Annotated in this window: 56 protein-coding genes (1 of these 56 only partly in view); 24 read left to right on the top strand and 32 right to left on the bottom strand. The window is 72.0% G+C overall.

What is annotated here, in order from left to right; genetic code table 11:
* Positions 1-1263, bottom strand: partial view of a fumarate reductase/succinate dehydrogenase flavoprotein subunit gene (locus tag Q9S36_RS34080; RefSeq protein WP_396653899.1) — the 5' portion only. 759 nt of this gene lie to the left of the window's left edge; the window shows 1263 of its 2022 coding nt (coding positions 1-1263); the start codon lies at positions 1261-1263; its stop codon lies off the left edge, out of view.
* A 31-nt stretch (positions 1264-1294) separates the two neighbouring features.
* The gene (locus tag Q9S36_RS34075) at positions 1295-2014 is read right to left on the bottom strand and encodes a succinate dehydrogenase cytochrome b subunit (protein WP_311289229.1); all 720 of its coding nucleotides are present in this window, start codon (positions 2012-2014) and stop codon (positions 1295-1297) included.
* Positions 2015-2159: 145 nt separating this feature from the next.
* Between Q9S36_RS34075 and Q9S36_RS34070 the strand changes: the two genes are divergently transcribed.
* From Q9S36_RS34070 to Q9S36_RS34060, 3 genes are read left to right on the top strand one after another with little or no spacing between them, the layout of a single operon-like run.
* Positions 2160-2981, top strand: a complete 822-nt coding sequence (locus Q9S36_RS34070; RefSeq protein WP_311289228.1) for a hypothetical protein — start codon at positions 2160-2162, stop codon at positions 2979-2981.
* A gap of 1 nt (position 2982) precedes the next feature.
* Positions 2983-4845, top strand: a complete 1863-nt coding sequence (locus Q9S36_RS34065) for a fumarate reductase/succinate dehydrogenase flavoprotein subunit (protein ID WP_311289227.1) — start codon at positions 2983-2985, stop codon at positions 4843-4845.
* Between the two features lie 10 nt (positions 4846-4855).
* Positions 4856-5632 (top strand): succinate dehydrogenase/fumarate reductase iron-sulfur subunit, encoded by a 777-nt coding sequence (locus tag Q9S36_RS34060; protein ID WP_311289226.1) that lies wholly within the window; start codon positions 4856-4858, stop codon positions 5630-5632.
* A 5-nt stretch (positions 5633-5637) separates the two neighbouring features.
* Here the strand turns inward: Q9S36_RS34060 and Q9S36_RS34055 are convergent, their stop codons facing one another.
* On the bottom strand, positions 5638-6858 hold the full coding sequence (locus tag Q9S36_RS34055; RefSeq protein WP_311289225.1) for a hypothetical protein: 1221 nt from the start codon (positions 6856-6858) through the stop codon (positions 5638-5640).
* Between the two features lie 149 nt (positions 6859-7007).
* On the opposite strand from Q9S36_RS34055, the gene Q9S36_RS34050 reads away from it, so the two are divergent.
* From Q9S36_RS34050 to Q9S36_RS34025, 6 genes are all read left to right on the top strand, one after another.
* On the top strand, positions 7008-8828 hold the full coding sequence (locus Q9S36_RS34050; RefSeq protein WP_311289224.1) for a methylmalonyl-CoA mutase family protein: 1821 nt from the start codon (positions 7008-7010) through the stop codon (positions 8826-8828).
* Positions 8825-11014, top strand: a complete 2190-nt coding sequence (scpA, locus tag Q9S36_RS34045; protein WP_311289223.1) for a methylmalonyl-CoA mutase — start codon at positions 8825-8827, stop codon at positions 11012-11014. Before Q9S36_RS34050 ends, scpA begins: the two co-directional genes overlap by 4 nt.
* Positions 11007-12029 (top strand): methylmalonyl Co-A mutase-associated GTPase MeaB, encoded by a 1023-nt coding sequence (gene meaB / locus Q9S36_RS34040; protein WP_311289222.1) that lies wholly within the window; start codon positions 11007-11009, stop codon positions 12027-12029. Before scpA ends, meaB begins: the two co-directional genes overlap by 8 nt.
* Positions 12030-12041: 12 nt before the next feature.
* Positions 12042-13229, top strand: coding sequence for an amidohydrolase (locus Q9S36_RS34035; RefSeq protein WP_311289221.1), 1188 nt, complete (start codon positions 12042-12044; stop codon positions 13227-13229).
* A 52-nt stretch (positions 13230-13281) separates the two neighbouring features.
* On the top strand, positions 13282-13848 hold the full coding sequence (locus Q9S36_RS34030; protein WP_311289220.1) for a TerD family protein: 567 nt from the start codon (positions 13282-13284) through the stop codon (positions 13846-13848).
* Between the two features lie 104 nt (positions 13849-13952).
* Positions 13953-14372: a hypothetical protein gene (locus Q9S36_RS34025; RefSeq protein WP_311289219.1), complete on the top strand. Its 420-nt coding sequence runs from the start codon at positions 13953-13955 to the stop codon at positions 14370-14372.
* A gap of 56 nt (positions 14373-14428) precedes the next feature.
* On the opposite strand, the gene Q9S36_RS34020 is transcribed toward Q9S36_RS34025, so the two are convergent.
* From Q9S36_RS34020 to Q9S36_RS33980, 9 genes are all read right to left on the bottom strand, one after another.
* Positions 14429-14731, bottom strand: coding sequence for a hypothetical protein (locus Q9S36_RS34020; RefSeq protein WP_311289218.1), 303 nt, complete (start codon positions 14729-14731; stop codon positions 14429-14431).
* Positions 14732-14836: 105 nt separating this feature from the next.
* Positions 14837-16222, bottom strand: a complete 1386-nt coding sequence (locus Q9S36_RS34015) for a DUF222 domain-containing protein (RefSeq protein ID WP_311289217.1) — start codon at positions 16220-16222, stop codon at positions 14837-14839.
* A 169-nt stretch (positions 16223-16391) separates the two neighbouring features.
* On the bottom strand, positions 16392-16865 hold the full coding sequence (locus Q9S36_RS34010; protein ID WP_311289216.1) for an SRPBCC family protein: 474 nt from the start codon (positions 16863-16865) through the stop codon (positions 16392-16394).
* Between the two features lie 64 nt (positions 16866-16929).
* On the bottom strand, positions 16930-18069 hold the full coding sequence (locus Q9S36_RS34005) for an ATP-binding protein (RefSeq protein WP_311289215.1): 1140 nt from the start codon (positions 18067-18069) through the stop codon (positions 16930-16932).
* Positions 18070-18161: 92 nt separating this feature from the next.
* Positions 18162-18644, bottom strand: a complete 483-nt coding sequence (locus tag Q9S36_RS34000; RefSeq protein WP_311289214.1) for a nucleoside deaminase — start codon at positions 18642-18644, stop codon at positions 18162-18164.
* A 5-nt stretch (positions 18645-18649) separates the two neighbouring features.
* Positions 18650-19954 (bottom strand): ABC transporter permease, encoded by a 1305-nt coding sequence (locus tag Q9S36_RS33995; RefSeq protein ID WP_311289213.1) that lies wholly within the window; start codon positions 19952-19954, stop codon positions 18650-18652.
* On the bottom strand, positions 19951-21195 hold the full coding sequence (locus Q9S36_RS33990; protein WP_311289212.1) for an ABC transporter permease: 1245 nt from the start codon (positions 21193-21195) through the stop codon (positions 19951-19953). The genes Q9S36_RS33995 and Q9S36_RS33990 overlap by 4 nt, the downstream gene beginning before the upstream one ends.
* A complete protein-coding gene (locus Q9S36_RS33985) occupies positions 21192-22715 on the bottom strand; it encodes an ABC transporter ATP-binding protein (protein ID WP_311289211.1) in 1524 nt (507 codons plus the stop codon). The genes Q9S36_RS33990 and Q9S36_RS33985 overlap by 4 nt, the downstream gene beginning before the upstream one ends.
* A gap of 238 nt (positions 22716-22953) precedes the next feature.
* Positions 22954-24063, bottom strand: coding sequence for a BMP family ABC transporter substrate-binding protein (locus Q9S36_RS33980; protein ID WP_311289210.1), 1110 nt, complete (start codon positions 24061-24063; stop codon positions 22954-22956).
* Between the two features lie 167 nt (positions 24064-24230).
* Here Q9S36_RS33980 and Q9S36_RS33975 point away from each other — a divergent pair, with 167 nt between their 5' ends.
* The 3 genes from Q9S36_RS33975 to Q9S36_RS33965 all read left to right on the top strand — a co-directional run bounded on the left by Q9S36_RS33975 (position 24231) and on the right by Q9S36_RS33965 (position 27673).
* Positions 24231-24677 carry a cytidine deaminase gene (locus Q9S36_RS33975; RefSeq protein ID WP_396653895.1) on the top strand — a complete coding sequence of 149 codons (447 nt, stop codon included), beginning with the start codon at positions 24231-24233 and terminating at the stop codon, positions 24675-24677.
* A complete protein-coding gene (locus tag Q9S36_RS33970; RefSeq protein WP_311289208.1) occupies positions 24677-25960 on the top strand; it encodes a thymidine phosphorylase in 1284 nt (427 codons plus the stop codon). Before Q9S36_RS33975 ends, Q9S36_RS33970 begins: the two co-directional genes overlap by 1 nt.
* Positions 25961-26059: 99 nt before the next feature.
* Positions 26060-27673, top strand: a complete 1614-nt coding sequence (locus Q9S36_RS33965; RefSeq protein ID WP_311289207.1) for a substrate-binding domain-containing protein — start codon at positions 26060-26062, stop codon at positions 27671-27673.
* Positions 27674-27676: 3 nt separating this feature from the next.
* Here Q9S36_RS33965 and Q9S36_RS33960 read toward each other — a convergent pair whose 3' ends face one another.
* A complete protein-coding gene (locus Q9S36_RS33960; protein ID WP_311289206.1) occupies positions 27677-28129 on the bottom strand; it encodes a MaoC family dehydratase in 453 nt (150 codons plus the stop codon).
* A 51-nt stretch (positions 28130-28180) separates the two neighbouring features.
* On the opposite strand from Q9S36_RS33960, the gene Q9S36_RS33955 reads away from it, so the two are divergent.
* Positions 28181-29257 carry an adenosine deaminase gene (locus Q9S36_RS33955; RefSeq protein WP_311289205.1) on the top strand — a complete coding sequence of 359 codons (1077 nt, stop codon included), beginning with the start codon at positions 28181-28183 and terminating at the stop codon, positions 29255-29257.
* Here the strand turns inward: Q9S36_RS33955 and Q9S36_RS33950 are convergent.
* Positions 29233-29772, bottom strand: coding sequence for a hypothetical protein (locus tag Q9S36_RS33950; protein WP_311289204.1), 540 nt, complete (start codon positions 29770-29772; stop codon positions 29233-29235). The genes Q9S36_RS33955 and Q9S36_RS33950 overlap by 25 nt on opposite strands.
* Before the next feature lie 10 nt (positions 29773-29782).
* Positions 29783-30376, bottom strand: coding sequence for an ATP-binding protein (locus Q9S36_RS33945; RefSeq protein WP_311289203.1), 594 nt, complete (start codon positions 30374-30376; stop codon positions 29783-29785).
* A 97-nt stretch (positions 30377-30473) separates the two neighbouring features.
* On the opposite strand from Q9S36_RS33945, the gene Q9S36_RS33940 reads away from it, so the two are divergent.
* The gene (locus Q9S36_RS33940; RefSeq protein ID WP_311289202.1) at positions 30474-32147 is read left to right on the top strand and encodes a substrate-binding domain-containing protein; all 1674 of its coding nucleotides are present in this window, start codon (positions 30474-30476) and stop codon (positions 32145-32147) included.
* Between the two features lie 66 nt (positions 32148-32213).
* Here the strand turns inward: Q9S36_RS33940 and Q9S36_RS33935 are convergent, their stop codons facing one another.
* The 3 genes from Q9S36_RS33935 to deoC are packed head-to-tail and all read right to left on the bottom strand — an operon-like array spanning position 32214 to position 35494.
* Positions 32214-33074: an aldehyde dehydrogenase family protein gene (locus tag Q9S36_RS33935; RefSeq protein ID WP_311289201.1), complete on the bottom strand. Its 861-nt coding sequence runs from the start codon at positions 33072-33074 to the stop codon at positions 32214-32216.
* The gene (locus Q9S36_RS33930) at positions 33071-34516 is read right to left on the bottom strand and encodes an aldehyde dehydrogenase family protein (RefSeq protein WP_311289200.1); all 1446 of its coding nucleotides are present in this window, start codon (positions 34514-34516) and stop codon (positions 33071-33073) included. Before Q9S36_RS33930 ends, Q9S36_RS33935 begins: the two co-directional genes overlap by 4 nt.
* Before the next feature lie 12 nt (positions 34517-34528).
* Complete coding sequence (gene deoC, locus Q9S36_RS33925; protein WP_311289199.1) at positions 34529-35494, bottom strand: deoxyribose-phosphate aldolase; 966 nt, start codon at positions 35492-35494, stop codon at positions 34529-34531.
* A gap of 78 nt (positions 35495-35572) precedes the next feature.
* Between deoC and Q9S36_RS33920 the strand changes: the two genes are divergently transcribed.
* Positions 35573-36181, top strand: a complete 609-nt coding sequence (locus tag Q9S36_RS33920; protein ID WP_311289198.1) for a hypothetical protein — start codon at positions 35573-35575, stop codon at positions 36179-36181.
* 14 nt (positions 36182-36195) lie between these two features.
* Here Q9S36_RS33920 and Q9S36_RS33915 read toward each other — a convergent pair whose 3' ends face one another.
* Positions 36196-36837, bottom strand: a complete 642-nt coding sequence (locus Q9S36_RS33915; protein ID WP_311289197.1) for a TetR/AcrR family transcriptional regulator — start codon at positions 36835-36837, stop codon at positions 36196-36198.
* Between the two features lie 81 nt (positions 36838-36918).
* Between Q9S36_RS33915 and Q9S36_RS33910 the strand changes: the two genes are divergently transcribed.
* Positions 36919-37866 carry an NAD(P)-dependent alcohol dehydrogenase gene (locus Q9S36_RS33910; RefSeq protein ID WP_311289196.1) on the top strand — a complete coding sequence of 316 codons (948 nt, stop codon included), beginning with the start codon at positions 36919-36921 and terminating at the stop codon, positions 37864-37866.
* Here Q9S36_RS33910 and yidC read toward each other — a convergent pair.
* Genes yidC through Q9S36_RS33890 form a run of 4 tightly spaced genes read right to left on the bottom strand, consistent with a single transcriptional unit; the run spans position 37856 to position 41814 of the window.
* On the bottom strand, positions 37856-38656 hold the full coding sequence (gene yidC, locus Q9S36_RS33905) for a membrane protein insertase YidC (protein ID WP_311289195.1): 801 nt from the start codon (positions 38654-38656) through the stop codon (positions 37856-37858). The two genes, Q9S36_RS33910 and yidC, sit on opposite strands and share 11 nt — an antisense overlap.
* A gap of 57 nt (positions 38657-38713) precedes the next feature.
* Positions 38714-39001, bottom strand: a complete 288-nt coding sequence (locus tag Q9S36_RS33900; protein WP_311289194.1) for a hypothetical protein — start codon at positions 38999-39001, stop codon at positions 38714-38716.
* Positions 39002-39011: 10 nt separating this feature from the next.
* Entirely contained in the window at positions 39012-40148 is a 1137-nt protein-coding gene (locus Q9S36_RS33895) for a right-handed parallel beta-helix repeat-containing protein (protein ID WP_311289193.1), read from the bottom strand.
* 1 nt (position 40149) lies between these two features.
* Positions 40150-41814, bottom strand: coding sequence for a phospho-sugar mutase (locus Q9S36_RS33890; RefSeq protein ID WP_311289192.1), 1665 nt, complete (start codon positions 41812-41814; stop codon positions 40150-40152).
* Positions 41815-41865: 51 nt separating this feature from the next.
* Here Q9S36_RS33890 and Q9S36_RS33885 point away from each other — a divergent pair, with 51 nt between their 5' ends.
* Entirely contained in the window at positions 41866-42237 is a 372-nt protein-coding gene (locus tag Q9S36_RS33885; protein ID WP_311289191.1) for a VOC family protein, read from the top strand.
* A 7-nt stretch (positions 42238-42244) separates the two neighbouring features.
* Here Q9S36_RS33885 and Q9S36_RS33880 read toward each other — a convergent pair whose 3' ends face one another.
* Positions 42245-42835 (bottom strand): TetR family transcriptional regulator C-terminal domain-containing protein, encoded by a 591-nt coding sequence (locus Q9S36_RS33880; RefSeq protein ID WP_311289190.1) that lies wholly within the window; start codon positions 42833-42835, stop codon positions 42245-42247.
* A 94-nt stretch (positions 42836-42929) separates the two neighbouring features.
* On the opposite strand from Q9S36_RS33880, the gene Q9S36_RS33875 reads away from it, so the two are divergent.
* From Q9S36_RS33875 to Q9S36_RS33865, 3 genes are read left to right on the top strand one after another with little or no spacing between them, the layout of a single operon-like run.
* Positions 42930-43445: an SRPBCC family protein gene (locus tag Q9S36_RS33875; protein ID WP_311289189.1), complete on the top strand. Its 516-nt coding sequence runs from the start codon at positions 42930-42932 to the stop codon at positions 43443-43445.
* Positions 43446-43454: 9 nt separating this feature from the next.
* Positions 43455-44099: an MOSC domain-containing protein gene (locus tag Q9S36_RS33870; RefSeq protein ID WP_311289188.1), complete on the top strand. Its 645-nt coding sequence runs from the start codon at positions 43455-43457 to the stop codon at positions 44097-44099.
* Positions 44096-44524: an SRPBCC family protein gene (locus Q9S36_RS33865; protein ID WP_311289187.1), complete on the top strand. Its 429-nt coding sequence runs from the start codon at positions 44096-44098 to the stop codon at positions 44522-44524. Before Q9S36_RS33870 ends, Q9S36_RS33865 begins: the two co-directional genes overlap by 4 nt.
* A gap of 7 nt (positions 44525-44531) precedes the next feature.
* On the opposite strand, the gene tpx is transcribed toward Q9S36_RS33865, so the two are convergent.
* Positions 44532-45029 carry a thiol peroxidase gene (gene tpx / locus Q9S36_RS33860; RefSeq protein WP_311289186.1) on the bottom strand — a complete coding sequence of 166 codons (498 nt, stop codon included), beginning with the start codon at positions 45027-45029 and terminating at the stop codon, positions 44532-44534.
* 74 nt (positions 45030-45103) lie between these two features.
* Between tpx and Q9S36_RS33855 the strand changes: the two genes are divergently transcribed.
* Positions 45104-46414 carry a DUF2252 domain-containing protein gene (locus Q9S36_RS33855; RefSeq protein WP_311289185.1) on the top strand — a complete coding sequence of 437 codons (1311 nt, stop codon included), beginning with the start codon at positions 45104-45106 and terminating at the stop codon, positions 46412-46414.
* Positions 46415-46429: 15 nt separating this feature from the next.
* Here Q9S36_RS33855 and Q9S36_RS33850 read toward each other — a convergent pair whose 3' ends face one another.
* From Q9S36_RS33850 to Q9S36_RS33825, 6 genes are all read right to left on the bottom strand, one after another.
* Positions 46430-47443, bottom strand: a complete 1014-nt coding sequence (locus tag Q9S36_RS33850) for an aldo/keto reductase (protein WP_311289184.1) — start codon at positions 47441-47443, stop codon at positions 46430-46432.
* A 42-nt stretch (positions 47444-47485) separates the two neighbouring features.
* Positions 47486-47860 (bottom strand): MerR family transcriptional regulator, encoded by a 375-nt coding sequence (locus Q9S36_RS33845; RefSeq protein ID WP_311289183.1) that lies wholly within the window; start codon positions 47858-47860, stop codon positions 47486-47488.
* A gap of 46 nt (positions 47861-47906) precedes the next feature.
* Complete coding sequence (locus Q9S36_RS33840) at positions 47907-48704, bottom strand: NAD(P)-dependent oxidoreductase (RefSeq protein WP_311289182.1); 798 nt, start codon at positions 48702-48704, stop codon at positions 47907-47909.
* A 13-nt stretch (positions 48705-48717) separates the two neighbouring features.
* Positions 48718-49530, bottom strand: coding sequence for a purine-nucleoside phosphorylase (locus Q9S36_RS33835; RefSeq protein ID WP_311289181.1), 813 nt, complete (start codon positions 49528-49530; stop codon positions 48718-48720).
* Between the two features lie 19 nt (positions 49531-49549).
* Positions 49550-50926 carry a hypothetical protein gene (locus Q9S36_RS33830; RefSeq protein WP_311289180.1) on the bottom strand — a complete coding sequence of 459 codons (1377 nt, stop codon included), beginning with the start codon at positions 50924-50926 and terminating at the stop codon, positions 49550-49552.
* Between the two features lie 139 nt (positions 50927-51065).
* The gene (locus tag Q9S36_RS33825) at positions 51066-51518 is read right to left on the bottom strand and encodes a gamma-glutamylcyclotransferase (RefSeq protein ID WP_311289179.1); all 453 of its coding nucleotides are present in this window, start codon (positions 51516-51518) and stop codon (positions 51066-51068) included.
* 66 nt (positions 51519-51584) lie between these two features.
* Between Q9S36_RS33825 and lpdA the strand changes: the two genes are divergently transcribed.
* Positions 51585-52988: a dihydrolipoyl dehydrogenase gene (lpdA, locus tag Q9S36_RS33820; protein ID WP_311289178.1), complete on the top strand. Its 1404-nt coding sequence runs from the start codon at positions 51585-51587 to the stop codon at positions 52986-52988.
* Entirely contained in the window at positions 52988-54379 is a 1392-nt protein-coding gene (locus Q9S36_RS33815) for an NAD(P)H-quinone dehydrogenase (RefSeq protein ID WP_311289177.1), read from the top strand. Before lpdA ends, Q9S36_RS33815 begins: the two co-directional genes overlap by 1 nt.
* Here the strand turns inward: Q9S36_RS33815 and Q9S36_RS33810 are convergent.
* Entirely contained in the window at positions 54315-55223 is a 909-nt protein-coding gene (locus Q9S36_RS33810) for a DNA-formamidopyrimidine glycosylase family protein (protein WP_311289176.1), read from the bottom strand. The genes Q9S36_RS33815 and Q9S36_RS33810 overlap by 65 nt on opposite strands.
* Before the next feature lie 130 nt (positions 55224-55353).
* Between Q9S36_RS33810 and Q9S36_RS33805 the strand changes: the two genes are divergently transcribed.
* On the top strand, positions 55354-55536 hold a 183-nt coding region (locus Q9S36_RS33805), incomplete at its 3' end, for a hypothetical protein (RefSeq protein WP_311289175.1).

Here is a 55536-nt window from a genome sequence, read left to right as displayed (position 1 = left end):
GGTGATCCGGGCGTACATGTCGAACAGGTTGCCGTACTTGGACTCCACCGCGTCGCGGCCCAGGCGCGCGATCGCGTCGGCGAAGTCGAGGTAGACGCCACGTCGGACGCCGTCGACCTCGGGACCGACGCCGCGACCGTCGTCGCACTGGTACTTCGCGGCGCGCGAGGCGATGTCGCGCGGGACCAGGTTGCCGAAGGAGGGGTAGATCCGCTCCAGGTAGTAGTCGCGGTCCTCCTCGGGGATGTCGCGCGGGTCCTTGTCGCAGTCGGCCTGGTTCTTCGGCACCCAGATGCGGCCGTCGTTGCGCAGCGACTCCGACATCAGCGTCAGCTTCGACTGGTGCGACCCGGTGACCGGGATGCAGGTCGGGTGGATCTGCGTGTAGCAGGGGTTGGCCATGTAGGCGCCCTTGCGGTGCGCGCGCCACGCGGCGGTGACGTTGGAGCCCATCGCGTTGGTCGAGAGGTAGAAGACGTTGCCGTAGCCACCGCTGGCCAGCACCACCACGTCGGCGAGGTGGGTCTGGATCTCCCCGGTGACCATGTCGCGCGCGATGATGCCGCGGGCCTTGCCGTCGACGACGACGAGCTCGAGCATCTCGTGGCGGGCGTACATCGACACCGTGCCGGCCGCGACCTGCCGCTCGAGCGCCTGGTAGGCGCCGATGAGCAGCTGCTGGCCGGTCTGGCCGCGGGCGTAGAAGGTGCGCGAGACCTGCACGCCGCCGAACGAGCGGTTGTCGAGCAGGCCGCCGTACTCGCGGGCGAACGGGACGCCCTGGGCGACGCACTGGTCGATGATGTTCGTGCTGACCTCGGCGAGGCGGTAGACGTTGGACTCGCGCGAGCGGTAGTCGCCGCCCTTCACCGTGTCGTAGAAGAGACGGTGCACCGAGTCGCCGTCCTCCTTGTAGTTCTTGGCGGCGTTGATGCCGCCCTGCGCGGCGATGGAGTGCGCGCGGCGGGGGGAGTCCTGGTAGCAGAACGTCTTCACGTTGTAGCCGGCCTCGCCGAGCGTGGCGGCGGCAGAGGCGCCGGCCAGGCCGGTGCCGACGATGATGATGTCGAGCTTGCGGCGGTTGGCCGGGTTGACCAGGCGGGCCTCGAACTTGCGGTTCTGCCAGCGCTCGGCGATCGGGCCGTCGGGCGCCTTGGTGTCGACCAGCGGCGAGCCGGGCGTGTAGTAGCCGGCCGCGTCGTCGTAGTCGCCGTCGAGCGACCCGCTGGCCGACGCCTCGGTCGAGGTGACGGTGTCGGGCATGTCCATGTCGTGGCTCACGAGTGAGGACCCCTTACTTGGTGATGATGCCGGCGAGGACGGCGAGCGGGACGAGGGAGAAGCCGATCGTGATGATCAGCGCGATGACGAAGGCGACCACCTTGGCGCGGTTGCGCTTGGCGGCGGTGCCGGTCCAGCCGAGGGTCTGCGCGGCGCTCCAGATGCCGTGGTGCAGGTGGGCGCCCAGCGCGAGCATCGCGGCGATGTAGATCAGCGTCATCCACCAGAGGTCAAAGGTGTCGACCATCAGGTTGTAGGGGTCGTTGGTCTCCCCGCCCTGCGGGTTGACCTTGCCGATGGTGAAGTTCAGCAGGTGCCAGACCAGGAAGATCAGGATGGTCAGGCCGCCCCACCGCATGGTCAGGCTGGCGCGGTTGGCGCCGGTGTCCTTCTTCATGACGTACTTCGTGGTGCGCGCCCGCGCCGCGCGGCGCCACAGCGTGACCGCGCAGTAGACGTGGACGACCAGCGAGGCGATGAGGCCGACGCGGAGGATCCAGAGCGCGCCCTCGTGCGGGAGCATCGGCTCGCCGAGCTCGCGGAGGTGCTCGGCGTACTCGTTGAACGCGTCGTGGCCACCGAAGGCCTTGAGGTTGCCGTACATGTGCGCGAGCACGAAGGCGAGGAAGACGATGCCGCTGATCGCCATGCCCAGCTTGAGGGCGATGGTGGTCCGAGAGGCTCGCGCGCCCTTCACGAGCTGAGGGCGAGGGGGAGTCGTTTGGGTTGCCACCCGGCCACGGTATCGCGGGGCCTGCGCGCGCGACGCGCCGAGGCCGTGTGACGTTTTCCTTGGCGCGTTGTCTTCCGCTCGGGTGTGACACACGCCATAGTCGGGGGCGTTGCCCCGACCCCTTTCCGGGCCTCTTGGAGGACGCATGGCATCGACCGACCAGGGCGTGAGCAGTCCGGGACGAGCGCGCCTCGATGCGCGCACGTTGCGCGAGGACCGGTGGTGGCTGCAGCCCCTGGCGACCTTCGTGGTCTTCTCCGGCTTCGTGGTCTTCGCCACGGTGCGCGCCTTCATGGGTCGCGACTACTACGCCGAGCCCTACCTCTCGCCGTTCTACTCGCCGTGCCTCGGCGACTGCGTCGAGGGCGCCTCGGACTTCGGCCAGCCCTTCGACTGGTGGCCGCTGTCGGCGGCGCTGATCATCCTGGTCTTCCCGCTGGGCTTCCGGATGACCTGCTACTACTACCGCAAGGCCTACTACCGCGCGTTCTGGCTGAGCCCACCCGCCTGTGGCGTCGCCGAGCCGCACGGCTCCTACTCCGGCGAGACCCGCTTCCCGCTGATCCTGCAGAACGTGCACCGCTGGTTCTGGTACGCCGCCGTGCTGGTCGGGCTCGTGCTCACCTTCGACGTCGTGCTGGCGTTCCGGCCGATGCCGGCCGAGTACGCCGTCGGGGACGGCGAGACCAGCGGGATCCACATGGGCCTCGGCACCCTGCTGATGATCGTGAACGTCGCCTTCATCTGGCTCTACACGCTCTCGTGCCACTCGTGCCGCCACATCGTCGGCGGCCGGCTGCGGCACTTCTCCAAGCACCCGGTCCGCTACCGGCTCTGGACGTGGGTGTCGCGGCTCAACGAGAGCCACGGCACGTGGGCGTGGTACTCCCTCTTCTCCGTCGCCGTCGTCGACTTCTACGTCTTCCTGCTCGCCACCGGCACCATCCAGGACGTGAGGTTCTTCTGACATGAGCGACACCAGGCACCCGATGACGGGGAACGAGATGTCGCCCGACGCCCGCGGTGGCATGGAGCGGCACGCGTACGACGTCGTGGTGATCGGCGCCGGAGGGGCCGGGCTCCGGGCCGCCATCGCCGCGCACGAGGCCGGCGCCCGCACGGCGGTGGTCTGCAAGTCGCTGCTCGGCAAGGCGCACACCGTGATGGCCGAGGGCGGCGCGGCCGCAGCGCTGGGCAACCGCTGGCCCGAGGACAGCTGGAAGGTCCACTTCCGCGACACGATGCGCGGCGGGAAGATGCTGAACAACTGGCGGATGGCCCAGCTGCACGCGCAGGAGGCGCCGGAGCGGGTGCTCGAGCTCGAGGACTGGGGTGCCCTGTTCGACCGCACCGAGGACGGCCTGATCTCCCAGCGCGACTTCGGCGGCCACAAGTACGCCCGGCTCGCGCACGTCGGCGACCGCACCGGGCTCGAGCTGATCCGCACCCTCCAGCAGCGCACGGTGCAGCTCGGCATCGACGTCTACATGGAGTGCACGATCACGGAGGTGCTCAAGGACGGCGACGCCGTGGCCGGCGCCTTCGGCTACTGGCGCGAGACCGGACGCTTCATCACCTTCGAGGCACCCAGCGTGATCCTGGCGACCGGGGGGATCGGCAAGTCCTACAAGGTCACGTCGAACTCGTGGGAGTACACCGGCGACGGGCACGCCCTCGCCCTGCGCGCCGGGGCGAGCCTCATCAACATGGAGTTCGTGCAGTTCCACCCGACCGGGATGGTCTGGCCGCCGTCGGTGAAGGGGCTGCTGGTCACCGAGTCGGTGCGCGGCGACGGCGGCATCCTCCGCAACTCCGAGGGCAAGCGGTTCATGTTCGACTACATCCCCGACTTCTTCAAGGCCGAGACGGCCGACACGGAGGAGGAGGCGGACCGGTGGTACGACGACAAGAAGAACAACCGGCGGCCACCCGAGCTGCTGCCGCGCGACGAGGTGGCCCGCGCGATCAACTCGGAGATCAAGGCAGGCCGCGGCTCACCGCACGGCGGCATCTACCTCGACATCGCGAGCCGTCGCGACGCCGAGTACATCCGCAAGCGGCTGCCGTCGATGTATCACCAGTTCAAGGAGCTCGCCGACGTCGACATCACCGCCGAGCCGATGGAGATCGGGCCCACCTGCCACTACGTGATGGGCGGTGTCGAGGTCGACCCCGACACCCAGCAGTCCGCGGTGCCCGGCCTCTACGCCGCTGGTGAGGTCTCGGGCGGCATGCACGGCTCCAACCGGCTGGGCGGCAACTCGCTGTCCGACCTGCTGGTGTTCGGCAAGCGCGCCGGCGAGGACGCAGCGACGTACGCCGCCTCGGGCGCGCGCCCGGCGATCGCGGAGGCCGACGTGAGGGCCGCGCAGGCCAGTGCGCTGGCGCCGTTCGAGGTCTCTGCAGAACCAGGGGGAGGCGGGGAGAACCCGTACACGATCCAGCACGACCTGCAGCAGTCGATGAACGACCTCGTCGGCATCATCCGCACCGCCTCGGAGCTCGAGGCGTCGCTGGACGAGCTCGAGGGTTTCAAGCAGCGGGCGGCCGGGATGGTCGTGGAGGGCCACCGCCAGTACAACCCCGGCTGGCACCTCGCCCTCGACCTGCGCAACATGCTGCTGGTCAGCGAGTGCATCGCCAAGGCGGCGCTGGCGCGGGAGGAGTCGCGCGGCGGCCACACCCGTGACGACTTCCCGGGGCCTGACCCCGCGTGGGGTGCGAAGAACCTCGTGCTCTCGCTGAACGGCGCCGGTGACGGCGTCGACATCGCCGAGAAGCCCCTGCCCGTGATGCCCGACGAGCTCAGCCAGCTGTTCGAGGACAAGTGAGGGGACGGCCATGGCCTACGACCTGAAGATGCGCGTGTGGCGCGGGGACGCCGAGGGCGGCGAGCTCACCGACTACACCGTCGAGGTGTCCGAGGGCGAGGTGGTGCTCGACGCGCTGCACCGGCTCCAGGCCACCCAGACCGGCGACCTGGCCATCCGCTGGAACTGCAAGGCCGGCAAGTGCGGCTCGTGCAGCGCCGAGGTCAACGGCCGGCCCCGGCTGATGTGCATGACGCGCCTGTCGGACTTCGACCCCGCCGAGACGATCACCGTCACGCCGATGCGGACCTTCCCGGTCATCCGCGACCTCGTCACCGACGTCTCGTTCAACTACGAGAAGGCGCGCCAGCTGCCGTACGCCGAGCTCGGCCCGCGCGACGCCGACGGCAAGCGCCGGATGATGCAGGTCGACGTGGAGCGTGGGCAGGAGTTCCGCAAGTGCATCGAGTGCTACCTGTGCCAGGACGTGTGCCACGTGGTGCGCGACCACGAGGACAACAAGCAGCACTTCGCCGGTCCGCGGTTCTTCATCCGCTACGCCGAGCTCGACATGCACCCCCTCGACACCCACGATCGGCGCCAGCTCGCGCAGGAGGCGGCCGGGCTCGGGATGTGCAACATCACCAAGTGCTGCACGGAGGTCTGCCCCGAGGGCATCCACATCACCGACAATGGCATCATCCCGATGAAGGAGCGGGTGGTCGACCGCAAGTACGACCCGCTGGTGTGGCTGGGCAGCAAGATCGGGCTCCGCAACAAGGACAACGACGGCCGCACCGAGGTCTGAGGTCCTCAGTCGCGCGGCAGTCGCGACGACGGTGAGGTGCGGTCGAGGTAGGTGCGGGCGACCCGCGCCACGAACGGGTGGCGGTCGGCGTGGTGCACCGCCTTCTTGCGCAGCAGGAAGCCGCCCGCCCGGACCTGGCTCCCCAGCACCTCGACGGCACCGGGCAGCCGGCCCTCCTTCTCCCGGAAGGCGCGGCGGTAGCGGCGGAAGAGCCGGGCGTGGTCGAGCGCGAGCGAGGCGAGAGCCGCCTGCGTGGCCGCCAGCAGCTCGTCGTCCCCCACGTCGTCGAGGTCCGGTCCCGGCTCGGGCGCGGCCGTTGGCACGAGGTCGGCGAGGTCACCGTGCACCCTGACCGCGCGCCGGTCCAGCTCGGCGACGAGGTCCTCGCCGTAGGCCCGGGCCCACGCGACGTGCTCGGCGGGCAGTCGCAGCGGCCGCGCGGTGGCGCCGGCGAGTCGCGACCGGATGCCGGCCTCGATCACGAACCGCTGCTGGACGTTGGTGAGCCGGCCCCCCACGGCCTCGTTGAGCCGGCGCACCACCTCGAGCTCGGCGCACCCCAGCGAGACGTTGCGGACGACGGAGTGCGGGCCCGGCCATCCCGCTGGGAGGTCGGCCGCCTCGGCGAACCGCGTGAGCAGCGCCGAGGCAGGGGTCCCCGGCGCGGGAACGGTGACGAGGCGGACCCGGTCCGGCGGCAGCACCGAGCTCCAGGTGTCGACGACGCGCAGCAGGTCGTGGCGCCAGTGGAAGGAGAGCCCCTCGCTCGGCGGCGCGCCGTCCTCGCCCCGGACGGAGGCGATGAACTCGCGCCACGGGGTGGACCCGCCGTTCACGATCGTCTGCTGCCAGGCCGACACCAGGGTGCGTGCAATGTCGCGCGCCCCGACCACGACGAAGACCTCGTGCCCGTCGAGCAGCCGCACCAGCCTGCGCGCCTGGCGCCGTCGTGCGAGGGAGAGCTCCTCCTCCGACACCACGACGGCCCGGCCGTCGTACGCGTCCACGAGGTCGAGCAGTCGGCGCAGCGCCCCGGCCGCCTCGCCGCGCTCGTCGCCCTCGACGCGCTGGCCGAGCAGGTCGTAGGCGGCGAGCCGCTGGGCGCGTCGGTCCGCGGGGTACAGCACGCCCGCCGACGCCAGCTGTCCTGCCGTGGCGGTCAACGCCCCCTGGACCGTGGTCGTCCCGGTCTTGTAGAGCCCCACGTGGAGGAAGACGTCAGCCATGGCCCGACGCTAGGTGCGCGGCGCGACCCGGGGCATGGGGCTCACGTCCCGTGCCGCCGGGACGATCGGACCGTGTCCGAGCAGCGTGAGACCTATCCCATAGGTGCTGCGGGTGTCCGCGGCGTGACGGTCGTCCTATTCTGCGCAGCATGACCGACCTCCCAGGTGACCTCGACGGCGGACTGGACGAACCCGAGGAGCTCCAGCCGGCCCAGGGGTCGCTGCGGCTGGTGGGCGACGGCGACAGCTACGACGCCGCCGCGTGGGAGGCCGCGACCGCTGCCGTGCTGCGCAAGGCGCGCCGCCTCGGCGAGGACGCGCCCGACTCCGACGTGTGGGCCGTCCTGACCCGCACCACGCTCGACGGCATCGACGTCGCCCCGATCGGCCAGCCGTCCGACCTCGACGCGCTGACCACCGCCGGCCGGCCGGTTCGCGCCGGGGCGTGGGACGTGCGGACCCAGGTCGAGGTCGTCGACGACAAGGCCGCCAACGAGGCTGTGCTGCAGGACCTCGAGAACGGCGGCACCTCGCTGCTGCTCCACCTCGACGACGAGCGCGAGCACGACTGGTCGACGGTGCTGGACGGGGTGCTGCTCGACCTCGCGCCCGTGGTCCTCGACAGGCCGTCGACCGAGCAGGTCGAGGGCTTCGCCGACTTCCTCGAGGGGGTCGAGGGCGCCGTCCACCCCCACACGAACCTCTCCTTCGACCTCCAGACGCTCGAGATGCTCCACTCCCGGGTGCGCGAGGACGGCGCGACGGCGCGCGAGCTGTTCGCCCCCGTGGCCCGACGCGGCTTCCAGCTCGGCGTACGCGCGCTGCTGGTCGACGGCACCGCGCTGCACGACCAGGGCGCCAGCGACGCCCAGGAGCTCGGGTGGGCGGTCGCGACGGGCGTGGCGTACCTCCGCCTCCTCGCCGACGAGGGGTTCTCCGCCGAGCACGGAGCACGCGTGGTCGAGTTCCGGCTGGCCGCCACCGACGAGCAGTTCCCCAGCATCGCCAAGATGCGCGCCGCCCGGCGGCTGTGGGCGCGGGTGCTGGAGGCGTCCGGGGCGACGGGCGACATGGCGCTCCACGCGGTCACCAGCCGGCCGATGACCAGCACGCGGGACCCTTGGGTCAACATGCTCCGCGGCACGGTCGCGGCCTTCGCCGCCGGCGTCGGGGGAGCGGACGCGGTCACCGTCGTCCCGTTCGACGAGCCGCTCGGCGTCCCCGACGCGTTCGGCCGCCGGATCGCCCGCAACACCTCCTTGCTGTTGATCGAGGAGTCGCACGTCGCCGCGGTCACCGACCCGGCGGGTGGGGCGTACGCCGTGGAGAAGCTGACCGACGACCTCGCCGTCGCGGCCTGGGCGGAGCTCGGCCGGATCGAGGCCGCGGGCGGCGCGCTCTCCGACGCCGCGCGCGCCGGGGTGAAGGAGCGGGTCCGGGCCGTCCGTGCCGCGCGCGACGCGCAGGTCGCCGACCGCTCCCGCCCGCTCACCGGTGTCTCGGAGTTCCCGAACCTCGCGGAGGTGCTGCCCGAGCGCGACCACCGCCCGCACCGCTACGTCCACCGCTACGGCTGGGCCTACGAGGACATGCGGGCCGAGCCGGCAGAGCAACCGGTCTTCCTCGCGACGATGGGGCCGATCGCCGCGCACACCGCGCGCGCCACGTTCGCCACCAACCTGTTCGCCGCCGGCGGCGTCGCAGTCGAAACGGCCGGCGCCACCTCCGACACGTCGTCGGTGCTGGAGGCCTACGCGGGCCAGCCCGTCGTCTGCCTCGCGGGCACCGACGCCGCCTACGCCGAGTGGGGTGCCGAGCTGGTCGTGGCGCTGCGTGCGGCAGGGGCGACGTACGTCGTGCTGGCGGGCAAGCCGGGGGAGAAGACGGTGACCGACGTCGACGACTCGTGCGCCATGGGAGTCGATGCGCTCGGCTTCCTCGGCCGGATCCGAGAGGAGCTCACGCGATGAGCATCCCGAAGAACTTCGCCGACGTGGAGCTCGGAGGTTTCGAGGCTCGCTCCGCTCGCACCTCAACCAACGAGGGGGGTGCCGCGGAGCCGTGGGCGAGCCCGGAGGGCATCGACATCCTCCCGATCTACGGCCCGGAGCACCTCGACGGCCTCGACGCCCTCGACACCTGGCCGGGCCTGGCGCCGTTCCTGCGCGGGCCCTACCCGACGATGTACACGACGCAGCCGTGGACGATCCGGCAGTACGCCGGCTTCTCCACCGCCGAGGAGTCCAACGCGTTCTACCGCCGCAACCTCGCGGCCGGGCAGAAGGGACTGAGCGTCGCCTTCGACCTCGCCACCCACCGCGGCTACGACTCCGACCACCCGCGGGTGCGCGGCGACGTCGGCATGGCGGGCGTGGCGATCGACTCGATCTACGACACCCGCACCCTCTTCGACGGCATCCCGCTCGACGAGATGTCGGTGTCGATGACGATGAACGGCGCGGTGCTGCCCGTGCTCGCGCTCTACATCGCGGCGGCCGAGGAGCAGGGGGTGAAGCCGGAGCAGCTCGCGGGGACCATCCAGAACGACATCCTCAAGGAGTTCATGGTCCGCAACACCTACATCTACCCGCCGGCGCCGAGCATGCGGATCATCAGCGACATCTTCGCCTTCACCTCGCAGAAGATGCCGCGCTTCAACTCCATCTCCATCTCCGGCTACCACATCCAGGAGGCCGGCGCGACGGCCGACCTCGAGCTGGCCTACACGCTGGCCGACGGCGTGGAGTACATCCGCGCGGGGCTCGGGACCGGGATGACGATCGACCAGTTCGCCCCGCGCCTGTCGTTCTTCTGGGCGATCGGGATGAACTTCTTCATGGAGGTCGCCAAGATGCGCGCGGCCCGGGCGCTCTGGGCGCGGCTCGTCGACGACTTCGACCCGCAGAACCCGAAGTCGCGCTCGCTGCGCACGCACAGCCAGACCTCGGGCTGGTCGCTGACCGCGCAGGACGTCTTCAACAACGTCGGCCGCACCTGCATCGAGGCGATGGCCTCCACGCAGGGCCACACGCAGTCGCTGCACACCAACGCCCTCGACGAGGCGATCGCGCTGCCCACCGACTTCTCCGCGCGCATCGCCCGCAACACCCAGCTGCTGCTGCAGCAGGAGAGCGGCACCACCCAGGTCATCGACCCGTGGGCCGGCTCCTACTACGTCGAGAAGCTCACCCACGACCTCGCGGAGCGCGCGTGGGCGCACATCCAGGAGGCCGAGCGCGCCGGCGGCATGGCGAAGGCGATCGAGCAGGGCATCCCGAAGATGCGAATCGAGGAGGCGGCCGCCCGCACCCAGGCGCGCATCGACTCGGGCGCGCAGAAGGTGATCGGCGTCAACACCTACCGCCTCGCCGCCGAGGACAAGCTCGACGTGCTCCGCGTCGACAACGACGACGTCTACCGCCAGCAGGTCGCCAAGCTCGAGCGGCTGCGCGCCGAGCGCGACGACGACGACGTACGCCGTGCGCTGGACGCGCTGACCGCCTCGGCTGAGCGCGGCCCGGTGGGCGGCGGGTCCCTCGAGGGAAACCTGCTGGCGCTGGCCGTCGACGCGGCCCGTGCCAAGGCCACGGTCGGGGAGATCTCCGACGCGCTGGAGAAGGTCTACGGCCGGCACCAGGCGGTGATCCGTACGATCAGCGGCGTGTACCGCGACGAGGCCGGCACCGCCGGAGACACGAAGGTCGCCGAGGTGCTCAAGGCCACCGAGGAGTTCGAGGCCGAGGAGGGTCGTCGCCCGCGCATCCTGGTCGCGAAGATGGGCCAGGACGGCCACGACCGCGGCCAGAAGGTCGTCGTCACGGCCTTCGCCGACCTCGGCTTCGACGTCGACGTGGGGCCGCTGTTCTCCACGCCCGAGGAGGTCGCGCAGCAGGCGATCGACGCCGACGTGCACATCGTCGGCGTCTCCTCGCTCGCCGCCGGCCACCTCACGCTGCTGCCGGCGCTGAAGCAGGCGCTCGCCGACCAGGGCCGCCCCGACATCATGGTCGTCATCGGCGGCGTGATCCCGCCGGACGACGTCCCGGTGCTGGAGGAGATGGGCGCCGCCGCGGTGTTCCTGCCCGGCACGGTCATCGCCGAGTCGGCCCTCGACCTGCTGGCGCGGCTGCGGGAGGACCCGGCCCTCGGTGGTTGAGGTGCGAGCGCAGCGAGCCTCGAAACCCGATGTCCCGGCCCTCGTCGCGGGGATCCGCGACGGGCAGCGTGCGGCGGTGGCGCGCGCCATCACGCTCGTCGAGTCGTCGCGCGGTGAGCACCGGGTGGCGGCGCGCGAGCTGCTCACCGAGCTCGCCTCCACGGACCGGCCGACCGCCACGCGAGTCGGCATCTCGGGCGTGCCCGGCGTGGGCAAGTCGACGTTCATCGAGAGCCTCGGCACCCGGCTGACCGCCGCCGGCCACCGCGTCGGGGTGCTCGCGGTCGACCCGTCCTCGGTGCGCACCGGCGGATCCGTGCTCGGCGACAAGACGCGGATGGCGACGCTGTCGGTCGACCCCGACGCCTTCATCCGGCCCTCGCCGTCGGCCGGCACGCTCGGTGGCGTCGCCCGGGCGACGACCCAGGCGATGCTGGTGCTGGAGGCCGCCGGCTACGACGTGGTGCTCGTCGAGACGGTCGGGGTCGGGCAGTCGGAGGTGACCGTCGCCGGGATGGTCGACACCTTCCTCTTCCTCACCCTCGCCCGGACCGGCGACCAGCTCCAGGGCATCAAGAAGGGCATCCTCGAGATCGCCGACGTGGTCGCGGTGAACAAGGCCGACGCCGAGGGCGGCGATGACCACGAGGGGGAGGCCCGGGTGGCGGCCCGTGACCTCGCCGGCGCCCTGCGGCTGGTCCGCGGCCACGCCGAGTGGGCGCCTCCGGTCGTGACCTGCTCGGGCCTCACCGGCGCGGGGGTCGACGACGTGTGGGCGCGCATCGGTGCGCACCGCGAGCACCTCGGCGCCGACGGGCTGGCCCGCAAGCGCGCCGGGCAGCAGCTCGACTTCACCTGGGCGCTGGTGCGCGACGAGCTCGACCAGCGGCTGCGCTCCTCGCCCGGCGTGGCGGCCGTGCGCGACGACGTACGACGTGCGGTGCTGGCCGGTGAGCTGCCCGCTCCCGTGGCCGCGGACCGCATTCTCGAGGCCTACGACCGGGACAGCAACTAGGCTGGGTCGGTCATGCCGAACCCCGCACACCCTGCCACCGCCGTCATCGCCGAGGCCGTCGACAAGTACGCCGACGAGCTCGTCGCGCTCCGCCGCGACCTCCACGCGCACCCCGAGCTGAGCTGGAAGGAGGACCGCACCTCCGAGAAGGTCACCACAGCGCTCGAGGACGCCGGCTGGACCGTCACCCGTCCCGAGGGCGGGGGAGTGATCGCCGACCTCGGCACCGGGGGCGGGCTGGTGGCGTTGCGCGCCGACCTCGACGCCCTCCCCGTCGACGACCTGACGCCCGACCCGTGGCGGAGCACCGTGCCCGGCGTCGCCCACGCGTGCGGCCACGACGTGCACACCGCCGGCCTCGTCGGCGCGGGCCTCGCGCTCTCCGAGGTGGGGGCCCGCGGACTGCTGCCCGGCCGCGTGCGGCTGGTCTTCCAGCCGGCCGAGGAGGTGATGCCCGGTGGCGCGCTGCACCTGCTCTCCGCGGGCGCCCTCGAGGGGGTCGACCACATCTTCGGCCTGCACTGCGACCCCAGCCTCGACGTCGGTCGCATCGGCCTGCGCGAGGGGCCGCTCACCGGCGCCGCGGACGCGCTCACGGTGAAGCTCACCGGAAAGGGGGGCCACACCTCCAGGCCGCACCTCACCGAGGACCTCACCTTCGCGCTCGGCAAGGTGATCACCGAGCTGCCCGCGATCCTCAGCCGCCGCCTCGACCCGCGCGCCGGCGTCAGCGTCGTGTGGGGCACCGTCCGGGCGGGCTCGGCCCACAACGTCATCCCGCACACCGGCATGGTCGCCGGGACCGTGCGCATGCTCGACGCCGTCGCCTGGTCCGACGCCGAGCACCTGATCCGTCAGCTGATCACCGCGATCATCGCCCCCTACGGCGTCGCGGCCGAGGTGACCTACCAGCGCGGCGTCCCGCCGGTCGTCAACCACGCGGTCTCGACCGCGCTCCTCGGGACCGCCCTCGACACCGTCCTGGGGCCTCATGGCCACGTCTCGACGGCGCAGAGCCTCGGCGGCGAGGACTTCGGCTGGTACCTCGACTCGGTCCCCGGTGCGATGGCCCGCCTCGGCACCCGCACCCCCGGCGGGCCGACGTACGACCTCCACCAGGGCAACCTGCGCATCGACGAGGCCGCCACCGGCATCGGTGCCCGGGTGCTCGCCGAGGCGGCGGTGACCGCCCTCAGCTGAGCACGGGCGTTGGCTGTACGTTCGGAAGCACCGCCGAGCAGAGGAGCGACCCGTGATCGAGCTGACCGAGGGCCAGGAGCTCACCCTCACCGCCGCGGACGGCACGCCCCTGACCAAGGTGCAGATGGCCCTCGGCTGGGACCACTCGCCGACAGCGGGATTCATCGGCAGCGGCGCAGCACCCATCGACCTGGACGCCTCGGCCGTGCAGTTCGCCGGCGGCCAGTTCTTCGACCTCGCCTTCTTCAACCACCTGGCGACCCGGGACGGCTCGGTGGTGCACCTGGGCGACAACACCACCGGCAAGGGCGAGGGTGACGACGAGGCGATCACCGTCGACCTGTCCCGGGTCTACCCGAAGGTCGAGACGATCCTCTTCCTGGTCAGCAGCTACCAAGGGCACTCCCTGGAGTTCATCCACAACGCCTACTGCCGGCTCGTCGGCGAGGACGGCGCCGAGCTGGCGCGCTTCACCCTCACCCTCGGGGTGCGCGAGACCGGGCTCGTCATGGCGAAGCTGTTCCGCGACGGGCCGCACTGGAAGCTCGGCGCGATCGGTTCGGGCATCGCCCTGAAGACGCCGACGGACTCGCTCGAGGCGCTCCTCCCGTTCGTCTGAGCTCGAGCCCACCGGTCCGCCGTGGGCGAGTCGAGGAGACCATCCTGCGGTCGTGGCGAACGCCCGGATCTGCCGAGATGAGTGCGTGTGGTTGCATCACGGCCATGGGCCACGATGAGCCAGAGAGTCCAGAGCCGTATCTCGGGGACTACCCGCACGGGGCTTACTGGTCCGCGATCCGCCCCGAAGGCGCGGAAGACCGTGTCGTCGACGATGAGGAGCACTACCTCTACGAGGGGAACACCCTTCGCATCATGTGGGATGAAGATGCGGGACCGCTTTGGGGCGACGAGGGACTTCTGGGTGAGGATGCGCACTGGATGAGGCGTGCGCTAGGTCTGAGCGACGCCCTCATCGACGACTTGCTGACCTGGCAACGGGACATGACCACGCTTCACTTCGGGCGACAGCCCGTCGATGACTGGCCTGAGCAGAAGCGGCGACTCGATGACCGAGGTGACGCACTTGCGGAGCGGTTGGAGGCAGAAGTCGGGACGAGGTTTCGCGTCTGGTACCACGCCTGACGGAAGACGGCTACCGTCCGGATCTGCCGCGATGAGTGCGCGGAGCTGAGCGGGTCTCACGCTTGAGCGGCGTCGACGCCCTCACCCGCGAGGGCGACGTGACCCGAGCGCCGACGCGAAACCGAGCGTGCCACCAGCGCGATCACCACCACCATCACTGCAACGGCAACGTGGAGGGACGAGGGACCACCTGGGAGTTCGCAGTACTGGGCGTCGTACTCGGGGTGCCCGTCGCTGCAGATGGAGGCAAACCCGTGGAAGAACATCTCTCGGACCGTGTGGACGACACCCCAGGCCAACACCATCGCCCCTGCAGCAAGGGCCACACCGCCCGTCACTCGCAGACGCGTCTGGGTCACCCGCGCAGGCTAGTCGGAGTGAAGCGCGAACGCCCGGATCTGCCGTGATCAGCTCGCCGGATCTCGGCGGACGCGCTCGCCGGCGCCGCGAGCTGCGCCACACGGTCAGGCTGGGGCGTAGGGCAGGGCGGAGGCGAAGTAGAGCTCGATGCCGTCGTCGATGGCGTCGGCCATGGCGGACGCTTCGTGTGGGTTGATCCGGTGGGTGCCGGTGTGGTCGACGAGGAGTGCCCGGCCGTGTGGGGTGCGCCAGAGGTGTCGGCCGGGTCCGACGATGCGGGTGGTGAGGCCGCCGTGGGTCTTGGTGCGGTGGTGGCGGCGTCGTAGGGGGCCGGAGTTGTGGGGGCCGGTCTGGCCGGGTGGGCCGGTGTCGTCGTAGGGGACGGCGTGGTCGTAGTCGACGCTGTCGCGGGTGGCGGTGCGTGGGGTGAAGGGGAAGCAGTCGCCGCCGGTCTGGGTCCAGACGTGGTCCTTGATGGTCTCGGGGTGCTCGTAGGCGTCGACGCGGCGGCGCATCCGCAGGTCGAGGACCGGTGTGACGGTGACGTCGGCGTGGCCGAGGACCTCATGGAGCTGTCGTACGTCGATGGGGCCGACGCCCTCGATGCGGGCGATGCCGGTGCGGTTGCGGAGCGCTTCGTCGGTGAGGTGGACGAACAGGCGCCCGCGGCCGCGGAGCTTCGCGAGCTTGCGGGCCGACATCGCGGTGAGCTTGTCGAGGGTGTCGGCGAGGTGGCCGGGCGCCCACGCGGGCCGGTCCTTGCCGGTGTGCTCATCACCCTCGACCGGCTCGTCGGTGTGCTCGAGGAGGAGCTTGAGGAGGTCGGCCGGGCGGGCGAGCCAGCCGAGGGCGATGGAGCGGAGCTCGTCGTGGTTGTGGTCGTGGCCCATGGTGGTGGTGAGGATGTCGGCGACGCGGTCGACCATGGCGTCGAGCCAGGCGGCGTCGCCGGCGGTGATGCGGGCGATCAGGTGGCGGTAGCCGAACTCGTCGGAGCGCGACAGCGACACGTAGCGCTGGTGGCGGGAGCGCTCCTGCTCGGCGCGGTGGGTCTCGGGGTCGGCCTCGATGACCTTGGCGCGGGCGATCTCGAGGACGGTGGACGGCGCGTGCCCGGCGATGGCCTTGGCGACCGCGCGGTCGACCGTCACCACCTGCTCGCTCAGCAGCGAGCGGCAGATGACGGCGACCTTGCGCGCCACCCACGGCTCGCAGTCGCCGGCCTCGACGACCGCCCAGGTCAGGGGCAGCCGGTGGACCAGGTCGAGCCCGTCCGCGATCAGGGCGCGGGTGGTGGCGGGGTGGGTCTCGCGTGCCATGGCCAGCTCGGGGACGGCGTGCTCGCGGACCTCGGGCGTCCCGTCCCCGCCGGGTGTGAGCATCGGGTCACGGTCGTCCCGGGGGTGCCCGTTGAGGACTGCCCACCCGATCGCGAGGCGGAGCTCTGCGACCTCCGCCAGCACGCGCGCACGGAGAGCGTCGGTCGCCATGGTCAGCACCTGCGTCGCCGACACCTCGTCAGCCGCGGGAGGCGGCTGAGGGAGAAGAAGGGCGGCAGGCATGCCTGATTCGATCGAACAAGTGTTCGATCGACAATGGGCAAGGTCGCCTGTGGATCGCCGGGCAGGCGCCGTCCGCTCGAGCCCTTGTGCTGTCGGGTCAGCCGCGCGTCAGGATGTCGTCGAGCCGCGTCAGCGCGCGGTCGGCGTAGCCCATCCACATCCGTCCCATGACGCTCGTGGTGAGCCGGGCCGGGGAGGCTTTCGAGTGGAAGGTCCACGCCCATCCGATGGACGTGCCGCCGCCGTGTGGGGTGATCGTCCAGGCTCCGTCGATGGAGTGGACGAAGTGCCGGAGCGGCCCCTCGATGCCGTCGAGCCGGTAGGCGAACCCGTTTGGCCGTTCGACGTCGGTCAGGGTCTCGCGCAGCCGCCCGCCGTCGGCGAGGACGATCGTGCGCGTCTGCCCGACGACTCCCCAGTCCTCCGGCTGGTCGGTCACGTCGGTGACAGCCGGAAAGGCCGCGTAGCGGCGGGCGAACACGTCCGGCAGGCGCGCGTCCATCAGTCGATCGAACGCAGCCTCGGGCTCGACGGAGACCACTCGCGACGCTTCGACCCGGTGACCGGACATGACGCCCAGACTACGCACGAACCCAGCCCGGTGCAGCGATGACGAGCAGGCGAGGCCGCAGGTGTCAGGCAGGCGGAACCGCCTCGTCGACCGCCACCAGGGGAAGAGTGACGGTGAAGGTGCTGCCCTCGCCGAGGGCGGACGTGGCGGTGAGCCGACCGCCCATCAGGGCGACCAGCTCGTGGGTGATCGCGAGGCCGAGGCCCAGGCCGTGGCGGTCGCCGGCGTGCGGGTCGGCCTGCCGGAACGGGGCGACGAGGGCCGGCAGCTGGTCGGGGGCGATCCCGATGCCGGTGTCGCGGACCTCGACCTCGAGGTGGGAGTCGGGGGCAGTGACGCGTACGTCGATGCCGCCCCGCTCGGTGAAGGTGATCGCGTTGTGCACCAGGTTGGTGACGACCTGGCCGATGCGGCGGCAGTCGCCCATGGCCGTGGCCGGGACGTCTGCGTCGACGCTGAAGGTGGTGGTGAGCCCGCGTGCCTCGGCCAGGGGAGCGGCCCACTCCTCGATGTCGGAGACGAGCTCGCGGATCCCGAACGGCCTGGGGTGCAGCACGGTCTGGTGCGCCTCGAGACCGGAGAACTCGAGGATGTCCTCGACCAGCCGCATGAGCCGCTCGCTGGAGCGCTGCAGGATCCTCGCGTAGTGCTCCGGCTCGGGGGCGAGCTCGGTCGCGAGCAGCAGGTCGGTGGCGCCGACGATCGCCGCGAGCGGCGTGCGCACCTCGTGGCTCACCGTGGCGAGGAACAGCGTCTTCGCCGCGTTCGCCTCCTGGAGCTCGCGCAGCACCCGATTGGCCTCCGTCACGTCCTCGCTGATGCCGTGCACGCCGACCACCCGGTCGTGGACGACGACGGGGATCCCGGTGCACCGGATCTCGATGACCTCGCCGTCGACGTGCACCACACGTCCGTCGACCACCTGGGGGTCACCGGCCATCACGGCCTGGAAGGCCTCCCGGAAGCGGTCGAGGTCGTCGGGGTGGATGACGTCGGCGAAGTGGGCCCCCCGCAGCTCGGCCAGGGTCAGGCCGGTCATCTCGAGCGTGCGCTGGTTGGCGTCGGTGAAGTGGCCACGCTCGTCGAGCGACCACGCCGACTGTGGGTGGTGGGTGAACAGGGACGCGTAGCGGGCGGTCGCCTCGGCGAGCGCACCTGCGCGCTTCTCGGGCCGCGGGGCGGGATCAGGGCGGTCGTCCGTCATCAGAACCTCCGAGTGTCCGACTGGCACGCAGGGTACGCACGTCGCGCGCCATCCGCCCGTACCCACTCCCGCGGGATGGACGCGTGCGTCGCCTAGCGGGTGGCCTGCCGGTGGTGGAGCTCGCGCAGCTCGTCGACCAGCTCCTCGGCCGGCCCTGCCACCGGGAGTCCTGGAGCGACCGCGGTGATCGGCAGCGGTGCCACGGGTCCGGGCGCCAGGCCCCAGCCGCTCCGCCACGCGGTCAGCTGCGCGGTCGAGACGGCGTACACGATCCGGCCGAGACCCACCCACGCGTGGCCGGCCGCGCACATCGGGCAGTGCTCGCCCGACGTGTAGACCGTGCAGCGGGGTCGTACGTCGGCGTCGACGTGCACCGCCGCCCACCGGGCAAGCTCCAGCTCGGGGTGGCGCGTCTGGTCGCCGTCGGCGGTCCGGTTGCGGTCCTCGTGCAGCACCGTGCCGTCCGGGTCGACCAGCACGGACCCGAACGGCTCGTCCCCGGCCTCCAGCGCCTCGCGGGCCAGCTCGACGCAGCGGCGCAGGTGGGAGAGGTCCGCGGTGGTGAGGCCGGCCATCGTGGCTACTGCTGCCGGTAGGGGACGCCGTCAGCCGCCGGTGGCCGCGAGCGCCCGACCAGCCCGGCCACCGCGAAGATGGTGACGAGGTAGGGGAGCATCAGCATGAACTGGCTCGGCACCGGGGAGCCGATCGCCGACAGCACGCCCTGCAGGTTCGACGCGAAGCCGAACAGCAGCGCGGCGAGCGTGGCGCGGATCGGGTCCCACTTGCCGAAGATCACGGCCGCCAGCGCGATGTAGCCCGCACCGCCGGTCATCTCGCGGTTGAAGCCGGCGACCGACACGAGGCTGAAGTACGCGCCGCCCATGCCTGCGATCGCACCGGCGAGCAGGATGGTGCGGTAGCGGGTGCGGTTGACCTTGATGCCGACGGTGTCGGCCGCCTTCGGGTGCTCACCGACCGCCCGGACGCGGAGTCCCCAGCGCGTGCGGTAGAGGGCGTACGCCACCAGCGCGACGACGACGTAGAGCACGTAGACCAGCGCGGTCTGGCGGAAGAAGATCGGGCCGATGAGCGGGATGTCGCCGAGCACCGGGATCGGCATCCGCGAGAACCGGTCGGGGGAGTTCAGCGACTCGGCGTTGGGCGTCAGCACCTGGCGGAAGAGGAAGTTCGTCAGGCCGACGACCAGCACGTTGAGCACGACGCCGACGATCACCTGGTCGACGAAGTAGGTGATCGCGAACAGGCCGAGGATCAGCGCCACGAGCGCCCCCGCGACCATCGCCGCGACGAGGCCTGCCCAGGGCGAGCCGGTGAGCGAGGCGGTGACGGCCGCGGCGAAGGCGCCGAAGAGCAGCTGGCCCTCGATGGCGATGTTGACGACGCCGGCGCGCTCACCCAGCACGCCGCCGAGCGCACCGAACACGAGCGGGATGGCGAGGGCGACCGCGCCGCCGAGCAGGCTGACCACGCGGATCCGGTCGTCGGCCGCCGCCCAGCTGAGGAACCCCGCCATCCAGGCGACCGCGAAGACGATCGGGATCCAGCGAGGCTGGTGGGCCTTGGTGACCATGCGGCGCACGGCCTCGGCCGTGAGCGCCGCGCACACGACCGCCATCACCCAGGCGGTGACCATGGACGGTACGACGATGTCGGGCAGCTGCACGAAGTCGGTGTCGGCAGCGAGCTGGAACGTGGTGTCGCCCGCATGGGAGGAGCGGAGCAGCACGACGCCCAGCAGGGCGGTGAGCAGGCCGAGCATGATCGGCAGCTTGCGGGTGCCGCGGGACCGGGTGGGCGTCACCGCCGTGTCGGGAGCCAGCCCTCCGCTGTCAGCGGGCGGCTGCTGGGTCACGGTGCTCACTTGGCCTCCTTGGCGGGCAGCCGGAAGATGGCGCGCACCAGCGGAGGCGCGGCGAGGAAGAGGACGATCAGGGACTGCACGACCAGGACCAGGTCGACCGAGATGTTCTCCGAGGCCTGCATGGTGAAGCCACCGGCCTTGAGGGCGCCGAACAGCAGGCCGGCCGCGAGGATCCCGAGCGGTCGCGAGCGGCCGAGCAGCGCGACCGTGATGGCGTCGAAGCCGATGGCGGCGTCGAGGTCGAGCGAGACGCCGCTGGTCACGGTGCCGAGCACCTGGTTGACGCCGGCGAGGCCGAGCAGGGAGCCGGCGATCATCATCACGATCGTGTACGTGCGTCCGACGCTGATCCCGGATGCGCGGGCCGCGTGGGGGTTCTCGCCGACGGCGCGGATGCGGTAGCCGAGGGTCGACCGGTTGAGCAGCCACCACACGACTGCCACGGCGACCAGGGCCAGGACGAAGCCGAGGTGGAGGTTGAACCGGTCACCCAGCACCTTCGGCAGGATCGCGGTCTCCTTCATCGGCGGCGACTTCGGGTTGGCCGAGCCGGGCGTCGCCAGCAGCCAGTCCTTGGTGAGGGCCCAGAAGAGGAGGTAGTAGCCGACGTAGTTGAGCATGATCGTGAGGATCACCTCGTGGGCGCCGGTGCGGGCCTTGAGCACGCCGGCGATGCCGGCCCACAGGGCGCCGGCGGCCATGCCGACCAGGATGGCGAGGGGCAGGTGGATGATCGCCGGCAGGTCGAGCTTGAAGCCGACGAGGCCCGCCGCGCCGCCGGCGATGAGCATCTGCCCGCGCCCGCCGATGTTGAACAGCGCGGCCCGGAAGGCGATGCCGACACCGAGACCGCCGAGGATCAGCGGACCGGCGAACTTCAGGCTCTCCGTCAGCGGGCGCCACTGCTGGGCGGGGTCGTCGACGAGGTTGTTGTAGACGGCGCCGCGGAACATCGCGCTGTAGGCGCCGGAGATGGCGTCCCACAGGGCGGTGAAGAAGTCGGAGGGGCGAGCGGTGACGTAGCTCAGGGTGTCGCGGACGTCCGGGTCGGTCGCGGCGATCATCACCGAGCCGACGAAGACCGCCAGGAACACCGCGAGCACGCCGGACAGGGCGTCGCCCGAGGCGATCTCGCGCAGCACCGACCGGGACCGCTCGCTGCGCGCGTCGTGGGGGTCGACATCGGGCTTGGCGTCCAGCTCGGGCTTCTCGTCCGGCTGGGGCTTCTCGGTGTCGCTCACGCGACCACGTCCTTCAGGTCGTCCGGACGCTCGCCGGTCATCATGAGACCGAGGGTCTCGCGGGGGGTGTCGGCCGGGACGATCCCGACGATCCTGCCTCGGTAGAGGACCATGATCCGGTCGGCCAGGGCCACGACCTCGTCGAGCTCGGTGGACACCACGAGCACGGGGATGCCGCTGTCACGGGTGGCGACGACCTGCTTGTGGATGAACTCGATCGAGCCGACGTCGACACCGCGGGTGGGCTGCGCGGCGACGAGCAGGCGCAGGTCGCGGGAGAGCTCGCGCGCCACGACGACCTTCTGCTGGTTGCCGCCCGAGAGGTTGGAGGCCAGCGAGTCGATGTCGCGGGCGCGGACGTCGTACTCCTTGAGCTTCTTCTCCGCGAACTCGCGCAGGGCGCTGATGCGGAGGGCGCCGTTCTTGACGAACGGCGACTTGAAGCTGCGGTTGAGCATGAGGTTCTCGGCGATGGTGAAGCCCGGCACGAGGCCGTCGACCTGGCGGTCCTCGGGGATGAAGCCGACGCCCGCGTCGAGGATCTTGCGGGTCGAGCGGCCCACGAGCTCGACGCCGTCGAGGGTGATCGAGCCGGTGACGTCGTCCTGGAGCCCGAGGAGGGCCTCGGTGAGCTCGGTCTGGCCGTTGCCCTGCACGCCGGCGACGGCGAGGACCTCGCCCGCCCGGATGGTGAAGCTGAGGCCGTCGACGTGCGTGTGCCCGGCGGCGTCGACCACGCGCAGGTCCCGGACCACGAGCGCGTCGTCGCCGAGCTGGGGCGCGTCCTTGTGGACCACCAGCTCGACCGGGCGCCCGACCATCATCGAGGCGAGCTCGGCGTTGCTGGCCTTGGGGTCGGCCTCGCCGACGACCTTGCCGAGGCGGATGACTGTGATCCGGTCGGCGACCTCGCGGACCTCGCGGAGCTTGTGGGTGATGAAGACGATGGCCTTCCCGGCCTCGCGGAGCTGGCGCATGATGTCCATCAGCTCGTCGGTCTCCTGGGGCGTCAGCACCGCGGTGGGCTCGTCGAAGACGAGCAGCTCGGCGTCGCGGGAGAGCGCCTTGATGATCTCGACCCGCTGCTGCACGCCGACGGGGAGGTCCTCGACGACCGCGTCGGGGTCGACGTGGAACCCGAAGCGCTCGGAGATCTCGGTGACGCGCTTGCTGGCGGCGTCGAGGTCGAGCCGGCCCGCGAACCCGGTGGTCTCGTTGCCGAGCATGACGTTCTCGGCGACGGTGAAGACGGGGATGAGCATGAAGTGCTGGTGGACCATGCCGATGCCGGCCGCCATGGCGTCGCCGGGACCGGTGAAGTGCTGGACCTCGCCGTCGAGCTCGATCTCGCCCTCGTCGGCCTTGTAGAGCCCGTAGAGCACGTTCATCAGGGTGGACTTGCCCGCGCCGTTCTCACCGAGCAGGCAGTGGATCTCGCCGGGCTCGACGGTCAGGGAGATCGAGTCGTTGGCCACCACGCTGCCGAAGCGTTTGGTGATGCCTCGCAGGACGAGTCTCATGGCATCGCATCCTAGGGGTCGGAATGATCGGGGGGTCAGCCCCGGGGTCTGCTACGGCGGCGCCGGAACGGGCGCGCGGCAGGCCGCGGGAAGGGTATCCGGCGCGGGGCCGCCGGTCGTGGCGAACATGTGCCAAACCTGCGGCTCCGGCGCTGGCAAGACGCGGGGAGGTGCCAGACGCGAAGGGGGAGGCCGACGCGCGCGTCGGCCTCCCCCTCGTGGTGGAGCGTGCTGGTGATCAGCCCAGGTAGGAGTTCACCTTGATCGAACCGTCGATGATGCCCTGCTTGACGGTGTCGAGCTCGGCCTGGAGCTCGGGGTTGACCTTGCTCTCGAAGTTGTGGAACGGCGCGATGCCGACGCCCTCGTTCTCGAGCGTGCCGATGTAGGGCTCGAAGTCGAAGTTGTCCTCGCCCGCGGCCTTGACGGCCTCGTAGGTCGAGACCTTCATGCCCTTGAGGATCGAGGTCATGACGTAGTCCTGGGTGGACGGGTCGGTCTCGTAGAGGTCGGCGTCCACACCGATCATGGCGACGTCCTTGCCGGAGTCCTCGATGGCGGTGATGGCGCCCTGGTAGATCGGGCCACCGACGGGCAGGATCACGTCGACGTCCTGGTCGAGGATCTGCTTGGCGGTGCTGGTGGCCGCCTCGTTGGCCTCGAAGCCACCGGTGAAGGAGCCGTTCTTGCCGTCCCAGCCGACGACCTCGATGTCCTTCTTCTTCTCCTTGGCGTAGTACTCGGCGCCCTGCTTGAAGCCGTCCATGAAGATCGTGACGGTCGGGAACGGCATGCCGCCGTAGGTGCCGACCTTGCCGGTCTTGGTGTAGTCGGCCGCGGCGTAGCCGGCCAGGAAGGCGGCCTCGGCGGTGTTGTAGAGGAGCGGCTTGATGTTCTCGACGTCGGCCTTGCCGTCGAAGGTCTGGCCGTCGTCACCACCGTCGGCGGAGTCGTCGATCAGGACGTACTCGATGTCGGGGTTGGCCTTGGCCGACTCCTTGGTGGCCGAGGCGAGGGCGAAGCCGACGGTCACGATGACGTCGCAGCCCTGGCCGACCAGGCTCTCCAGGTTCGGGCCGAAGTCGTTCTCGCTGTTGGACTCGACCGGGATCAGCTCGGCGCCGAGCTCGTCGGCGGCCTGCTTGGCACCCTCGTAGCCGAGCTGGTTGAACGACTTGTCGTCGAAACCACCCGCGTCGGAGACGATGCACGGCTGGAAGTCGCTCTTGGCCTCGCTCCCGCTGCCGCCGGTGTTGTCATCCTCGGGTGCGTCACCGCACGCAGCAAGGGTCGCGGCCGCCAGGAGCGCCACGAGGCCGCTCGAGACGACCTTCCTCGTCTTCACCACAAATGCCTCCAAGTTCGTGCACCCCGGGGTGGGGTCAGCTTTCGGGCGTCATGATGCCCGCACGTACGCCACCCGTCACGCGGATCGGGCGTACTGAGACGTGTTTGAGACCTAAAAGTCGCAGGAGATCTTTCGGCGGAACCTGCCGATGACCCGCTGATCCTCGTATGCGCCATAGTGGCCGCGTGGACGAGCAGTGGGAGCAGGACGACTGGGACGCGCTGAGGGCGACGGCGGTCGAGGTGATGCGCCGCGCCTACGCGCCGTACTCCGGCTACCCGGTCGGCGCGGCCGCGCGGGTGGACGACGGACGCGTGGTGGCGGGCTGCAACGTCGAGAACGCGGCGTACGGCGTGGTCCTGTGCGCCGAGTGCGGCCTGGTCTCGCAGCTGCACGCGAGCGGCGGCGGCCGGCTGACCCACTTCGTGTGCGTGAACGGCGACGGCGAGATCATCATGCCCTGCGGGCGCTGCCGCCAGCTGCTCTTCGAGCACGGCGGGCGCGACCTGCTGGTCTGGACCGTCTCGGGGGTCAAGGCGATGTCCGAGGTCCTGCCCGACGCGTTCGGCCCCGACGACCTGGCCCGCGTGGCCACTGATGGAGGAACCCCCTGATGCCCGCACACGACGCCGTCGAGGTCATCCTCGCCAAGCGCGACAAGCAGGAGCTGAGCGACAGCCAGATCGACTGGGTCATCGACGCCTACACGCGCGGCGAGGTGGCCGACGAGCAGATGTCGGCCCTGGCGATGGCGATCCTGCTCAACGGCATGAACCGCACCGAGATCGCGCGCTGGACCGCGGCGATGATCGCGTCCGGGGAGCGGATGGACTTCTCCACGCTGTCGCGGCCCACGGCCGACAAGCACTCGACCGGGGGCGTGGGCGACAAGATCACGCTGCCGCTGGCACCGCTGGTCGCCGCGTGCGGGGTCGCCGTCCCGCAGCTCTCGGGCCGCGGGCTGGGCCACACCGGCGGCACCCTCGACAAGCTCGAGTCGATCCCGGGGTGGCGCGCGCTGCTCAGCAACGAGGAGATGTTCTCGATCCTCGAGGACGTCGGCGCGGTGATCTGCGCGGCCGGCGACGGGCTCGCCCCCGCCGACAAGAAGCTCTACGCGCTGCGCGACGTCACCGGGACCGTCGAGGCGATCCCGCTCATCGCGAGCTCGATCATGAGCAAGAAGATCGCCGAGGGCACCGGTGCGCTCGTGCTCGACGTCAAGGTCGGCAGCGGCGCCTTCATGAAGGACCTGGGCACCGCTCGCGAGCTCGCCGAGACGATGGTGGCGCTCGGCACCGACGCCGGCGTGCACACGGTCGCCCTGCTCACCGACATGGCGACCCCGCTCGGCCGGACCGCCGGCAACGCGATCGAGGTCGCCGAGTCGGTCGAGGTGCTGGCCGGCGGTGGGCCCGCCGACGTCGTCGAGCTCACCCTCGCCCTCGCGCGGGAGATGCTCGCCGGGGCCGGTCGCGACGACGTCGACCCGGCCGACCGGCTCGCCGACGGCTCGGCGATGGACGCCTGGAAGGCGATGATCCGGGCCCAGGGCGGCGACCCCGACGCCCCGCTGCCGCAGGCCAGGGAGTCCCACGTGGTCACCGCACCCTCCAGCGGCACGCTGACGCGCCTCGACGCCATGGCCGTCGGCCTCGCCGCGTGGCGCCTCGGTGCCGGGCGGGCCCGCAAGGAGGACCCGGTCCAGGCCGGAGCCGGCGTGGTCTGGCACGCACGCCCCGGCGACACCGTGACCGAGGGCGAGCCCCTGTTCACCCTGCTCACCGACGAGCCCGAGCGCTTCGACCGTGCCCTGGCCTCACTCGAGGGCGGGTACACCGTGTCGACGGGCGGGGAGTTCACGCCCACCGACCTGGTGCTCGACCGGATCGGCTGACGCAGGGACGTCCCCAACACTGGCGAAGACCCGCCGGTAACCCCGCGTTCCTTTACTTTGCGGCCTAGCGTCGCGGGTGTCTCGAGGGGCGGGGGTCCCATGAACAACCTTGACGAGCGCGACGGGGGCCGCGCAGACGTGAGGACGCCTGTCCTCGTAGTCCTCCTGCTGGTGACCGGTGTCCTGGTCGGCGGCGGTGCGTCCTACCTGCTGATGTCGCGGGGCGACACCTCGGCTGCCGACGCGCAGACGTGCGGCACCTACGACACGGTCGAGCTCACGGTCGGCCCGGAGCTGTACGGCGCGGTGCTGAAGGCGGTCGAGGAGGCCGCGCCGGAGTGCACCCGGGTGGAGCCCGACATGCGCTCGGGCATCGACGTCGCCCAGGGCGTGTCGCTCGGCGGCGCGCTGCCCGACATCTGGATCCCGGAGGCTCGGTACCTGACGACCCGCGCCTACGTCGGCGACGCCCGTCCGCGCCTCGTGGCCCGGACCCTGGCCCACACGCCGGTCCTCCTCGTCGGGGGTGCGGCCGCGCGCCGGTTCGCCTCATGGGGCGAGGCGCAGGGCTCGGGCCTCGTGTCCGTGCCCGACCCCGAGTCGACCGTCGCCGGCACGCTGGCCGTGGTCGCGCCGCAGGCGGAGGCCCGAGCGGTCGGCCGCAGCGCCGCCGACGCCCGCCAGCTCGTCGTACCGTTCGCGCAGGGGTACGGCGCCCGCCGCTCCGACGGTGACGACACGGAGGTGTCGCCGGCGATGTTCCCCCGGCGCTCGCCGCGGCTCGTGGTCACCACCGAGCAGGAGCTCGCCGCCGTGCAGGGCCGTGGCGACCTCCGCGACCTGACGCCTGCGGTGGGCGCGCCGGCGCTGGACTTCCCGATGGCGGTGAGCGTGGACGCGGAGCCGGCGGCCCGGCAGGTGGCGCGGGCCCTGGCCGACTACCTCGGCAGCCCGGACGGCCGTGCCGAGCTGCACGCCGAGGGGCTCCGGGCGACCGGGGACCGGACGGCGCCGCGCTCGGTGTCGCAGGTGCGGACCGTGCTGCCGACCCCGACCGGCCAGGCGATCGCCAGCACCGTGCAGTCGTGGCGCACCCTCGCCGTGCCCTCGTCGATCCTCGCCGTCGTCGACGCGTCCGGGTCGATGGACTTCGGCGCCGGTGCCGGCACCCGCATGGACCTGCTCGCCGACGCGGCCGGCATCGGGCTGTCGTTCCTGCCCGACCACGCCCGGGTGGGGCTGTGGATCTTCTCCATCGACAAGGGCGGTCCCGGGAGGGACTGGCGCGAGCTGGAGCCCCTCAGGCGCCTGGACGACCTGCGCTTCGGCCGCACCCAGCGCTACGCCCTGCGCCAGCGGGCTGCCGAGCTGCCGAGCCTCACCGGCGGCGGCACCGGGCTCTACGACACGGCCCTCGCGGCCTACCGGGAGGCCGTGCGCAGCTACCGGCCGCACTACTCCAACGCGGTCGTGCTCATGACGGACGGCCAGAACGAGGACCCGGGCTCGATCGGCCTGCCGGCCCTGCTCGACCGGCTGCGCGCGCTGCGCGACCCGGACCGCCCGGTGCGGCTCGTCGGCATCGCGATCAGCGGAGACGCCGACCTGGCCGCCCTCGAGCAGATGTCCCACGTCACGGGGGGCGACGCCTACCTCGCCGCCCAGCCGCAGGACGTCCTCGAGGTGTTCGCCAAGGCGGTGCTGTCGCGCTGAGCGCTACGCGAGCAGCAGCACCACGTGCGCGGCCACGCAGGCCGGCTTGTCCCGGCCCTCGATCTCGACGGTGTGCTCGACGATGAGCTGCTTACCCTGCGGGAGCTCGCGGACCTCGCCGAAGCGGACGTGGGAGCGCAGCCGGCTGTCGACCGGCACCGGGCTGGGGAAGCGGACCTTCTCGAGGCCGTAGTTCAACCGCGCGCCGGGGGTCTCGAGGCGGAACACCTGCGAGGCGAAGTGGGGGAGGAGGCTCAGGGTGAGGAAGCCGTGCGCGATCGTGGTGCCGAAGGGGCCGGCGGCCGCCGCGTCGACGTCCACGTGGATCCACTGGTGGTCGAGCGTGGCCTCGGCGAAGGCGTCGATGCGGGCCTGGTCGACCACGAGCCACTCGCTCGTGCCGATCTCCGACCCGGCGGCCGCGGCGACGTCGTCGAGCGTGGTGAAGGTGCGCATGGGCACGCACACTAGTGCTCGTCGACGGGGCCGGCCTGATTGGATGGCCCGATGACCACTCCCACCCGTGACCAGGTGCACGCGGCACCCAAGGTGCTGCTGCACGACCACCTCGACGGCGGGCTGCGGCCCGGGACGATCGTCGAGCTGGCCGCGGAGGTCGGCCACGAGGTCCCCGCGGGCGACGCGGAGTCCCTGGGCCGGTGGTTCACCGAGGCTGCCGACTCGGGCTCGCTGGTGCGCTACCTCGAGACCTTCGACCACACGGTCGCGGTGATGCAGACCGGCGCCGCGCTCGCGCGGGTCGCGCGGGAGTGCGTGGAGGACCTCGCCGCGGACGGCGTCGTCTACGCCGAGGTGCGCTACGCGCCCGAGCAGCACGTGACCGGAGGGCTCACCCTCGACGAGGTCGTCGCCGCGGTCCAGGAGGGCTTCGACGCAGGCATGGCCGCCAGCGGCGGCAGGATCGTCGTACGCCAGCTGCTGACCGCGATGCGCCACCAGGCCCGTTCGATGGAGATCGCGGAGCTCGCCATCGCGTGGCGCGACCGCGGCGTCGCGGGGTTCGACATCGCCGGCGCCGAGGCGGGGTTCCCGCCCACCCGCCACCTCGACGCCTTCGAGTACCTCCAGCGCGAGAACGCGCACTTCACCATCCACGCCGGCGAGGCGTTCGGGCTGCCGTCGATCTGGCAGGCCATCCAGTGGTGCGGCGCGGACCGGCTGGGCCACGGGGTGCGGATCATCGACGACATCACCGTCGCCGACGACGGCACGGTCGAGCTGGGGCGGCTGGCCGCCTACGTCCGCGACAAGCGCATCCCGCTCGAGATGTGCCCGAGCTCCAACATCCAGACCGGCGCCGCCGAGTCCTTCGCCGAGCACCCCATCGGGCTGCTCACGAAGCTGCGCTTCCGGGTCACGGTGAACACCGACAACCGGCTGATGAGCGGGACGTCGATGACCGAGGAGATGTTCGGGCTCGTCGAGGCGTTCGGCTACACGCTGGCCGACCTGCGCTGGTTCACCATCAACGCGATGAAGTCGGCCTTCCTGCCCTTCGACGAGCGGCTGGCGATCATCGACGAGGTCGTCAAGCCCGGCTACGCCGCGCTGCTCAACGGCTGATCCCGGGGGCTGACCACGCACCACGGCCGGTCCCACCCCGCCAGCCGGAGCGGGCCGTCCTCCCAGCGCGCCCGGGTGACCCGGAGCACCCGGCCCGAGGACGGCTCGTAGGTCGTGGCCTCGTCGTCGGCGGCCGCCGTGACCAGGACGACGTGGCGCGGCAGCAGGCGGCTGCCGACGTAGACCACGACCGGCCGGTCGGGCGTGGCGGCGGCCAGGTGCGGCCACACCCGGCGCCCCAGCCGCACCGGGCGCACGGCGTACGGGACCCCCGTGAGCAGGCGCAGGTCGCGCGCGGCCGCCCACGGCGGCGTGCCGACGGCCCGCAGCCACGGCACCTGCCAGCCACCGCTGACGTCGGCGAGCGAGGTGAGCCGACGGTGGAGCGTCGTGACCTCGTGCGCGAAGCTCGCCTGGTCGTCGACCAGGCCGGCGTAGCGGGGGTTGACCAGCCGGCGCGCCATCACCAGCGACGCGGCGCCGCAGGAGCGGCGGTCGGGCTGGTGGAGCCTCATGCTGGCTCGCTCATGCCCGGGTCAGCTCGGAGTAGGCCTGGTCTCCCGTGGCCCTGCGACAGCCCTGCCTGAGCGCGTGGGCGACGACCCGCTGCTGGTCGCGCATCAGGGCGACCCCCCGGCGCAGAAGGACGAGGGGCGGCTTGCGGTGCTCGCGCAGGTCGCGGGTCAGGCGTCGCCAGAAGGTGACCAGCGGGTGCTGGGTGATGCAGTACGCCGCCGCCAGCATGCCCTCCTCCCGGCAGGCCGTCACCACGTCTGGCGCGAAGATCCCCTCCGCCACGAACCGCGTGCTGCCGCCGAGGTCGACGGTGTGCGAGCCGCAGCGCCCGTTGCGGGCGATCTCGTAGACCGGCACCTCGCTCCGGCCGGTGGCGCACAGCTCGCGCAACGAGGCGAGGGCGTCCTCGCGGTGCCAGGAGTCGGGGTGGTCCCAGTCGACCAGTCCGGCGTTGGCGCCCGAGGTGATCCGGGGGAGCGAGGGGTCGTCGCCGTCCTTGTAGAAGTCGTCGAGCCGGAGGACGGGGAGGCCGAGGCGCTCGGCCAGGCGGGACTTCCCGGCGCCGCTCGGACCGGCCAGGACGACCACCTGGGCGTGTGTCATTTGTTACTGACTCGTTTCGTTGTTCGGCCACGGACGGACAGGCTGGAGATTAGTCTCGCCCAGACCCCTGATTGACAGTTCCTCTGGGAGGACTCCCATGAGTCTTGACGACTCGACTCCCGCGCCGAGCGCGGACAACACCGGACACGCCTCGACGCGCTCCGGCCTGACCGGCAACCCGTTGCTGCTCGGCGGTCTCGCGCTGCTCCTGGTGATCGGCCTCGTCGGGTTCTTCGCCCTGCGCGGCGGCGACGACAGCGAGGCCGCCGACTGCGTCTCCGAGCAGGTGACGCTCACCACCGCTCCTGTGATGGAGGGCCTGGTGAAGGAGGCGGTGAAGGACGTCAACGCCGACGAGCCGTGCATCGACATCAAGGTGACGTCGGGCACCGTGAAGGACGTCGTCGCGCTGCTGGCCGACCCCAACGCCGAGCTCCCCGAGATCTGGATCCCGGACAGCCCGACGTGGAAGGGGCAGCTCACCTCCGCCGGCTGGACCGGTACGCCGGTGGCCGACGTCCTCGCCCAGACGCCCGTCGGCCTGGTCGGCGGCCCCGCCGCCAACGCGCCGGCCTCGTGGGCCGCGGCCCTCGACGGCGGCAGCCTGGCCATGGCGGACCCGAGCGCCCAGGGCGCGTCCGCGCTGGCGCTGCTGGCGCCGTACGCCGAGATGAAGGCCACGGGCGAGACCGCGCAGACCATCGAGGCGAAGACCGTCCCGGTCGCCCAGACCTACGGCGAGCGCGCCGTGGCCGGTGGCAGCTCCGAGACCGACCTCACCACCATCGCCGCCACCAGCACCCAGCTGGTGCCGGCGACCGAGCAGGCCTACCTCGAGGCGCGCCGCAGCAACGACCAGCTCACCCTCGTCGCCCCCGCGACCGGCGTGCCGATGCTGCAGTACCCGCTCATCGACGTGAACCGCGGCAGCAAGGACATCCTCGCGTCGGGCGGCGACCTCTCCGCCCGCGTCGGTCGTGCCATCGCCCGCTGGTTCACCTCGAGCGCCGGTGTCGACGCGATCGCCGCGGCCGAGCTGCGCGGCCCCGACGGGGCCCCGCTGCCCGAGGGCATCGGCATGGGCGACTCCAAGATCCTCGCCAAGGTCCCCCAGAAGACCACCGACGACGCCCTGCGCCAGTGGCGCGTGCTGTCCGTCCCGTCCAGCATCCTCGCGGTCGTCGACCTGTCCGGCTCGATGAAGATGGCCATCGGCGACACCACCCGCATCGGGCTGGCCGTCCAGGCCTCGCAGGTGGCACTCGACGCCTTCCCGGCCCAGGCGCGCATCGGCATCTGGGGCTTCTCCAAGAACCGCGGCGCCAACGGTGCGTCGTGGGAGGAGTACGCCACGCTCGACCAGCTCAACGCCCCTGCGGGCGACGGCCAGACCCACGGCGACGTGGTGCGGGCCGAGGCCGGCAAGCTGGTCAGCCGCGTCAGGGGCGGCACCGGCGTCATGGACACCACGTTGGCGGCGTACAAGTACGCCCAGGAGAAGTGGGACCCGGCGTGGTTCAACTCCGTGGTGATCTTCACCGACGGCGCGAGCGACGACTCCAGCTCGCTGACGCTCGAGTCGCTGGTCAACCAGCTGAAGTCGATCCGCGACCCCGCCAAGCCGGTCAAGGTGATCATCATCGGCATCTCGCAGGACGCCGACACCGGTGAGCTCGACCAGATCGCCGCGGCGACCGGTGGTCAGAACTACCTGGTGAACAACCCCAACGAGATCCTCGGGGTGCTCGCCTCGGCGCTGCTCAACCGCTGATCCACCATGCACGAAGGGCCCCGCGCGATGCGCGGGGCCCTTCGTCGTGCGTGCGGGTGCTGCGGCTCAGACGCCGATCGGGTGCCAGACCGTCTTGGTCTCCAGGAACCGCGTCATCCGGTCCAGGTCCGGCTCGGCGAGCCAGTCGGTGCCGGGGGCCGGGCGGCGTACGCGCTTGAGGTTGTCGGCCGCGGCCACCTCGAGGTCGCTCGCGAGGTCCGCGTCCTCGACGCCGGTCAGGTCGATGCCGTTGACGTCCATGTGCGAGGCCAGCCACGGGGCGATCTCGGCCTGGGAGCCGGTGAGGACGTTGACCACGCCGCCGGGGAGGTCGCTGGTCGCCATCACCTCGCCGAGGGTGATCGCGGTCAGCGGGTTCGCCTCGCTGGCCACCACCACGACGGTGTTGCCGGTGACGATGAGCGGCGCGACCACGCTGACCAGGCCCAGGAGCGGCCCGCGGGGGGCGACGACGGCGATGACGCCGCTCGGCTCGGGCGTGGACAGGTTGAAGAACGGCCCCGCGACGGGATTGGCGTTGCCGACGACCTGGGTGATCTTGTCGGCCCAGCCGGCGTACCAGACGAGGCGGTCGATCGCCGCGTCGACATAGGTGCGGGCCCGGGCGGGGGTGATGCCCTCCGCCGCGCGGAGCTCGGCCTCGAACTGGTCGCGCCGGCCCTCGAGGACCTCGGCGATGCGGTAGACGACCTGCGCCCGGTTGTACGCCGTCCTCCCGGACCAGCCGGGGAAGGCCGCGCGGGCCGCCACGACGGCGTCACGGGCGTCCTTGCGGGACGCGAGCGCGGCGTTGGCGAGGAGCTTGCCCTTGGCGTCGTTGACGACGTAGGAGCGGCCCGACTCCGAGCGCGGGAACTGGCCGCCGATGTAGAGCTTGTACGTCTTGCGCACGTCGATGCGGCTCACGAGTCCGCTCCCTTCTCCGGGGTCTTGAGGTAGGCCTCGAGGCCGTGGCGACCGCCCTCGCGGCCGTAGCCGGACTCCTTGTAGCCGCCGAACGGCGAGGTCGGGTCGAACTTGTTGAACGTGTTGGCCCAGACCACGCCCGCCCGGAGGCGGTTGGCCATGGACAGGATCCGCGAGCCCTTGTCGGTCCAGACGCCGGCCGACAGGCCGAACGGCGTGTTGTTGGCCTTCTCGACCGCCTCGGAGGGCGTGCGGAAGGTCAGCACCGACAGCACCGGGCCGAAGATCTCCTCCCGGGCGATGCGGTGGGCCTGCGAGACGCCGGTGAAGATCGTCGGCGGGAACCAGAAGCCCTTGGTGGGCAGGTCGCAGGCGACCTCCCAGCGCTCGGCACCCTCGGCGTCGCCGACCTCGGAGAGCTCGCGGATGCGCATCAGCTGCTCGCCGGAGTTGATGGCGCCGATGTCGGTGTTCTTGTCGAGCGGGTCGCCCATCCGCAGCGTCGACATGCGGCGCTTGAGGCGCTCGAGCAGGTCGTCGGCGATGGACTCCTGGACGAGCAGGCGCGAGCCGGCGCAGCAGACGTGGCCCTGGTTGAAGAAGATGCCGTTGACGATGCCCTCGACCGCCTGGTCGACGGGAGCGTCGTCGAAGACGATGTTGGCTGCCTTGCCGCCGAGCTCCAGGGTGACCTTCTTGTCCGTGCCTGCGACGGCACGGGCGATGGCCTTGCCGACCTCGGTCGAGCCGGTGAAGGCGACCTTGTCCACATCGGGGTGCGACACGATCGCGCGGCCGGTGTCGCCGGCGCCGGTCACGATGTTGACGACGCCCGGGGGGAGGTCGGCCTGCTGGCAGATCTCGGCGAACAGCAGCGCGGTCAGAGGCGTGGTCTCGGCCGGCTTGAGCACGACGGTGTTGCCGCACGCCAGGGCGGGCGCGATCTTCCACGCCAGCATCAGCAGCGGGAAGTTCCACGGGATGACCTGGCCGGCGACGCCGAGCGGCGTGTCGCCGTAGCCGGAGTACTTCAGCTTGTCGGCCCACCCGGCGTAGTAGAAGAAGTGCGCGGCGACGATCGGCACGTCGACGTCGCGGGACTCCTTGATCGGCTTGCCGTTGTCGATGGACTCCAGCACGGCCAGCTCGCGGCCCCGCTCCTGGATGATCCGGGCGATCCGGTAGAGGTACTTGGCGCGCTCGGCACCCGACATCCGCGACCACACGCGGGTGTAGGCACGGCGGGCGGCCTTGACGGCCTCGTCGACGTCGGCGTCGCTGGCCTCGGCGACCTCGGCGAGGACCTCCTCGGTCGCGGGGTTGATCGTCTTGAAGGAGGTGCCGGTGCCGTCGGTGAACTCGCCGTTGATGAACAGGCCGTAGGACGGCTTGATGTCGACGACGGCGCGCGACTCGGGCGCGGGGGCGTACTCGAAGGGCATGTCTGTCAGACCTCAGTCCAGCGTGAAGTAGTCGGGACCGGAGTAGCGACCGGTCGTCATCTTGGTGCGCTGCATCAGCAGGTCGTTGAGCAGCGTGGACGCCCCGAAGCGGAACCAGTCCGGGTCCAGCCAGTCGTCCCCGCAGGTCTCGTTGACCATCACGAGGTACTTGATGGCGTCCTTGGTGGTCTTGATGCCGCCCGCCGGCTTCACGCCGACCATCTGGCCGGTCTGGTCGCGGAAGTCGCGCACGGCCTCGAGCATGATGAGCGTGACCGGGAGGGTGGCGGCCGGCTGCACCTTGCCGGTGGAGGTCTTGATGAAGTGCGCACCGGCCATCATCGCCAGCCAGCTGGCGCGGCGGACGTTGTCGTAGGTCTGCAGCTCGCCGGTCTCGAAGATCACCTTGAGGTGGGCGTCGCCGCAGGCCTCCTTGACCTGCGCGATCTCCTCGAAGACCTGGAGGTAGCGACCCGACAGGAACGCGCCACGGTCGATGACCATGTCGATCTCGTCGGCACCGGCCTCGACGGCGTCGCGCGTGTCGGCGAGCTTGATGTCCATCGCCGCGCGGCCGCTCGGGAACGCGGTGGCCACCGCCGCGACGTGGACGCCGCTGTCGCCGAGCGTCTGCCGGGCGGTGGCGACCATGTCGGGGTAGACGCAGACCGCGGCGGTCGGCGGGCAGGTCGGGTCGGCGGGGTCGGGGCGCATCGCCTTCGAGGCGAGCGCGCGGACCTTGCCGTGGGTGTCCTGGCCCTCGAGCGTGGTCAGGTCGACCATCCGGATGGCGAGGTCGATGGCCCAGGCCTTCGACGTGGTCTTGATCGACCGCGTGCCGAGGCCGGCGGCGCGGGACTCGCACCCGACCTGGTCGACTCCGGGGAGGCCGTGGAGGAATCGGCGGAGCGAGGAGTCCGAACGCACGACGTCGTCGAAGACCCCCGAGCTCGCCGTTGAGCTGGCAGTGGGTGTCACCGACCCAGCATAGAGTTGGCGGGAAGGGGCCGGACAATCGGCGGAGGGCCAAACTCTGCCCAAATCGACGAGGAGAACATGGCACGCGTGCAGGGCGACCGGGCGCCGGTCGTGGAGCGGTTCCACGCCACCAGTGGCCACGTGAGCGGCTGGCTGACCGTGGTCCTGGCCGCGGTCGTGGTGGTCGGCGGCGTGGTCTACCGCGACGAGGGCTTCCCGGCGTGGGTGGCCTGCGGTGCGTTGCTGGCGGGCGTGCTGGCCTGGGCCGCGATGCTGCGTCCGGCGCTGTGGGTGACCGGCGAGCACCTCGTCATGCGCAACCTCGTCGAGACCGTGCACATCAGGCTCGCCGCCGTGGAGGAGCTGGCCGTCCGGCAGGTCGTGGCGGTCCGGGCCGACGACCGCCGCTGGGTGTCCACCGTCGTGGGCCGCACCTGGCGCAAGGCGGCCCAGACCCGCCACCGCCCCGTCGCCGACGCGGGTCCGCAGGAGGGGATGGCCTACGCCGACTTCGTCGAGGAGCGGCTCCACGAGCTCGTCGACGAGGCGCGCGCGGCCGCGGGCGTGCGCCCCGGCTCGGCGGAGCAGCTGGCGCTGCCCGACGCCGTACGCCGTGAGCGGGCTTGGCTGCCGACGGGGCTCATCGCGGCCTCCGTCGTGCTGCTGGTGGTGTCGTTCTTCCTCTGAGCCCGCGGGGTTCCTCAGCCCGAAGCGAACCTGGCCTCGAGCCCGTCGAGGACGAGGGCGAGGCCGTAGTCGAACTCGTCGCCGTAGGCGTAGTCGCGGCCGACGACCTGCTCGGCGACCATCTCCGCGAGGTGGGGGTGCTCGGCCATCACCAGCCCGAGCCCGTCGACGAAGTCCTCGGCCGCCTCCCCGGGCTGGAAGGGCAGGTTCACCTCGGTCAGGACGAAGCCGTAGACGTAGGCGTCGAGCACCGAGAAGGCATGCGCCGCGAGCGCGACCGGGAAGCCGGCGGCGCGCAGGCAGCCCAGCACGGCGTCGTGGTGGCGCAGGTTCGCCGGACCGGGCCTGCGACGCGACTCGATGAGGCCCAGGCCCCAGGGGTGCGCGGCGAGCACTGCGCGGGCGGAGTGGGCGCGCGCCTCCATCTGGGCACGCCACGGCCGCCCGGCCGTCGGGGTCTCGATGCGCACGAAGATCCAGTCGGCGAGGCCGTCGAGCAGCGCGTCCTTGCTCGCGACGTGGTGGTAGAGCGACATCGCCTCGACGCCGAGCTCGCGCCCGACGCTGCGCATGCTCACCCCGGCCAGCCCGGCGGCATCGGCCACCCGGCTGGCGGCGTCGACGACGCGCTCGGGGGAGAGGGGTGGTCTGGACATGCGCGCTCCTCGATGGCGGTCTTACGGCTGTAAGGCTACCGTGGCCGGCGTCGGGCTTACAGGCGTAAGGGAGAGGGTGTCGTGAAGGCAGCAGTCGTGGAGCGGTACGGCCCGCCCGAGGTGGTCGAGGTGCGCGAGGTCCCCCGGCCGTCGGTGCAGGGGAGGAGCGGCCGGGTGCTGGTGCGAGTGCGTGCCGCGGCGGTCACCTCGGCCGACAGCCGGATCCGGGGGGCGCGCTTCCCGGGTGGCTTCGGACCCTTCGCGCGCCTGGTCTTCGGCGTACGACGTCCGCGGCGCCAGGTCCTCGGCGGGGTCTTCTCGGGCGTGGTCGAGGAGGTCGGCGCGGGTGTCACCGGGCTGGCGGTCGGGGACGAGGTGTGCGGCATGACCGGCACCCGGTTCGGCACCCACGCCGAGCTCGTGGTCGCGCGCGTCGACCGGCTGGTCGCGAAGCCGGCCGGGGTGTCCCACCAGGACGCCGCCGGCGTCCTCTTCGGCGGGACCACGGCCCTGCACTACCTCGACGACCGCGTCCGCCCCGGCCACCGGGTGCTCGTCAACGGCGCCTCCGGCGCGATCGGGACCACGGCCGTGCAGCTCGCCCGGCGCGCGGGCGGTCGCGTCACCGGGGTGTGCAGCGGCGCGAACGCCGACCTCGTCCGCTCGCTCGGAGCCGAGGAGGTCGTCGACCACACCACCACGCCGCTCACGGCCGTGCCGGGGCAGTACGACGTCGTGCTCGACACCGTCGGCAACATCGACATCGCCGGCGGCCGGGCCCTCCTCGCCCCGGGCGGCGTCCTGCTGCTGGCGGTGGCCGACCTCGGTCAGACCGTGCGCGCCCGCGGTGACGTGGTTGCCGGTCCCTCCCCGGAGGAGCCGGAGCACTTCGCGCGGCTGCTCGACCTCGTGGGCTCGGGCGACCTCCGGGTGGTGGTGAGCCGCACCCTCCCGCTCGCCGAGGTCGTCGAGGCACATCGGGTGGTCGACACCGGGCGCAAGGTCGGCAACGTGGTCCTCACGCCCTGAGGGCGGCCCGCCGCGCGGCCGGCGACCCGGGCGTCGGGAACCACCGCATGACGACCGCCGACTGCGCCAGCGTCCAGGCCGAGCTGAAGATCCAGTAGGCCAGCAGTGCGACGGGGACCACGCCGGCGGAGACGAGGATCCCGGCCGCCGACAGCCCGGGCATCAGCCGCTGCGCGGTGGCCATCGCCTCCGGGAGGCCGTCGGTGACGGTGTTGGGGGCCACGAACCAGTGCTGGGTGACGAACGAGAGCGTGGCGGCGACGGCCGCGAGGCCGGCGACCACGGCCAGGTGGGCGCCGCCGGAGCCGAGGTAGCCGTGGGTGGCCAGCGAGACCCCGGCCAGCGTGGCGTTTCCGAACGAGGCGACGAGCTCGGGGCTCATCGCACCGACGGGTGTGCCGGACGCCACCTCGGACAGCAGGTGGTAGAGCCCGATCCACACGGGCAGCTGGAGCAGCAGCGGGAGGCACCCGAGCCGGCTGACGCCGTGCTCCTGCGAGAGCTGTCGGCGCTCCTCGAGCATCTTCTTGACGCTGTCGGCGTCGGTCCTGCCCTTGTAGCGCTCGCCGAGCTCGCGCAGGTGCGGCCGGGCGCGGGCGGAGGCGTGCGCCTGGCGCACGCCGTGGACGACGAACGGCAGCAGCGCCGCCCGGACGAGGACGACGACGGCGGCGATGCAGAGCAGCCAGGTGACGGCCGACCCTGGGGCCGCACCGAGGGTGGTGAGGGTGTTGTGCGCTGCCGCGAGGACGGCGGCCACGGCGTGCTTGATCGGATCGAGCGGGGACATGCGGGCTCCTGGACGGTGAGCTGGGACGGGCGGACGTGCCTCGCGACGCGCGAGGTGTCAGGCCAGTCCAGGAGCACGCGGTCGCACGGGGTGCACCGCGTCGGTGGTGCGGCCGGCGAGCACCAGGGGCACGTCGGCCGCGCGGCGCCGCGGCAGCAGCGCTCGCTGCCCGGCGGCCGGGACCGCCAGCAGGGCTCGGGCGCCCGCAGGTGCAGTGGCGGACACGAGCGCGGCGAGGACCATCACGGCCTGTGCGGTGAGGTCGGTCATGCCCGGCGCCAGCGACACGGCCGCGACGACGGACAGCACGAAGGCCGCCGTCACCTCGCACCAGCCGCGCACCATGGCCTCGAGACTAGCCGAGCTCGTGGGCGCCGAGGTCGGTGCGCCCGACGACGGGGCGACGCACGAGCCCGGCCGGGGCGACGTACTCCCAGCGGGCGCGCCAGCGCCCCGGCACCGTGACGCCGCGGTCGACGGCGGGGGAGGACGTGGTCAGCCGGAAGTCCTCGGCGGCTGCGTCGACGAAGCTCGTCGCCCGCACGCGGCGGTTCGCCCGGGCCTGCGCCGGGCCGCTGGTCAGGTCACCGGGACCGACCAGCTGGTTGTTCACGACGCGGACCCGGCTGCCGTCGGCGACGGCGACGAAGGTGCCGCTGGTCCGGCGGTTGACGAAGGTGTTGTTGACGACCCACAGCCGGCGGGACGGGTTGGTCAGTCCCTCGGCGCCGTAGGACACGAGCGCGGGGTTCTCCGACCGCGGCCCCTGCACGACGACGTTGCCGGCGACCAGCGACGACCCACCGTTCGGCAGGTCGATGGAATAGCTCGCCGTCGCGTCGCCGTCGCTGATCCGGTTGGCGACGATCGTGTTGCGGGCGGCGCGTGACTTGAGCTCGTGGCCGGTGTCGGCGTCGCTGAGCCAGCTGCCGGTCACCGTCAACGAGCGCACCGCCCCGACGTAGAGGTTGTGGGAGTAGCCGTCGCCGAACCCGTTGCGGAAGAACCGCGAGCGTCGGACGACGATGTCGCTGTCGGGGTCGGCGCCGGTGAGGATGCCGTTCTCGTTGTCGTGGAACCAGCTCCGGGTGACGGTGAGGTCGGTGCCCTCCTGGCGGATCCCTGCGCCGTTGCGGTCGGGCACCGTCGCTCCGCTGAGCTCGATGCGGTCCACGCGCGTGCGGTCCCCGGCGATCACCCAGATCGCCTTGCCCTGCGCGTCGCGTCCGTCGGCGCGCAGGTGGGCGCGGCCGCCGACCCCGCGGAGGGTGAGGTCGTCCTGGGTCCAGGTGGCCACGTCGCCGGCGTAGGTGCCGGCGTCGATCAGCACGGTGTCGCCGTCCCGGGCGACGGCGGCTGCCGCGCTGGGTGTCGTGAGGCTGCGCGTCGGGCCGACGTGCCAGGTGCGCGCCGCCCCGTCGTCGTACGTCGTTGCGCCGGCCGGCGCGGCCGTCAGCAGCCCGGCGACCAGGGCGAGGGGCAGTGCGCGCACGTCAGCCGCCGTGGGGCTGGCCGAACGCGACGCCGCGCAGGTCCGCCGTGATCGCGTCGAGGCGGCCGACCGCGGAGATCCGGGCCGCGTCGACGTCGCCGCCGTCGGGCCCCGCCTCGACCGGGATGACGACCTCGAGATAGCACTTCACCTTCGGCTCCGTGCCGCTCGGGCGCACGATCACGCGCGCGCCCTCGGCGAGGGAGTAGCGCAGGCCGTCGGTGGGCGGCAGCGCCGCGGTGCCCTCGGAGAGGTCCTCGACCTCCTCCACGGCCAGTCCCCCGAGGGTGGTCGGGGGAGCGCTGCGCAGGCGGTCCATGGTGGCCGGGATGTCGGCGAGGTCGTCGAAGCGCACCGAGAGCTGGTCGGTGGCGTGCAGGCCGTGCTCGCGGGCGATGTCGTCGAGGATGTCGGTGAGCGTGCGTCCCTCGGCCTTGGCCTGCGCGGCGAGCTCGCAGACCAGCAGCAGCGCCGAGACGCCGTCCTTGTCCTTGACGTGCTCGGGGTCGCAGCAGTAGCCCAGCGCCTCCTCGTAGCCGAAGGCCAGGCCCTCGACGCGGCCGATCCACTTGAAGCCGGTGAGCGTCTCCTCGTGCGGCTGGCCGGCGGCGGCGGCCATCTTGCCGAGCAGGCTCGACGACACGATCGAGTTGGCGTAGGTGCCGGTCCGGCCCCGCGCGATCAGGTGGTGCGCGAGGAGCGCCCCCACCTCGTCGCCGCGCAGCATCCGCCAGCCGTGGGCGTCGGGGACCGCGACCGCGCAGCGGTCGGCGTCGGGGTCGTTGGCCACCACCAGGTCGGCCCGGTGCTCCGCGGCCAGCGCCATGGCGAGGTCCATCGCGCCGGGCTCCTCCGGGTTGGGGAAGGACACCGTCGGGAAGTCGGGGTCGGGGTGCTCCTGCTGCTCGACGACGTGGGGCGCGTCGAACCCGGCGGTCTCGAGCACCTGCGCGACGGTCGTGCCTCCCACGCCGTGGAGGGGCGTGTAGACGATCGAGAGGTCGCGAGGGCCGTCCTGCGCCAGCTCGGCGACGGTGTCGAGGTAGCGGTCGACGATCTGCTCCTCGACGACCTTCCCGGCGTCGCCGCGGGGCAGGTCGGCCAGGGGGCCGACCGCCGCGATCCGGGCCGCGATCTCGCTGTCGGCCGGCGGCACGATCTGGCTGCCGTCGCCGAGGTAGACCTTGTAGCCGTTGTCCTGCGGCGGGTTGTGGCTCGCGGTGACCATCACCCCGGCCGCGCAGCCGAGCTCGCGGATCGCGAAGGCGAGGAGTGGCGTCGGCAGCGTGCGGGGCATGACGAGGGCCTTGAACCCGGCTCCGGTCATGATCTCGGCGGTGTCGCGCGCGAAGACGTCGGAGTTGTGGCGGGCGTCGAACCCGATGACGACGGAGCCGCCGGCGTGGCCGGTGTCCTTCAGGTACGCCGCCAGGCCGGCAGCCGCGCGGGTGACCACCACCCGGTTCATCCGGTTGGGCCCGGCGCCCAGCGCGCCGCGCAGCCCGGCCGTGCCGAACTCGAGCGTGCCCGCGAACCGGTCGGCGAGGTCGGTCTCCTCGCCCCGCCCGGCGGCGGCGAGGACGGCCTCCAGCTCGGCGCGGGTCTGCTCGTCGGGGTCCTCGGCGGCCCAGGCGCGGGCCTGCTCGATCAGGTCGGTCGGTGTCATGGGCGCACGCTATCCCCCTGCGCTGTCGGTGGGCGCTGACAGGATCGACGCATGATCGATCACCTCGGCATCAACTGCACCGACCTGCAGCGGGCAGCAGCGTTCTACGACCGGGTCCTCGGGGTCCTCGGCCACCGGCGGATCATGGACTTCGACGTGGCCATCGGCTACGGCACGGAGGGTCCGGACTTCTGGCTCAGCACCTTCGACGGCATCGGCGACAACCGCGAGGTGCACATCGCCTTCCGGGCCCCCGATGCAGCGACCGTGCGCACCTTCCACGCCGAGGCGGTGGCTGCCGGAGCGGAGTCGCTCCACGAGCCACGCCTGTGGCCTGAATACCACGAGGCCTACTACGGCGCCTTCGTGCGCGACACAGAGGGCAACAACATCGAGGCCGTCTGCCACACCGGCGACAGCTGACGCCTCCTCAGCCGGCCGCGTCGACGACGGCCCCGGCCAGCCGGCGGGCACGGTCGAGGTCGTCGTCCGAGCCGAACAGCTCGCGGCGGAGGTTGCCGGCGACCAGCAGCGCGTCGACGGCGAACGCGTCGTCGCGCGGCGAGCGCGCGCCGGCCGCGGTGAGGTCCGCCTCGAGGAGGTCGAGCCACTCGCGCTTGAGTCGGCGCACGGCCTCCGCGACCGGGCCGTCGCGATGACCGAACTCCGCCGAGGTCGCGCTGATGAAGCAGCCGCCCGGGAACACCCGGGCGCGGAGGTGGTCGACCCAGGCGTCCAGGAGGGCGTGGAGCCGTTCGCGTCCCGGCTCGCGGTCCCAGACCGGTGCCACGACGGTCGCGAGGTAGACGCGTCGTGCCTCGGCCACGGCGGCGACCAGGATCGCCTCGCGGGTCCCGAAGACCGTGAGGATCCCGCTCTTGCTCAGCCCCGTGGCCGTGGCGAGCGTCCCCACGGTCACCGAGTCCAGGCCGTGGGTCGTGGCGATGTCGGCGGCGGTGCGGGCCGCCGTACGTCGCGTGCGCTCCCCGCGGAGGCGACGTCCGTCGGTGGGGGAGGCCATGCCGCCACTCTAGACGACCGACTGGACGCATAGTTCGAGGTGTGCGTACGATGCCGACCGAAACACGACCGATCGGACGTAAACAGGAGGCGGCATGAGCGTGGAGCAGGAGAGGGTCCGGCCCTTCGACCCGTTGCTGGAGGTGGCGGTCGAGGTCGGGGCACCCCCGGCCGCCGTGTGGGAGCTGGTGCGCGATCCCCGGCGGATGGCCGAGTGGAGCCCGCAGGTCCGCACCTCCGAGCTGCTGGACGGGGCGGAGGAGGTGGCGCTCGGCACCCGCTTCCGCAACGTGAACGTCGAGGGAGCGGACCTGGAGTGGACCACCCACGGCGAGGTCGTGCGGCTCGAGCCCGAGCGGGTCGTCGCGTTCCGGATCGAGGAGAACTGGGCGGTGTGGTCGCTGACGCTCGAGCCGACGCCCGGCGGCACCCTTCTGGTCGAGCGTCGGGAGGCACCCGACGGGCTCTCGGAGCTGGCGCTGGACCTCACGGACGCCTTCATGGGAGGGCAGCGCGTCTTCACCGAGCGGCTGCGCGAAGGGATGCGCGAGACCCTGGAGCGCATCCGCGTGGCGGCAATGGAGAGGACGGCGGGGCGCTCCGACGGCTAGCGTGGCGCCGTGCTCGCGACCGTCCTCTCCGTCAACGCCGGTCGGCTCGAGCCGGTCGAGGGCGTACGGCGGCCGACCGGCATCCGCAAGCGCCCGGTCGAGCGGATCGCCGTGCGCGACCCGGGTCCCAAGCGCGGCGGCCTCGGCAGCGGCGTGGTCGGCGACGAGATCGGCAGCCGCCGGCACCACGGTGGCGCGACGCAGGCCGTCTACGCCGTCGCCCGCGAGGAGCTCGACCGGTGGGGGCGCGAGCTCGGGCGCGACCTGCCCGACGGGATGTTCGGGGAGAACCTCACGACCTGGGGCCTCGAGGTCGACGACGCCGAGGTCGGCGAGCTGTGGCGGGTCGGGCTGACCCTGCTGGAGGTCTGCGGGCCACGCGTGCCGTGCGCGACCTTCGCCGCGCACATGCGCGAGCCCCGCTGGGTACGTCGGTTCGCCGAGCGCGGTCGCACCGGCGCCTACCTCGCGGTCCGTGAGGCGGGGGTGATCGACCGCGGCGACCCGATCGAGGTGGTGCACCGTCCCGGCCACGGCCTGACGGTGCCCATGCTGTTCCGAGCGGCGATGGGCGACCGTGAGCTCGCCGAGGTCTTCATCGGCGCGCAGGTGCTGCCGGAGGCCGAGCACGACTGGCTCGCGTCGCTGCGATGACGACGTTCCAGTTCGAGCGCGAGTGGGACGTGTCCGCGGCGCCGGACGACGTGCGCGAGGTGCTGCTCGACCTCGAGCACTACCCCGAGTGGTGGCCCCAGGTGCGGGCGGTCGCCAAGATCGACGACGACACGGCCCGGGTGCTGTGCCGGTCGGTCCTGCCCTACACCCTCGACCTGGTCCTGCATGCGGAGGAGCGGGGCCACGAGGTCCTGCGCAGCGCGATCGGCGGCGACCTCGAGGGGTGGTCGTCGTTCCGGCTGAGCGGCGACGGCGTGCGCACCCACCTGGTATACGAGCAGACCGTGGTCGTGGCCCACCGCCTCCTGGCTCGCGCGTCGCGCGCGCTGGGGCCGGTGCTGCGGTGGAACCACGACCAGATGATGCGAGGCTGCGAGCGCGGCCTCGCCGGCCGCGTCCGCTAGCGGTCGGTCAGGACAGCGCGGCCACCGCGGCGTCGTAGTCGGGCTCCACGCCGATCGCGTCGGTCAGCTGGGTGTGCAGCACGGTGCGGTCGGCGTCGAGGACCACGACGGCGCGGGCGAGCATGCCCTGCCAGGCCCCGTCGGCCATCGCCACGCCGTAGTCCTGGCCGAACGTGGAGCGGAAGGCCGAGCCCACCTCCACGTCGTCGATGCCCTCGGCACCGCAGAAGCGCGCCTGCGCCAGCGGCAGGTCGACCGAGACGTTGACGATCGCGGTGTCGTCGAGGCCCGCCGCGAGCTCGTTGAACTTCCGGACGCTCGCCTGGCAGACGCCGGTGTCGATGCTCGGGAAGATGTTGAGCACGACGCGCTTGCCCGCGACGTCGGCGTCGGTCAGCGGCTGGAACTTCAGCCCGACGAGCTCGAAGCCGGGTGCCTGCGAGCCGACCGCGGGGAGCTCGCCGACGGTGTTGACGGTGGTGTCGCCGAATTGTGTGGTTGCCATGGGCCCCAACCTAGTGGGGCGCTCCCCGCCCTGCGGAGGGGCCGCCACGTGGCAGACGGCCCTAGGGTGCAGCCATGGGTTCCCGCGACCGGACCGACGCCATCATCGAGGTGCTGAGGGACGCGTTCGCACCGCTGATGCGCGCCGACCCGGCCGCCTTCCGCGCGAAGTACCGCAAGATGGCCCGCGACCCGCACGCCTTCTACCGCGGATCGGCGTGCCTGTTCTTCCACGACGTCACCGCCGAGGAGGACGAGTGGGCCGCGCACGGTGCCGAGCGGATCTGGATCCACGGCGACCTGCACGTCGAGAACTTCGGCACCTACCTCAACTCCGACGGCCGGCTGGTCTTCGACATCAACGACTTCGACGAGGCCTACGTCGGCCGCTTCACGTGGGACCTGCAGCGCTTCGCCGCCAGCCTCGCGCTCGTCGCGTGGCAGAAGGCGCTGCCGGAGGACGCCATCCGCAAGCTCATCGGCCGCTACGCCCGCTCCTACCTCGCGCAGGTCAACCACTACGTCGCCTCCGACGACGACGACGACTTCGAGATCACCCTCGACACCGCCGACGGCCCGGTGCTCGACGCGCTCGTGCTGGCCCGCACCAAGCGGCGCGCCGACCTGCTCGACTCGATGACCCTGATGCGCGACGGCCGCCGCCGGTTCCTCGAGGACGGCAGCACCCGGCGGCTCTCGCGGGACGAGCGCGGTGAGGTGGTGGCGGCGTTCCGCGCCTACCTCGACACGATCCCGGAGTCCAAGCGCTTCGACCGGGCGCTGTTCTACGAGCTGCGCGACGTCGTCGGCAAGACCGGGTTCGGCATCGGCAGCGCCGGCCTGCCGGCGTACAACCTGCTCGTCGAGGGCTACAGCCAGGCGCTCGACAACGACGTGGTGCTGAGCATGAAGCAGGCCAACGTGCCGGCGCTGAGCCGCTTCGTCGAGTCGGAGGAGGTCGACGCCTACTTCGAGCACGAGGGCCACCGCACCGTGGTGAGCCAGCGCGCCCTGCAGGTGCACACCGACCCGCTGCTCGGGCACACCCAGGTCGGTGGGGTCGGCTACGTCGTCTCCGAGGTCTCCCCCTACGAGGTCGACCTCGACTGGGACGACGTCAACGAGCCGGAGGACATGCGCGCCATCGTCGACCTGCTGGGGCGCGCCACGGCGAAGATCCACTGCGCGTCCGACGAGGACAGCCAGCAGGACCTCGTCGACTTCCAGGTCGAGGAGGCGGTCGCCCGCTCCCTCGACGGGAGGCGCAACGAGTTCGTCGCCTGGCTGTGCGACTGGGGCATCGAGTACGCCGTCCGGGTCCGCCAGGACCACGCCTTCTTCGTCGACGCCTTCCGCGAGGGCCGGGTGGGCATCGCCGCCACCTGACCCCCGCGGCGGGTGTCAGGCGTCGATGCTCGACATGTCTCCGTAGCGGTCGCCTGCCACCGCGTCGCGCGGCACCGCCTGCTCGAGGGCGGCCAGGTCGTCGGCGGTCAGCTCGACCGCGGCCGCGCCGACGTTCTCCTCGAGGTACGTCACCCGCTTGGTGCCGGGGATGGGCGCGACGCCCAGGTCGGCCCCGCCCTGGGCGAGCACCCATGCGAGCGCGAGCTGGCCCGGGGTGCAGCCCTTCTGCCCGGCGACCTCCTTGACTTTCTCTACCAGGGCGAGGTTGGCGTCGAGGGCGTCGCCGGCGAACCGCGGGAAGTAGCCGACCGACCGCGAGTCCCCGGACTCGAGCGACTCCCGCGTGACCGCGCCGGTCAGGATGCCGCGCCCGAGCGGGGAGTAGGGCACCAGCCCGATGCCGAGCTCGCGCAGGACGGGCAGGATCTCGTCGTCGAGGTCGCGGGTGAACAGGGAGTACTCCGACTGCAGCGCGGTGATCGGGTGCACGGCGTGTGCGCGCCGGATCGTCTCGGCGGAGGCCTCGGAGAGGCCGAGGTGGCGGACCTTGCCGGCCTCGACGAGCTCGGCCATGGCACCGACGGTCTCCTCGATGGGAACGGTCTTGTCGACGCGGTGCTGGTAGTAGAGGTCGATGTGGTCGACGCCGAGGCGCTCGAGCGAGGCGTCACAGGCCGAGCGGACGTAGTCGGGGGTCCCGTTGATGCGGACCCACGAGCCGTCGGGGTTGCGCTCGTTGCCGAACTTGGTGGCGAGCTGGACCTCGTCACGGCGGCCTGCGATGGCGCGGCCGACGAGGCGCTCGTTGGTGAACGGCCCGTACATGTCGGCGGTGTCGAGGAAGGTGACGCCCAGGTCGAGCGCGCGGTGGATGGTGTCGATCCCGGCCTGCTCGTCCGGGGTGCCGTAGAACTCCGACATCCCCATGCAGCCGAGGCCGAGGGTGCTGACGGTGAGCGGGGAGGTGGTGCCGAGAGTGCGCTGTCCGATGGATGAGGTGGTGGTCATGTCGTCCAGCGAACGCCTTGGAGTGCGCTCGAAGTCAAGACCTCACCCGGGATCGCCCACCTTCCCTTCGTAGAGCGCGATCTTGTAGTCGATCGCGCGCAGGTGGGACGTCACCTCGGCGAGCTGGCGCTCGACGACCTCGCGGTGCGCGAGCAGCAGCTCGAGCCGCTCGGCCTCGTTGCCGTCACCCTCGCGGACCAGGGCGGCGTAGCGGCGGACGTCGCGGATGGGCATGCCGGTCGAGCGCAGCCGGGTCACCATCTGGATCCAGCGGAGGTCCTCGTCGGTGTAGCGACGGTGGCCGGAGGACGCGCGCTCCACGGAGTGCAGGAGCAGTCCGTCGCGCTCGTAGTAGCGCAGTGTGTGGGCGGTGAGGCCGGTCTGCTCGGCGGCCTCGGCGATGCTCAGGCTGGTCACCGCACCAGTCTCCGACTTGGAGTGCGCTCCAAGTCAAGGGGAGCGATCAGTCGCCGAGTGCGGGTCGGACGAAGTCCGCGGTGGCGTAGGGCCCGCCGACGTACGCGGCCTCGGCCTCGTCCTCGGGGCGGGGCTCGACCCGGTCGGCGTGCTCCTCGGCGTCGTCGAGCGGCTCGTAGCCGAGCCGGCGGCCGGGCTCGAGGTCCCACCACCCGCGGGTGTTCGCGCTGATGCCGTAGAGCACCGCGAACCCGGGGGCGGGCGCGGTGAGCGCCGCCTCGACCATGCGGACGCCGTCGTCGTGCGACAGCCAGGTGGACAGGGCACGCACGGTCGTCGGCTCCTCGAGGAAGGACCCGATCCGGCAGGCGACCGCGTCGATGCCGTGCCGGTCGACGAAGAGCCTGATGAGTGCCTCGGCAGCGACCTTGCCGACGCCGTAGTAGGTGTCGGGGCGCGGCAGGGCGTGCTCGCCCAGCACGCCGTCGGCACGAGGGGTGCGGCCGACCGCGTGGTTCGACGAGGCGTAGACCAGGCGCGGCACGCGGTGGGCGACCATCGCGTCGAGCAGGGCCGCCGTGGTGATCACGTGGGAGGTGAGCTCGGCGGGCAGCGACGCCTCCTCGGGCACGCCGGCGAGGTGCACCACCGCGTCGAGACGCTCCTCGGCGAACACCGCGGCGACGGCGTCGGCGTCGGCGCAGTCGGCCTCATGCCAGGCGAAGGGCGTGCCCTCCGGTGCCGGCACCAGGTCGAGCCCGACGACGTCGTGACCGCGGTCGGCGAGGCCGACCGTGACGACCCGGCCGAGGCTGCCGGCCGCCCCCGTGACGAGGACCCGCATCAGCGCCGGCCCCTCAGATCCGCTCGACGACCTGGCTGAGCAGGCCGCCCATCCGGCTCGCCGCGGCCCGGCCCGCCTCGAGGACCTCCTCGTGGTTGAGCGGCTCGCCGCTCAGCCCGGCGGCGAGGTTGGTGACCAGGCTGATGCCGAGGACCTCCATGCCCGCCTCGCGGGCCGCGATGGCCTCGAGCGTCGTGCTCATCCCGACCAGGTGGCCGCCGAGGATGCCGGCCATCCGCACCTCGGCCGGCGTCTCGTAGTGGGGGCCGGGGAACTGGACGTAGACGCCCTCGTCGAGCGTCTCGTCGACCTCCTTGCACAGCGCGCGCAGCCGCGGGCTGTAGAGGTCGGTCAGGTCGACGAAGGTGGCGCCGACGATCGGGCTGGTGCCGGTGAGGTTGATGTGGTCGGAGATGAGCACGGGCTGGCCGGGCTGCCAGCCCTGCTTGAGCCCGCCGCAGCCGTTGGTGAGGACGATGGTCGAGCAGCCCGCGGCCGCCGCCGTACGGACCGGGTGGACGACCGCGGCGACGCCCTTGCCCTCGTAGAAGTGGGTGCGCGAGAGGAAGACCAGCAGGTTCTTCCCCCCGCTGCGGATCGAGCGGATCCGCCCGCTGTGCCCGGCGACCGCGGCGGCGCTGAAGCCGGGGAGGTCGGTGGTGTCGATCTCGGCGGTGGCCTCACCGAGGGCGTCGACGGCCGGCAGCCATCCGGAGCCCAGCACGAGGGCGACGTCGTGGCGCTCCACGCCGGTCAGCTCGGCGAGGCGCTCCGCGGCGGATCCGGCGAGCTCGTACGGGGTGGGGGCGGCGGCAGCGTGGGTCACCCGCGGAACTCTAGACGGATCACCACCCGGCGACGACTTCCTCCTGGACCCACCCGTGGCGGACCCGCTGCGGGTGGTCGCCGACCTCGAGGTAGGCCACCTCGCGGCGCCGGCGCACGTCGAGGACCGCGACGGCGTCGGACTCGCTGAGCGAGACCCAGCAGGTCCCGCCCGGGCCCTCGGTCGTCCAGTACGGCTTGAGGTAGTCGTGGCCGGTCGTCGCCCGGTCGAAGATCCGGCGCTTCGTGGTGCGGGCGTCGACCAGCGCGGCGTAGTCGTCCATGGTGCCGGCGACGCACAGGGTGCGATCGTCGCCGCCCAGGGACAGCCCGTGGTGGGCGGAGTCGTTGACGTACTGCTCGAGCGGCATCGTCGGGACGCGGTTGGGCAGGGGCACGACCCGGGTGACGGCGCCGCGACGGGGCTCCGGCTTGCCACCCGAGGTGTAGCCGACGGCGCCGTCCAGGTCGCGGGCGCGGGTGTCGAACTCGACGTAGCCGTGGAGGAAGGACACCTGGAACCAGAGGAAGCGCTCGTCGGGGCCCAGTGCCATCGGGCGCACGGCCGAGCTCATGCCGGGGTAGCCCGCCTCGGCGAGCTCCTTGCCCATGTCCCAGCGCTGGACCACGCGGAAGTCACGCTCGCGCACGACCTGGAACCAGCGGTCGCCCTTCACCACGTCCTCCAGCGCGGTGCCGTGGTCACCCGGGGTGTAGACCCGGCCGATCGAGGCGTGGAAGATGCGGCGGCCGTCGTCGCTGTAGGTGTTCTCGTGCGGGGTCTCGCCCGACTCGAACGTGCGGAGCCGGTCACCCATCTCGGCGACCGTGCCGTCGGGCAGGCGCTGCCGGGTCATCGCGAACTCGATGACCTGCCGCGAGGTCGAGTCGCTGACCAGCAGCCTCCTGCCGTCGGGAGACAGGCCCATGTGGTCGGTGCGGTGGCCGTCCATCGGCTGCTCGCGCACGATCGACGCCGGGTCGCCGGCGGCGGCCTTCGCGACGTCGACCCACACCACGTCGGCGAGGCTCGGCCGCGAGACGGCGAGGAAGCGGCCGTCACGCGTGGTGAACATGTCGTCGACGTACTGGTCGTGGCCCTCGCCGGGGCCCTGCTGCACCGCCAGGTAGTAGGCCAGTCGCTCGGGGTCCGTGCGGATCGCGGCCAGCTCCTCGGCCTTGTCGGGCACCAGGTCGATGCCGCGCCGCAGCACCTCGAAGGTCGACGCGTCGACCACGGTGGCGGTGCCGGCCCAGTTGTTGCCCACGAACATCACGCTGCGCCGGCCGCGGTCCACGGCGTCGTCGAGCGGGTCCGCGGGTGCCGCCGCGAGGGGCGCGACGCTGACGAGGGCGGCAGCAGCGGTGCCGAGGGCCAGGAGCGGGAGGCGGCGCATGTGGGGGTCAACGCTCGAGCGGCGCGGAGGTCACTCCCGACGCCACGACGCCCGCCGTTGACCCCTGCCCAACAGCGGACGCCGTGCACAGGTCCAACGCGCGAACGCGTCAGAGGTCACACCCCGGGGCGGGGTGGGCTCAGAGGCCGGTCGAGCGGCAGGAGCGACGCCGCAGCGCGGCGACGTAGTCCTCCGGGGCGCCGGCCGCGTCGGCCGCGTCGGCGAGGACACCGAGGTACGACGCCGACGGCAGGCCGCCCTCGTAGGCGTCGAGGACGTAGGCCCACACGACCATCTCGCCGGTCATCGTCTGCACCCGGACCTTGGTCTTGCGGTAGAGCCCGCTGTCGGCGGCCTCCCAGCCGTCGAGCGAGCGCTCGTCCTCGGGGGTCACGTCGTAGACCGCGACGAAGACCTGCTCGAACGGGTCCTGGACGATCGTGGACAGCGCGCCGTCCCAGCCGTGCTCCTCGCCGCCGAAGGTGAGTCGCCAGCCGGTGAGCCAACCCGTGGAGTGGAGGATCGAGTGCGGGCAGCGCTCGCCCATCCGGGCGGGATCGAGGTTGGTCCCGTAGGCGGCGTAGAGCGTCACGGGCGACAGGATATCGAGCCGCGACCTCGGTGTTCCTCGCGTGGGACGGACAACTAGGGTGGGCTCGTGACCGACACGCACTTCGACACCCTCGTCCTCGGCGCCGGCCCCGGTGGCTACGTCGCCGCGATCCGCGCAGCACAGCTCGGCCAGAAGGTGGCCGTGGTGGAGGAGAAGTACTGGGGAGGTGTCTGCCTCAACGTCGGCTGCATCCCCTCCAAGGCGCTGCTGAAGAACGCCGAGCTGGCGCACACGCTCCAGCACGAGAAGGCGAAGTTCGGCATCGAGGGCGACGCGACGATGGCGTTCGGCCCGACCCACAAGCGCAGCCGCGACGTGAGCGCCGGCATCGTCAAGGGCGTCCACTTCCTGATGAAGAAGAACAAGATCACCGAGATCGACGGCTGGGGCACCCTCGCGGGCCGCAACGACGTCGACGTCAAGGACAAGGACGGGCAGACCACCCGCTACACCTTCGACAACCTGATCATCGCCGCGGGCGCCACGGTCCGCCTGGTCCCCGGCGTCGAGCTGAGCGAGAACGTCGTCACCTACGAGGAGCAGATCCTCACCGACCAGCTGCCGAGCTCGATCATCATCGGCGGCTCGGGAGCGATCGGCGTCGAGTTCGCCTACGTGATGGCCAACTTCGGCGTCGACGTCACGATCGTGGAGTTCCTCGACCGGATGGTGCCGACCGAGGACGCCGACATCTCCAAGGAGCTCGCCAAGCACTACAAGAAGCTCGGCGTGAAGGTGATGACCTCCACCGCCGTGAAGGGTGTCGAGGACACCGGCTCGGGCGTGAAGGTCACCGTCGCCCCGGCCGCCGGCGGCGACGAGCAGGTGCTCGAGGCCGACAAGTTCCTCGCGGCCTTCGGCTTCGCCCCGCGCACCGAGGGCTACGGCCTCGAGAACGTCGGCGTCGCAGTCTCCGAGCGCGGCGCGATCGAGATCGACGACTACATGCGCACCAACGTCCCGGGCGTCTACGCCATCGGCGACTGCACCGGCAAGATGATGCTCGCCCACGTCGCCGAGGCGATGGGTGTCGTCGCGGCGGAGACCATCAACGGCGCCGAGACCATGCCGGTCGACTACGACTTCGTCCCCCGCGCCACCTACTGCAACCCGCAGATCGCCTCCTTCGGCTACAGCGAGGCGCAGGCCAAGGAGAAGGGCTACGACGTGAAGACCGCGTCGTTCCCGTTCACCGCCAACGGCAAGGCGATGGGCCTCGGCGAGGCCGTCGGCTTCGTCAAGGTGGTCGCCGACGGCGAGCACAACGAGATCATCGGTGCCCACATGATCGGCCCGGGCGTCACCGAGCTGCTGCCGGTGCTGACCCTGGCGCAGAAGTGGGACCTCACCGCCGACGAGGTCGCCCGCAACGTCTTCGCACACCCGACGCTGAGCGAGGCCGTCAAGGAGGCCGTCCACGGCATCGCCGGCCACATGATCAACTTCTGATGGCCGACCACATCGTCATCGTCGGCGGCGGCCCGGGCGGCTACGAGGCCGCCCACGTCGCTGCGCAGCTCGGCGCCGAGGTGACCGTCGTCGACACCGACGGTGTGGGCGGCTCGGCGGTCCTCACCGACTGCGTGCCGAGCAAGACGCTCATCGCCACGTCCGAGCTGATGACCGAGATGGCGGCCGCGCAGGAGCTCGGGGTCAACTTCCGCGACCACGAGGGCGACGCCGCCACCTCGATCGCCGTCGACCTGGCCCGGGTCAACGCCCGCGTCAAGCAGCTCGCGGCCGACCAGTCGTCCGACATCGCGGCCCGCCTGGACCGCGACGGCGTACGCGTGGTCACGGGGCGGGGCCGCCTCGGGCCCGACCTCACGGTGGTCGCCACGACCGAGGCGGGTGAGGAGACGCTGCAGGCGGACGCGATCATCGTCGCGACCGGCGCTGCCCCGCGCACCCTGCCGGACGCCCAGCCCGACGGGGAGCGGATCCTCACCTGGGAGCAGGTCTACGACCTCACCGAGGTGCCGGACAAGCTGATCGTCGTCGGCTCGGGCGTCACGGGCGCGGAGTTCGCCAGCGCCTACCTCTCCCTCGGCATCCACGTCACGCTGGTCAGCAGCCGCGACCGGGTCCTGCCCGGCGAGGACGCCGACGCCTCGGCGGTGCTGGAGGAGGTCCTGACCCGGCGCGGCATGAACGTGCTCGGGAAGTCCCGCATGCAGTCGGTCACCCGCGACGGCGACGAGGTCACGGTCACCCTCACCGACGGCCGCACGGTCACCGGCAGCCACTGCATCCTCGCGCTCGGCTCGATCCCCAACACCGCGGACCTCGGCCTCGAGGACGCCGGCGTGGCGACCGACGACGGCGGCTTCATCACCGTCGACCGGGTCTCGCGCACGACCGCGCGCGGCATCTACGCCGCCGGCGACTGCACGGGCGTGCTGATGCTCGCCTCCGTCGCGGCGATGCAGGGCCGCATCGCGATGTGGCACTTCCTCGGCGACGCGGTCGCCCCGCTCGACCTCAAGAAGGTCTCGTCGAACGTCTTCACCTCACCGGAGATCGCCACCGTCGGCTGGTCGCAGCAGGCCGTCGACGCCGGCGAGATCGCCGCGGAGGTGGTCATGCTCCCGCTCGCAGGCAACGCCCGCGCCAAGATGCAGGGGGTGCGCGACGGCTTCGTGAAGCTGTTCTGCCGCCCCGGCACGGGCATCGTGGTCGGGGGAGTCGTGGTCGGGCCACGCGCCTCCGAGCTGATCCACCCGGTGTCGCTCGCCGTGGCGGAGTCGCTGACCGCCGACCAGCTCGCTCACGCGTTCACCGTCTACCCGTCGATGAGCGGGTCGGTCGCCGAGGCCGCCCGCCGGCTGCACCGGGTCTGACGCCGCTCGCCGTCCCGGTCCGCGCCTCCGGGCCGGGACCGGGCTGGCACGACGGGCACCACCACGTCCGTCGGTTGGCGGCGTCGCCGGGCACCTCGGCCTGCACGCTGACCGGGCCCCCGCACCGTCGGCAGCCCTGCCGCTGGCGGCCGGTGACCCAGTGGTCGTCACCCCTGACCGGCGATCCGGTCGTGACCTGGTAGGCGCCGTCGACGGTGGCGGAGTGGCGCAGCATCGTCGCCGCGCGCTCGACCAGCCGCTCGACGTCGACCTCGCCGACCGGGGTCCACGGGCTGACGCCGCTGAGGAAGGCCAGCTCGTTGGCCCAGAGGTTGCCGAGCCCGGCCACGGCGCGCTGGTCGAGCAGGGCGGTCACCAGCGGTGTCGCCGGGTCGGCGCGGAGGCGGTGCACCGCCTCGGCGGGGTCCCAGTCGTCGCGCAGCGGGTCGGGCCCGAGGTGCCCGACGAGGTCGTGCTCGCGGTCGGTCGGCACGAGCTCGAGGTCGTGGAGGCGGATGCCGTGGACGGTGCGGCCGTCGTCGAGCGCCAGCACCAGCCGGACGTGGGGCTGCAGCTTGCCCGGCAGCCGCTTGCCGGGCGCCAGCGTCGACCACGAGCCGTCCATGCGGAGGTGGCTGTGCAGGGTCGCCGGGGGAGAGCCGGGGTCTCCGGAGAACCGGGTGAGGAGGTGCTTGCCGTGCGTGTCGTGGCCCAGGACGGTGCGCCCGGAGAGGTCGCGCGTGGCGAGCCGCGGCGTGCGGAAGTCGGAGCGCTCGACGAGGTGGCCCGCGAGCTGGCGGTCGAGCCGCCGCGCGAGCTTCCAGACGCTGTCTCCCTCGGGCACGCCTCCAGTGTCACAGGCGCCTCCGACAGGCTCCCTGCGCCCGAGCCGGGATCCCCGGTCCGCCTCCGGGTGTCACGACGCCCCTGTACGCTCGGTGGTTCTGCTCGTCCGTCTTCGGAGAACCACCGCCATGACTCGTTCCCGCATCCTGCTCGTGCTCCTGCTGGGCGCACTGCTGCTGCCGGTCCTGCCCGCGGCCGCTGCGGCACCGCGCGCGGAGGTGGAGTCCGACCCGGTCCCCGGATCGGCCGCGATCACGATCACCGGCCACGGCTTCGGCCACGGCCACGGCCTCTCCCAGTACGGCGCCCAG

It is taken from the genome of Microbacterium sp. ARD31, assembly GCF_031844425.1.
The sequence above is the reverse complement of the archived record's forward strand: the minus strand, read 5'-3'. Positions and strand labels throughout refer to the sequence as shown.

Coding starts and splice junctions, on each gene's coding strand:
- Q9S36_RS34070 (WP_311289228.1), top strand. CDS start 2,160: ATGGCATCGACCGACCAGGGCGTGAGCAGTCCGGGACGAGCGCGCCTC.
- Q9S36_RS34065 (WP_311289227.1), top strand. CDS start 2,983: ATGAGCGACACCAGGCACCCGATGACGGGGAACGAGATGTCGCCCGAC.
- Q9S36_RS34060 (WP_311289226.1), top strand. CDS start 4,856: ATGGCCTACGACCTGAAGATGCGCGTGTGGCGCGGGGACGCCGAGGGC.
- Q9S36_RS34055 (WP_311289225.1), bottom strand. CDS start 6,858: ATGGCTGACGTCTTCCTCCACGTGGGGCTCTACAAGACCGGGACGACC.
- Q9S36_RS34050 (WP_311289224.1), top strand. CDS start 7,008: ATGACCGACCTCCCAGGTGACCTCGACGGCGGACTGGACGAACCCGAG.
- scpA (WP_311289223.1), top strand. CDS start 8,825: ATGAGCATCCCGAAGAACTTCGCCGACGTGGAGCTCGGAGGTTTCGAG.
- Q9S36_RS34035 (WP_311289221.1), top strand. CDS start 12,042: ATGCCGAACCCCGCACACCCTGCCACCGCCGTCATCGCCGAGGCCGTC.
- Q9S36_RS34025 (WP_311289219.1), top strand. CDS start 13,953: ATGGGCCACGATGAGCCAGAGAGTCCAGAGCCGTATCTCGGGGACTAC.
- Q9S36_RS34015 (WP_311289217.1), bottom strand. CDS start 16,222: ATGGCGACCGACGCTCTCCGTGCGCGCGTGCTGGCGGAGGTCGCAGAG.
- Q9S36_RS34010 (WP_311289216.1), bottom strand. CDS start 16,865: ATGTCCGGTCACCGGGTCGAAGCGTCGCGAGTGGTCTCCGTCGAGCCC.
- Q9S36_RS34005 (WP_311289215.1), bottom strand. CDS start 18,069: ATGACGGACGACCGCCCTGATCCCGCCCCGCGGCCCGAGAAGCGCGCA.
- Q9S36_RS34000 (WP_311289214.1), bottom strand. CDS start 18,644: ATGGCCGGCCTCACCACCGCGGACCTCTCCCACCTGCGCCGCTGCGTC.
- Q9S36_RS33985 (WP_311289211.1), bottom strand. CDS start 22,715: ATGAGACTCGTCCTGCGAGGCATCACCAAACGCTTCGGCAGCGTGGTG.
- Q9S36_RS33975 (WP_396653895.1), top strand. CDS start 24,231: ATGCGCCATAGTGGCCGCGTGGACGAGCAGTGGGAGCAGGACGACTGG.
- Q9S36_RS33970 (WP_311289208.1), top strand. CDS start 24,677: ATGCCCGCACACGACGCCGTCGAGGTCATCCTCGCCAAGCGCGACAAG.
- Q9S36_RS33965 (WP_311289207.1), top strand. CDS start 26,060: ATGAACAACCTTGACGAGCGCGACGGGGGCCGCGCAGACGTGAGGACG.
- Q9S36_RS33960 (WP_311289206.1), bottom strand. CDS start 28,129: ATGCGCACCTTCACCACGCTCGACGACGTCGCCGCGGCCGCCGGGTCG.
- Q9S36_RS33955 (WP_311289205.1), top strand. CDS start 28,181: ATGACCACTCCCACCCGTGACCAGGTGCACGCGGCACCCAAGGTGCTG.
- Q9S36_RS33950 (WP_311289204.1), bottom strand. CDS start 29,772: ATGAGGCTCCACCAGCCCGACCGCCGCTCCTGCGGCGCCGCGTCGCTG.
- Q9S36_RS33945 (WP_311289203.1), bottom strand. CDS start 30,376: ATGACACACGCCCAGGTGGTCGTCCTGGCCGGTCCGAGCGGCGCCGGG.
- Q9S36_RS33940 (WP_311289202.1), top strand. CDS start 30,474: ATGAGTCTTGACGACTCGACTCCCGCGCCGAGCGCGGACAACACCGGA.
- Q9S36_RS33930 (WP_311289200.1), bottom strand. CDS start 34,516: ATGCCCTTCGAGTACGCCCCCGCGCCCGAGTCGCGCGCCGTCGTCGAC.
- Q9S36_RS33920 (WP_311289198.1), top strand. CDS start 35,573: ATGGCACGCGTGCAGGGCGACCGGGCGCCGGTCGTGGAGCGGTTCCAC.
- Q9S36_RS33915 (WP_311289197.1), bottom strand. CDS start 36,837: ATGTCCAGACCACCCCTCTCCCCCGAGCGCGTCGTCGACGCCGCCAGC.
- yidC (WP_311289195.1), bottom strand. CDS start 38,656: ATGTCCCCGCTCGATCCGATCAAGCACGCCGTGGCCGCCGTCCTCGCG.
- Q9S36_RS33900 (WP_311289194.1), bottom strand. CDS start 39,001: ATGGTGCGCGGCTGGTGCGAGGTGACGGCGGCCTTCGTGCTGTCCGTC.
- Q9S36_RS33890 (WP_311289192.1), bottom strand. CDS start 41,814: ATGACACCGACCGACCTGATCGAGCAGGCCCGCGCCTGGGCCGCCGAG.
- Q9S36_RS33885 (WP_311289191.1), top strand. CDS start 41,866: ATGATCGATCACCTCGGCATCAACTGCACCGACCTGCAGCGGGCAGCA.
- Q9S36_RS33880 (WP_311289190.1), bottom strand. CDS start 42,835: ATGGCCTCCCCCACCGACGGACGTCGCCTCCGCGGGGAGCGCACGCGA.
- Q9S36_RS33875 (WP_311289189.1), top strand. CDS start 42,930: ATGAGCGTGGAGCAGGAGAGGGTCCGGCCCTTCGACCCGTTGCTGGAG.
- Q9S36_RS33865 (WP_311289187.1), top strand. CDS start 44,096: ATGACGACGTTCCAGTTCGAGCGCGAGTGGGACGTGTCCGCGGCGCCG.
- tpx (WP_311289186.1), bottom strand. CDS start 45,029: ATGGCAACCACACAATTCGGCGACACCACCGTCAACACCGTCGGCGAG.
- Q9S36_RS33855 (WP_311289185.1), top strand. CDS start 45,104: ATGGGTTCCCGCGACCGGACCGACGCCATCATCGAGGTGCTGAGGGAC.
- Q9S36_RS33850 (WP_311289184.1), bottom strand. CDS start 47,443: ATGACCACCACCTCATCCATCGGACAGCGCACTCTCGGCACCACCTCC.
- Q9S36_RS33840 (WP_311289182.1), bottom strand. CDS start 48,704: ATGCGGGTCCTCGTCACGGGGGCGGCCGGCAGCCTCGGCCGGGTCGTC.
- Q9S36_RS33830 (WP_311289180.1), bottom strand. CDS start 50,926: ATGCGCCGCCTCCCGCTCCTGGCCCTCGGCACCGCTGCTGCCGCCCTC.
- Q9S36_RS33815 (WP_311289177.1), top strand. CDS start 52,988: ATGGCCGACCACATCGTCATCGTCGGCGGCGGCCCGGGCGGCTACGAG.